53 protein-coding genes and 1 other RNA gene (2 of these 54 running past the window's edge) are annotated in these 55433 nt (G+C 64.1%); 23 read left to right on the top strand and 31 right to left on the bottom strand.

Annotated elements, in window-relative coordinates; all coding sequences use genetic code 11:
- The 3 genes in view from ACFO5X_RS05965 to ACFO5X_RS05955 are tightly spaced (at most 55 nt apart) and all read right to left on the bottom strand, a layout consistent with a single transcriptional unit that may run on beyond the window.
- Nucleotides 1–99, bottom strand: the beginning of a protein-coding gene (locus ACFO5X_RS05965; protein WP_380716329.1) for a MarR family winged helix-turn-helix transcriptional regulator. Its footprint begins 402 nt before the window's first position; 99 of the gene's 501 nt are visible here — the first part of the coding sequence; it begins with the start codon at nt 97–99; the stop codon falls past the left edge of the window.
- A gap of 55 nt (nt 100–154) precedes the next feature.
- Entirely contained in the window at nt 155–556 is a 402-nt protein-coding gene (gene cueR, locus ACFO5X_RS05960; protein WP_380716328.1) for a Cu(I)-responsive transcriptional regulator, read from the bottom strand.
- A gap of 9 nt (nt 557–565) precedes the next feature.
- Nucleotides 566–3067: a heavy metal translocating P-type ATPase gene (locus ACFO5X_RS05955; RefSeq protein WP_380716327.1), complete on the bottom strand. Its 2502-nt coding sequence runs from the start codon at nt 3065–3067 to the stop codon at nt 566–568.
- 127 nt (nt 3068–3194) lie between these two features.
- On the opposite strand from ACFO5X_RS05955, the gene ACFO5X_RS05950 reads away from it, so the two are divergent.
- Nucleotides 3195–3803 carry a hypothetical protein gene (locus ACFO5X_RS05950; RefSeq protein WP_380716326.1) on the top strand — a complete coding sequence of 203 codons (609 nt, stop codon included), beginning with the start codon at nt 3195–3197 and terminating at the stop codon, nt 3801–3803.
- 16 nt (nt 3804–3819) lie between these two features.
- Here ACFO5X_RS05950 and ACFO5X_RS05945 read toward each other — a convergent pair whose 3' ends face one another.
- Nucleotides 3820–4473 carry a pseudouridine synthase gene (locus ACFO5X_RS05945; RefSeq protein WP_380716325.1) on the bottom strand — a complete coding sequence of 218 codons (654 nt, stop codon included), beginning with the start codon at nt 4471–4473 and terminating at the stop codon, nt 3820–3822.
- A gap of 105 nt (nt 4474–4578) precedes the next feature.
- On the opposite strand from ACFO5X_RS05945, the gene ACFO5X_RS05940 reads away from it, so the two are divergent.
- Nucleotides 4579–4989: a nuclear transport factor 2 family protein gene (locus ACFO5X_RS05940; RefSeq protein ID WP_380716324.1), complete on the top strand. Its 411-nt coding sequence runs from the start codon at nt 4579–4581 to the stop codon at nt 4987–4989.
- Here ACFO5X_RS05940 and ACFO5X_RS05935 read toward each other — a convergent pair.
- A complete protein-coding gene (locus ACFO5X_RS05935) occupies nt 4986–5522 on the bottom strand; it encodes a peroxiredoxin-like family protein (protein ID WP_380716383.1) in 537 nt (178 codons plus the stop codon). The two genes, ACFO5X_RS05940 and ACFO5X_RS05935, sit on opposite strands and share 4 nt — an antisense overlap.
- 196 nt (nt 5523–5718) lie before the next feature.
- On the opposite strand from ACFO5X_RS05935, the gene ACFO5X_RS05930 reads away from it, so the two are divergent.
- Nucleotides 5719–6921 carry an aminotransferase-like domain-containing protein gene (locus tag ACFO5X_RS05930; protein WP_380716323.1) on the top strand — a complete coding sequence of 401 codons (1203 nt, stop codon included), beginning with the start codon at nt 5719–5721 and terminating at the stop codon, nt 6919–6921.
- Nucleotides 6922–6997: 76 nt separating this feature from the next.
- A complete protein-coding gene (locus ACFO5X_RS05925) occupies nt 6998–8527 on the top strand; it encodes a DUF2125 domain-containing protein (RefSeq protein ID WP_380716322.1) in 1530 nt (509 codons plus the stop codon).
- 5 nt (nt 8528–8532) lie between these two features.
- Here ACFO5X_RS05925 and ACFO5X_RS05920 read toward each other — a convergent pair whose 3' ends face one another.
- Nucleotides 8533–9375, bottom strand: a complete 843-nt coding sequence (locus ACFO5X_RS05920; RefSeq protein ID WP_380716321.1) for an alpha-1,2-fucosyltransferase — start codon at nt 9373–9375, stop codon at nt 8533–8535.
- 60 nt (nt 9376–9435) lie between these two features.
- Nucleotides 9436–10038: an alpha-ketoglutarate-dependent dioxygenase AlkB gene (locus ACFO5X_RS05915; protein ID WP_380716320.1), complete on the bottom strand. Its 603-nt coding sequence runs from the start codon at nt 10036–10038 to the stop codon at nt 9436–9438.
- A 411-nt stretch (nt 10039–10449) separates the two neighbouring features.
- Here ACFO5X_RS05915 and dnaK point away from each other — a divergent pair, with 411 nt between their 5' ends.
- Nucleotides 10450–12357, top strand: coding sequence for a molecular chaperone DnaK (gene dnaK, locus ACFO5X_RS05910; protein ID WP_380716319.1), 1908 nt, complete (start codon nt 10450–10452; stop codon nt 12355–12357).
- A 77-nt stretch (nt 12358–12434) separates the two neighbouring features.
- Nucleotides 12435–13574: a molecular chaperone DnaJ gene (dnaJ, locus tag ACFO5X_RS05905; protein WP_380716318.1), complete on the top strand. Its 1140-nt coding sequence runs from the start codon at nt 12435–12437 to the stop codon at nt 13572–13574.
- Nucleotides 13575–13629: 55 nt separating this feature from the next.
- On the opposite strand, the gene ACFO5X_RS05900 is transcribed toward dnaJ, so the two are convergent.
- Both ACFO5X_RS05900 and ACFO5X_RS05895 read right to left on the bottom strand, forming a co-directional pair.
- A complete protein-coding gene (locus ACFO5X_RS05900; protein ID WP_380716317.1) occupies nt 13630–14391 on the bottom strand; it encodes an ion transporter in 762 nt (253 codons plus the stop codon).
- Nucleotides 14392–14487: 96 nt separating this feature from the next.
- On the bottom strand, nt 14488–15180 hold the full coding sequence (locus ACFO5X_RS05895; RefSeq protein ID WP_380716316.1) for a glutathione S-transferase family protein: 693 nt from the start codon (nt 15178–15180) through the stop codon (nt 14488–14490).
- Between the two features lie 148 nt (nt 15181–15328).
- Here ACFO5X_RS05895 and mscL point away from each other — a divergent pair, with 148 nt between their 5' ends.
- The 3 genes from mscL (at nt 15329) to ACFO5X_RS05880 (ending at nt 18015) form a co-directional block, all read left to right on the top strand.
- Nucleotides 15329–15760: a large conductance mechanosensitive channel protein MscL gene (gene mscL / locus ACFO5X_RS05890; protein WP_380716315.1), complete on the top strand. Its 432-nt coding sequence runs from the start codon at nt 15329–15331 to the stop codon at nt 15758–15760.
- Nucleotides 15761–15848: 88 nt separating this feature from the next.
- Entirely contained in the window at nt 15849–16655 is an 807-nt protein-coding gene (locus ACFO5X_RS05885) for a mechanosensitive ion channel family protein (RefSeq protein ID WP_380716314.1), read from the top strand.
- A gap of 208 nt (nt 16656–16863) precedes the next feature.
- Entirely contained in the window at nt 16864–18015 is a 1152-nt protein-coding gene (locus ACFO5X_RS05880) for an MFS transporter (protein WP_380716382.1), read from the top strand.
- On the opposite strand, the gene ald is transcribed toward ACFO5X_RS05880, so the two are convergent.
- The gene (ald, locus tag ACFO5X_RS05875; RefSeq protein ID WP_380716313.1) at nt 18012–19130 is read right to left on the bottom strand and encodes an alanine dehydrogenase; all 1119 of its coding nucleotides are present in this window, start codon (nt 19128–19130) and stop codon (nt 18012–18014) included. The genes ACFO5X_RS05880 and ald overlap by 4 nt on opposite strands.
- A gap of 138 nt (nt 19131–19268) precedes the next feature.
- On the opposite strand from ald, the gene ACFO5X_RS05870 reads away from it, so the two are divergent.
- Nucleotides 19269–19727, top strand: a complete 459-nt coding sequence (locus ACFO5X_RS05870) for an Lrp/AsnC family transcriptional regulator (RefSeq protein WP_380716312.1) — start codon at nt 19269–19271, stop codon at nt 19725–19727.
- 87 nt (nt 19728–19814) lie between these two features.
- Here ACFO5X_RS05870 and rpsU read toward each other — a convergent pair whose 3' ends face one another.
- Entirely contained in the window at nt 19815–20021 is a 207-nt protein-coding gene (gene rpsU, locus ACFO5X_RS05865) for a 30S ribosomal protein S21 (RefSeq protein ID WP_007118112.1), read from the bottom strand.
- A 114-nt stretch (nt 20022–20135) separates the two neighbouring features.
- Here rpsU and ACFO5X_RS05860 point away from each other — a divergent pair, with 114 nt between their 5' ends.
- The 5 genes from ACFO5X_RS05860 (at nt 20136) to ACFO5X_RS05840 (ending at nt 24807) form a co-directional block, all read left to right on the top strand.
- Nucleotides 20136–20831 (top strand): COQ9 family protein, encoded by a 696-nt coding sequence (locus tag ACFO5X_RS05860; protein WP_380716311.1) that lies wholly within the window; start codon nt 20136–20138, stop codon nt 20829–20831.
- A 93-nt stretch (nt 20832–20924) separates the two neighbouring features.
- A complete protein-coding gene (locus ACFO5X_RS05855) occupies nt 20925–21914 on the top strand; it encodes an NAD(P)H-quinone oxidoreductase (protein ID WP_380716310.1) in 990 nt (329 codons plus the stop codon).
- 188 nt (nt 21915–22102) lie between these two features.
- Entirely contained in the window at nt 22103–23086 is a 984-nt protein-coding gene (locus ACFO5X_RS05850; RefSeq protein ID WP_380716381.1) for a quinone oxidoreductase family protein, read from the top strand.
- A 226-nt stretch (nt 23087–23312) separates the two neighbouring features.
- Nucleotides 23313–23939 carry a VPLPA-CTERM sorting domain-containing protein gene (locus tag ACFO5X_RS05845; protein WP_380716309.1) on the top strand — a complete coding sequence of 209 codons (627 nt, stop codon included), beginning with the start codon at nt 23313–23315 and terminating at the stop codon, nt 23937–23939.
- 139 nt (nt 23940–24078) lie between these two features.
- Nucleotides 24079–24807, top strand: coding sequence for a 3-keto-5-aminohexanoate cleavage protein (locus ACFO5X_RS05840; RefSeq protein ID WP_380716308.1), 729 nt, complete (start codon nt 24079–24081; stop codon nt 24805–24807).
- 6 nt (nt 24808–24813) lie between these two features.
- On the opposite strand, the gene ACFO5X_RS05835 is transcribed toward ACFO5X_RS05840, so the two are convergent.
- A complete protein-coding gene (locus ACFO5X_RS05835; RefSeq protein WP_380716307.1) occupies nt 24814–25452 on the bottom strand; it encodes a ribonuclease T2 family protein in 639 nt (212 codons plus the stop codon).
- A gap of 132 nt (nt 25453–25584) precedes the next feature.
- Between ACFO5X_RS05835 and ACFO5X_RS05830 the strand changes: the two genes are divergently transcribed.
- The gene (locus ACFO5X_RS05830; RefSeq protein ID WP_380716306.1) at nt 25585–26373 is read left to right on the top strand and encodes a DUF1013 domain-containing protein; all 789 of its coding nucleotides are present in this window, start codon (nt 25585–25587) and stop codon (nt 26371–26373) included.
- Between the two features lie 22 nt (nt 26374–26395).
- Here ACFO5X_RS05830 and ACFO5X_RS05825 read toward each other — a convergent pair whose 3' ends face one another.
- The 5 genes from ACFO5X_RS05825 to ACFO5X_RS05805 form a co-directional block, all read right to left on the bottom strand.
- Nucleotides 26396–26776 carry a hypothetical protein gene (locus ACFO5X_RS05825; protein ID WP_380716305.1) on the bottom strand — a complete coding sequence of 127 codons (381 nt, stop codon included), beginning with the start codon at nt 26774–26776 and terminating at the stop codon, nt 26396–26398.
- Complete coding sequence (recR, locus tag ACFO5X_RS05820; protein WP_380716304.1) at nt 26777–27370, bottom strand: recombination mediator RecR; 594 nt, start codon at nt 27368–27370, stop codon at nt 26777–26779.
- Between the two features lie 7 nt (nt 27371–27377).
- Nucleotides 27378–27731: a YbaB/EbfC family nucleoid-associated protein gene (locus ACFO5X_RS05815; RefSeq protein ID WP_380716303.1), complete on the bottom strand. Its 354-nt coding sequence runs from the start codon at nt 27729–27731 to the stop codon at nt 27378–27380.
- Nucleotides 27732–27757: 26 nt separating this feature from the next.
- Nucleotides 27758–28153 (bottom strand): RidA family protein, encoded by a 396-nt coding sequence (locus tag ACFO5X_RS05810; RefSeq protein ID WP_380716302.1) that lies wholly within the window; start codon nt 28151–28153, stop codon nt 27758–27760.
- 91 nt (nt 28154–28244) lie between these two features.
- Nucleotides 28245–29981, bottom strand: coding sequence for a DNA polymerase III subunit gamma/tau (locus ACFO5X_RS05805; protein WP_380716301.1), 1737 nt, complete (start codon nt 29979–29981; stop codon nt 28245–28247).
- Nucleotides 29982–30126: 145 nt separating this feature from the next.
- On the opposite strand from ACFO5X_RS05805, the gene ypfJ reads away from it, so the two are divergent.
- Complete coding sequence (gene ypfJ / locus ACFO5X_RS05800; protein WP_380716300.1) at nt 30127–30966, top strand: KPN_02809 family neutral zinc metallopeptidase; 840 nt, start codon at nt 30127–30129, stop codon at nt 30964–30966.
- A 120-nt stretch (nt 30967–31086) separates the two neighbouring features.
- On the opposite strand, the gene ACFO5X_RS05795 is transcribed toward ypfJ, so the two are convergent.
- The 5 genes from ACFO5X_RS05795 to ACFO5X_RS05775 form a co-directional block, all read right to left on the bottom strand.
- Nucleotides 31087–32664 (bottom strand): ABC transporter ATP-binding protein, encoded by a 1578-nt coding sequence (locus ACFO5X_RS05795; protein WP_380716299.1) that lies wholly within the window; start codon nt 32662–32664, stop codon nt 31087–31089.
- Complete coding sequence (locus tag ACFO5X_RS05790) at nt 32661–33767, bottom strand: ABC transporter permease (protein WP_380716298.1); 1107 nt, start codon at nt 33765–33767, stop codon at nt 32661–32663. Before ACFO5X_RS05790 ends, ACFO5X_RS05795 begins: the two co-directional genes overlap by 4 nt.
- Nucleotides 33768–34862, bottom strand: coding sequence for a microcin C ABC transporter permease YejB (locus ACFO5X_RS05785; protein ID WP_380716297.1), 1095 nt, complete (start codon nt 34860–34862; stop codon nt 33768–33770).
- Nucleotides 34863–34869: 7 nt separating this feature from the next.
- Nucleotides 34870–36708 carry an extracellular solute-binding protein gene (locus ACFO5X_RS05780; RefSeq protein ID WP_380716380.1) on the bottom strand — a complete coding sequence of 613 codons (1839 nt, stop codon included), beginning with the start codon at nt 36706–36708 and terminating at the stop codon, nt 34870–34872.
- A 246-nt stretch (nt 36709–36954) separates the two neighbouring features.
- A complete protein-coding gene (locus ACFO5X_RS05775) occupies nt 36955–37455 on the bottom strand; it encodes a c-type cytochrome (protein ID WP_380716295.1) in 501 nt (166 codons plus the stop codon).
- Nucleotides 37456–37574: 119 nt separating this feature from the next.
- On the opposite strand from ACFO5X_RS05775, the gene ACFO5X_RS05770 reads away from it, so the two are divergent.
- Nucleotides 37575–38408, top strand: coding sequence for a prephenate dehydratase (locus tag ACFO5X_RS05770; protein ID WP_380716294.1), 834 nt, complete (start codon nt 37575–37577; stop codon nt 38406–38408).
- 6 nt (nt 38409–38414) lie between these two features.
- Here the strand turns inward: ACFO5X_RS05770 and ACFO5X_RS05765 are convergent, their stop codons facing one another.
- Entirely contained in the window at nt 38415–38882 is a 468-nt protein-coding gene (locus tag ACFO5X_RS05765; RefSeq protein WP_380716293.1) for an SRPBCC family protein, read from the bottom strand.
- A gap of 40 nt (nt 38883–38922) precedes the next feature.
- Entirely contained in the window at nt 38923–39897 is a 975-nt protein-coding gene (nudC, locus tag ACFO5X_RS05760) for an NAD(+) diphosphatase (protein ID WP_380716292.1), read from the bottom strand.
- Here nudC and ACFO5X_RS05755 point away from each other — a divergent pair.
- From ACFO5X_RS05755 to ACFO5X_RS05745, 3 genes are all read left to right on the top strand, one after another.
- Nucleotides 39799–41910, top strand: coding sequence for a 5'-nucleotidase C-terminal domain-containing protein (locus ACFO5X_RS05755; RefSeq protein WP_380716291.1), 2112 nt, complete (start codon nt 39799–39801; stop codon nt 41908–41910). The two genes, nudC and ACFO5X_RS05755, sit on opposite strands and share 99 nt — an antisense overlap.
- A 42-nt stretch (nt 41911–41952) precedes the next feature.
- Nucleotides 41953–42051: signal recognition particle sRNA small type (ffs, locus tag ACFO5X_RS05750), an RNA gene on the top strand.
- Nucleotides 42052–42258: 207 nt separating this feature from the next.
- Nucleotides 42259–43479, top strand: a complete 1221-nt coding sequence (locus tag ACFO5X_RS05745) for a GTP-binding protein (protein ID WP_380716290.1) — start codon at nt 42259–42261, stop codon at nt 43477–43479.
- A gap of 12 nt (nt 43480–43491) precedes the next feature.
- Here ACFO5X_RS05745 and ACFO5X_RS05740 read toward each other — a convergent pair whose 3' ends face one another.
- The 7 genes from ACFO5X_RS05740 to ACFO5X_RS05710 all read right to left on the bottom strand — a co-directional run bounded on the left by ACFO5X_RS05740 (nt 43492) and on the right by ACFO5X_RS05710 (nt 53180).
- On the bottom strand, nt 43492–44337 hold the full coding sequence (locus ACFO5X_RS05740; protein WP_380716289.1) for a shikimate dehydrogenase family protein: 846 nt from the start codon (nt 44335–44337) through the stop codon (nt 43492–43494).
- A 70-nt stretch (nt 44338–44407) separates the two neighbouring features.
- Nucleotides 44408–46825, bottom strand: a complete 2418-nt coding sequence (gene gyrB, locus ACFO5X_RS05735; RefSeq protein ID WP_380716288.1) for a DNA topoisomerase (ATP-hydrolyzing) subunit B — start codon at nt 46823–46825, stop codon at nt 44408–44410.
- Between the two features lie 77 nt (nt 46826–46902).
- Nucleotides 46903–47523 (bottom strand): LysE family translocator, encoded by a 621-nt coding sequence (locus ACFO5X_RS05730; RefSeq protein WP_380716286.1) that lies wholly within the window; start codon nt 47521–47523, stop codon nt 46903–46905.
- Complete coding sequence (gene recF / locus ACFO5X_RS05725) at nt 47520–48623, bottom strand: DNA replication/repair protein RecF (RefSeq protein ID WP_380716285.1); 1104 nt, start codon at nt 48621–48623, stop codon at nt 47520–47522. Before recF ends, ACFO5X_RS05730 begins: the two co-directional genes overlap by 4 nt.
- Nucleotides 48624–48691: 68 nt before the next feature.
- Nucleotides 48692–49810, bottom strand: coding sequence for a DNA polymerase III subunit beta (gene dnaN / locus ACFO5X_RS05720; RefSeq protein WP_380716284.1), 1119 nt, complete (start codon nt 49808–49810; stop codon nt 48692–48694).
- 162 nt (nt 49811–49972) lie between these two features.
- The gene (locus tag ACFO5X_RS05715; RefSeq protein WP_380716282.1) at nt 49973–52444 is read right to left on the bottom strand and encodes a tetratricopeptide repeat protein; all 2472 of its coding nucleotides are present in this window, start codon (nt 52442–52444) and stop codon (nt 49973–49975) included.
- A gap of 37 nt (nt 52445–52481) precedes the next feature.
- A complete protein-coding gene (locus ACFO5X_RS05710) occupies nt 52482–53180 on the bottom strand; it encodes a sugar transferase (protein WP_380716281.1) in 699 nt (232 codons plus the stop codon).
- Between the two features lie 587 nt (nt 53181–53767).
- Here ACFO5X_RS05710 and ACFO5X_RS05705 point away from each other — a divergent pair.
- On the top strand, nt 53768–54658 hold the full coding sequence (locus ACFO5X_RS05705) for an ExeA family protein (protein WP_380716280.1): 891 nt from the start codon (nt 53768–53770) through the stop codon (nt 54656–54658).
- Nucleotides 54658–55433, top strand: the 5' portion of a protein-coding gene (locus tag ACFO5X_RS05700) for a GumC family protein (RefSeq protein ID WP_380716279.1). The gene runs 766 nt beyond the window's last position; 776 of the gene's 1542 nt are visible here — the first part of the coding sequence; the start codon lies at nt 54658–54660; its stop codon lies off the right edge, out of view. The genes ACFO5X_RS05705 and ACFO5X_RS05700 overlap by 1 nt, the downstream gene beginning before the upstream one ends.

The raw sequence follows: 55433 nt of genomic DNA, 5'->3' as shown, positions 1-55433 counted from the left end.
GCCCAGCGAACCTGCCATTTCGCCAAAGTCGATGGACTCGCCGGCGTCACCGCCTCGCACCCCAGATACCGGATAGGTCATGTTCAGCCGATGGGTCAAAGGGTCCTCCCCCGGCCAAATCGTATCGTGGGCAACAGTATCCTTGTAAACTGTTTTATCTCTGGTGTGTGTCCAGGGAGGCCAGATCGTCGAGGATGGGACAGTCGGGCCTGTTGTCGCCGGCGCAGCAGTGCACCAGATGCGCCAGCGTCGCCCGCATGGACTGAAGCTGGGCGATCTTGGAGTCGATAGCGTTCAGATGCTCTTCGGCCACCGCGCGCACCTGGGCGCTTTCGCGCGTCTCATCCTCGTAAAGCGCCATGAGGGTGCGGCAGTCCTCGATGGAAAATCCCAGTGCCCGGGCCCGGCCAAGGAAGGCGAGCTTGTGCAGGTCGGCCTCGCGGAAGGCACGGTAACCGTTTTCCGACCGCTTGGGTTTGATCAGGCCGATATCCTCGTAATAGCGGATGGTCTTGGTTGGCAGGTTCGAGCGTTCGGCGACTTCTCCGATGTTCATGGCGATCTCCTATTCGGCGGGCGCGGGCACGGGCGCGCGGGTTGGTTGCGGCACCGTTTCGTCCATCTCGGGCGAAAGGCGGCGCAGGCGCAGGGCGTTGGTGAGCACAAAGACCGAGGACAGCGCCATCGCGCCAGCCGCCAACACCGGAGAGAGCAGCACCCCGAAGGCCGGGAACAACACGCCCGCCGCGACCGGGATCAGCGCGATGTTATAGCCGAAGGCCCAGCCGAGGTTCTGCTTGATGTTCCGCATGGTGGCGCGGGATACGGCGAAGGCATTGACCACCCCGCGCAAATCGCCCGACATCAGCACCACATCGGCGCTCTCGATGGCGACATCCGTGCCGGTGCCGATGGCGATGCCGACATCCGCATGAGCCAGCGCCGGGGCGTCGTTGATGCCGTCGCCGGTAAAGGCAACCTTGCCGTGCTGGCGCAGGTCGTCCAGGGCGGCGACCTTGCCGTCGGGCAGCACGCCCGCGATCACATGGTCGATGCCGGTTTCCCGCGCAATGGCCTCGGCCGTCTCGCGCTTGTCGCCGGTGATCATGGCGACCTTGAGGCCAAGCGCGTGCAGAGCAGCGATGGCCGCGCGGCTGGCGGGTTTCACCGGATCGGCGACCCCGATCACGGCCGCGATGCGCCCGTCGATGGCGGCAAAGAGCGCGGTGCGGCCGCGGCGGGCAAGCTCGGTCTCGGCCGCAGCGAGGGCATTGGCATCCACGCCTTCGCGGGTCATCAGGCGGTCGGCGCCGACCAGCACCTCATGTCCGTCCACCATGGCGCGCACGCCGTAGCCGGTGATCGAGGTAAACTCCGAAATGTCACCAGCGCGCAGACCTTCGGCGCGGGCGCCACGCACGATGGCTTCGGCGATTGGATGCTCGGACCGGGCCTCGACCGCGGCGATCAGGGCAAGCACGTTTGCGCGGTCGAACCCCTCGGCCAGGATCAGATCGGTCAGCTCGGGGCGGCCTTCGGTCACGGTTCCGGTCTTGTCCAGCGCGACAACGCCGACGGTGCCCAATTCCTGCAGGGCGTCGCCCTTGCGGAACAACACCCCCATCTCGGCGGCGCGTCCGGTGCCGACCATGATCGAGGTCGGCGTGGCAAGGCCCATGGCACAGGGGCAGGCGATGATCAGAACGGAGACACCGGCCACCAGCGCATTGGTCAGCACCGGGGCGGGGCCGAAAATCAGCCAGACCAGCACGGTCAGCAGAGCAACGCCCATGACGGCGGGAACGAACCACAGCGTGATGCGGTCAACCATACCCTGTATGGGCAGTTTCGCGCCCTGCGCATCTTCGACCATGCGGATGATCTGCGCCAGCACCGTATCGGTGCCGACGCGAGTAGCGCGGAAGGTCAGGCTGCCGGCGCCGTTGACGGTGCCACCGGTCACATGGTCGCCGGCCCCTTTGGTCACGGGCACGGGTTCGCCGGTGATCATGCTTTCATCGACGTGGCTTTCGCCCTCGGTCACCTCGCCATCGACGGCGATGCGATCGCCGGGGCGCACGACGATCAGGTCGCCAGCGCGCAGGCTGGCGATGTCGACCTCGACCGGCTCGCCGTCCTTCAGGACGCGGGCGGTATGGGCCTGAAGCCCCAGCAGCTTCTGGATCGCGGCGCCGGTGCGCCCCTTGGCGCGGGCCTCGAGCCAACGGCCGATCAGGATGAGAACCACGATGACGGCCGCCGCTTCGAAATAGACCGCGCGGACGGCATCGGGCAACAGCGCGGGCAGGAAGGTGGCGACCAGCGAATAGAGATAGGCCGCCCCGGTGCCGACCGCGACCAGGCTGTTCATGTCCGGCGCGCCCTTGAGCAGCGCGGGAATGCCCTTGAGATAGAACTGGCGGCCGGGGCCGATCAGGACAGCGGTGGTAAGGACGAACTGGATAAGCCAGCTGGTCTGCTGGCCGATGGTCATGGCGATGGCATGATGCACCGCCGGGATCATGTGACCGCCCATCTCCATCAGGAAGACCGGAAGCGCCAGGGCGGCGGCAAAGATCACACGGCGGCGCAGGCCGCTGGCCTCTTCCTCTTTCCGCGCGGCGCGATCCATTGTGGCGGTCGCCTCGGCCAGGGTGGCGGGATACCCGGCCTCCTGCGCTACTCGCATCAGCGCGGTGGGGTCGGTGGCGCCTTCCAGATAAGCGACGCGGGCCGTTTCAGCGGCGAGGTTGACGTTGACCTCGATCACGCCCGGCACGGCGGCCAGCGCACGATCGACCCTGCCGACGCAAGAGGCGCAGGTCATCTCGCTGACGTTCAGCGTGACAGTCTGACGGCGGGCGGGATAACCCAGATCGTCGAGCTTTTGTGCGGCCTGCGCAACCTGCGCTGGGGTGCCGGCGGTGAAGCGGGCTGTTTCCGAGGCGAGGTTGACCGAGACGTCGGCCAGGCCCTCGACGGTTTTCAATCCGCGATCCACGCGTCCGACACAGGACGCGCAGGTCATGCCTTCGATGGAGAGTGTGACAGGGTTTGAAGTGGTCATATCGGCCTCCGGCGGGATGTTCCGATAGGTCAGATAAGGGTTCCAGTCACGGGAAGGTCAAGGGGGCAAGGCAATTTTCCTCGTCGCCCTCGCTTTTGCGGAAGGCGCGGGGCAAGACTGGCGTGTCATGACCCGCTTTTTCCACCTCGATCTTCCGTTCTGGCGCTTCGCGTTGAACTCGCTCGCGCTGAGCGTGGTCGGCATCTTGCCCCTGCTCGCGGTTTTTGTGCTGCTGACTTCCGGCTTCGCGTCGATGCTGCTTGGGAATGGCGAGGCTTTGAGTCGGTTTCTGAGGCAGGTCGTCACAACCGGGCTGCCGGTGGTTTTCGTGGTGAACTATCTCAGCCTGTTCCTGCTGGCCCTTGTGGCCGAGGGGCATATATCGCCGGGCCGCGCGATGGTCAGCGACGTCCTGCTGCGTCCGGTTCTGTTCGTCGCGCTGCACGGCCTGAGCTATGCACTGTCCGCGGACTGGTTCGACTCCTTCGGAGGCGACCGGATGCTGGCGTTGCGGGTCGTGGGGCCGACTTTGCAACGGTCCTGGGCGTTCGAGAATATTTCCGGCGTGTATCTCTATGCGACACTGGTGGCCGCGCTGCCGTTGCAGCTTGTGGCGTTGACCCGCGCCGGATGGGCGCGGGGTTTGGGCGCTTTGGGGCTGGCTATGCTGGCTTTCGCCGTGTCGGTCGCGATGACAACCGCAATGGCGGGCCTGATGGTGAGTTTGCTGGACTGAGCGGCGCGCGATAGGCTCAGAACTCGGGCGGAATGAAGAAGCGTTGCGAGGCCCCGCCGTCGGGATGGCGAAAGCGCAGCTCTTCCGAGTGCAGCATCATGCGCGGGTAGTCGCGCGCCGCACCGGTGGCATAGAACGGGTCGCCCAGGATAGGATGACCCAGCGCCAGCATGTGCACGCGCAGCTGGTGGCTGCGCCCGGTCTTAGGGAACAGACGCACGCGGGTGATCCCGTCCTCGTGGCGCAGGACCTTCCAGTCGGTCTGCGCGGCGCGGCCGCGTTCGTGATCGACCATCTGGCGGGGGCGGTTTTCCCAATCGACGATCAGCGGCAGATCGACAGTGCCGGACTTGGGTTCGAGCAGGCCAGACAACAGGGCGACATAGGCCTTGCGCGTCTGCCGCTTTTCGAACTGCAGGCCGAGGTGGCGCTGGGCGTGCGGCGTCAGCGCAAAGACCATGACCCCAGAGGTGTCGCGGTCGAGCCGGTGGACAAGAAGCACCTCGGGAAAGACCATGCGGATGCGTTCGATCAGGCAATCGGCCAGGTCGTCGCCTTTGCCCGGGACCGACAGCAGGCCCGCCGGCTTGTTCACGACCAGCACCTGCGCGTCATGGTGCAGGATGTCGAGCGGCACGTCGGGCGGCGCATAGGGTGTCGAGGTGATCATCGCGCCGACTTAAGGACAGCGGCGCGTCAGGGCAAGACGCCGCAACGTCGGGCTTGCCCGGTTGGGCACGCCGGGCAAGGGTGACGGCAACAGAGGAGAAATCACATGCACGAGACGATCGAACGGATGATGGAGGTGGTCGCCAAGGGCGACGACACGAAGATCGCGGGCCTGCTGGCCGAGGACGTCCGTTTCCTGCCGCCCACCTACTGGGCCACCTGGACCGGTCGCGCGCCCGTGGCGGCGGTTCTGGGGCATGTGGGCAAGGTGTTCAGCGACTTCCGCTATCGCCGGGTAATGGGCGAGGGCAAGGACTGGGCGCTGGAGTTCCAGTGCCGGATCGGCGATCTCGATGCCGTAGGCGTCGATCTGATCACCTTGAACGACGCCGGTCTGATCGAGACCTTCGAGGTGGCGATGCGTCCGCTGAAATCCGTCACGGCGCTGCGCGAGGCGATGAACGCGCGGGTCCAGACCGACCCGCGCTTTCTCGAATACCGCAAGGCGCTGAGCTAGACCGCGCCGGAATATTCGCCGCGCGCGGGGTAGTTTTTCTCGATCACGAAATCGAGCGAGCCGATCAGTTCGCGGAAGTTCGGACGCACAAAGGGCATGGTCTGGACTGAGGCGAAATAGAGCGTGCGCTCGGGTGTGACAAGAAAGAGGCCAGGCTCGGAAAAGAGGGCCGGTTCTTCCAGGCCCGTCGAGGTCTTGCCGCGCGACGTCGAGACATAGAGCCCCCAGTCGCGTGCCTCGGCCAGGGGCAGGTCGTAGGCGATCCGCAAGGCGCTGGCCCCGATCTTTTCTGCCATGCCCTTGGCGCGGTCTTCGCTGTCGGAACTGATGGCGATGGTCTTCACCCCGCGTTCGGCAAATTCGGCGGTAAGCTTTTCCAACTCGGTCAGGTAGCGGATGCAGATCGGGCAATGCAGGCCGCGATAAAAACAGAGCAGCGTGCCCCGCTGCGCTTGGTCGTTGCCGAGCTCGAACTGGCCGTGCGCGACCGTGGGCAGGGTGAGGTTTGGGGTCTTCTGGCGGGGGATGAGCATCCGTGAACCTTTGCTGTTGGTGACGTGCCGAACAGTCGCGCGGCGCGCCCGAAAAGGTAAACAACCAAAGCGACCGGTCACGGGGAAATGAGCCTTGCGGAGGGCGCAGTAACATTCATTGTCACATAAGTCAGCAATATTGACATTTATTTCAAATGAGCCTCCCTTGGCGCAAGTTTCCAAGGGAGGGCCGTCGATGGACTGGGAAAAAGTGTTCGCAACGCGCGCGGGTCGGATGAAGGCATCGGAAATCCGCGAGCTGCTGAAACTGCTGGCGCAGCCGGACATCATCTCGTTTGCGGGCGGCATTCCGGATCCGAAGCTGTTCCCCGACCAGGCGTTCCGCGAGGCCTATGCCGATATCTTCGCGACGAGCGCGGGCGAGGCGCTGCAATATTCGGTCAGCGAGGGATATCCGCCCCTGCGCGAATGGATCGCGGCGCATATGGCGACCATCGGCATTCCCTGCACCGCCGACAACATCCTGATCACTTCAGGCAGCCAGCAGGCGCTGGACTATCTTGGCAAGCTGCTGCTGTCGCCGGGCGATACCGCCCTTGTCGGCTGGCCGACCTACCTGGGAGCGCTGGGCGCCTTCAACGCCTACGAGCCGACCTATGACCGGCTCGACCCCGAGACCAACCGCAGCGCGTCGGACTATGCCGAAACGGCGGCGGCCGCGGGCGGGCGGGTGAAATTCGCCTATATGTCGGTCGATTTCGCCAACCCCACCGGCCGCACGATGGACCGCGCCGCGCGCGAACGGGTGCTGGATCTGGCGGACGAGCTGGACATGGCGGTGATCGAGGACGCCGCCTATCAGGCGCTGCGATACAACGGCGAGGCGATCCCCCCGATCCTCGCGCTCGAGATCGCGCGCAAAGGCAATATCGAGGACTGCCGCACGCTGTATTGCGGCAGCTTCTCGAAATCTCTGGCGCCGGGGCTGCGGGTGGGCTGGGTCTGCGGGTCGAAACGGGCCATAGGGCAGATGGTGCTGCTCAAGCAGGCGGGCGATCTGCATTCCTCGACCCTGAACCAGATGGCGATCGACCGGGTGGCGCGCAGCATCTTCGACGATCACGTTGCCATGCTGCGCGGGGTCTATGCCGAGCGCCGCGATCACATGCTGTCGGCGCTCAAGCGATATATGCCCGAGGGGGTAAGCTGGACCCATCCCGAGGGCGGCATGTTCGTCTGGCTGACGGTCCCGCCGAATCTAGACGGCGCCGAACTGCTGGCCAAATCGCTGAAGACCCAGCGCGTGGCCTTCGTGCCGGGGCGGGCGTTCTTCGCCGACGGAACGGGCGGCAACACGCTGCGGCTCAGTTTTTCGCTGGCCGACAAGGAAACCATCGAAGAGGGAATCCGCCGATTGGGTCTGCTGCTGGCGGGCTGAGGCGGCTTCCCCTCGCCAAATGCGTGTAGAGCGGATAGGCTGCGCGCCGACACATAAGTTATCGAAAAGGTTGACCATGTCCCGATTTGCTCTTGCGGCATCCACCGCCCTTGCCACCGTCTTCAGCGCCGGAATTGCGCAGGCCGATGTGACTGCAGACGATGTCTGGACCAACATCCGCGCCTATCTCGACACTCTGGGCGGCACGCTGAGCGTTCAGCCTGCGCGCACGGGAAATACGCTCTCGACCGGCGAGCTGGCGCTCGAGTGGATGCTGCCCTTTGACGCCGGCAAGGTCAGCTTGCGCGAGTCGAGCTTCGATCTGGTCGAGTCGGGCGACGGCACGGTCGAGATCGTCGTTCCCGATGGGTTCGAACTGCATTTCGCCTTCGAACCCAAGGACAAACCGAAGTTCGCTGTTGGCGTCAAGTTCGACATGACCGGTGGCAAGACGACTGCGTCGGGCGATCCGGGCGATGTCACCTATATTTCTGCCTTCGAGACGATCACGATGTCGTTGACCGATCTGCAGGTGCCCGAGGTCGCGAACCCCGATGCGCGCCTGAACTTGACGATGAACGACCTGAAGTCGGAACAGCGGGTTGTGGTGGGCAAGCTGGTGTCGGTCTCTGGCAGCTCGACGCACGGCGCCTATGACGCCTCCTTCTCGATGAACGACGGGAAAGGCGGGACCTTCGAACAGTCCAACAAGGCGGCGGCCGGCACTGGCACCTATTCGATGGTGTTGCCGCGCAACGGCATGGATATCATGAATCTTGCGGCCGCCGTGCGCGGCGGGCTGATGTTCAAGGCCGATACCGAGATCAAGGGCTATGAGACCCACCAGACCGTCATGGCGGGGGCGAAGACGGTACAGGAACAGCATAGTGTGGTGGATATCTACAAGATCGGGATGCGCTTCGATAAGGACGGCATCGCCCTGAATGGGGACGGGACCGACACCTCCGCCAAGATGTTCATGCCCGAGATCATACCGCTGGAGATCAACTTGGACGCGGCGAAAACGGCGGGCAAGATTGCGTTGCCGCTGACCTCTGGCGAAGAGCTGAAGACGGTCGCCATGTCGATGGAAATCTCCGGGCTGACGGTTGGTGAATCGCTGTGGGGTCTGATCGACCCGGGCAAAGCGATCCCGCGTGATCCGGCGACCCTGCGCCTTGACATGACGGCCGAGGTGAAAAGCTTTGTCGACTGGCTCGACTTCATGTCGGTCAAGGCGATGGAAGATGCCGGTGAGGTCCCGGGCGAAATCCACAGTGCCACGCTGAACGACCTGACGGTCGAAGCGGCCGGCGCGTCGCTTGTCGCGAGCGGTGCGGCGACCTTCGACAATACCGACAAGGTGACGTTCAACGGCTTCCCCAAGCCGACGGGCACGCTGGACATGACCCTGAAAGGCAGCAACGCGCTGATCGAGAAACTGGTCGGGATGGGCCTGGTGTCGGATGAGGAAGCCATGGGTGCGCGGATGGGCATCGGCATGGTGGCCAAACCGGCGCCGGAGGAAGGCGAAGACGTGCTGAAGTCGCATATCGAGCTGACCGAAGAGGGCCAGGTGATGGCCAACGGCATCCGCATCAAATAGGCCGCTCAGGCCACGGCGATCCAGTCTTTCGGCAAGAGGTCGGGATTGTAAAGCCGGGGGTCGGCAAACCAGCGGGCAGGTGCGGCGACGCGCCTGCCCGCGGTCGTATTGAGCCATGCGGCCCACCACGAGAACGACGAATTGGCGATGATGTTGTGCTGGCACAGCGACATCAGCCGCATGTCTTCGTAATCGGCGTCAGGTCCGTTGAAATCGACCACGACGCGGTCGCAGGGCAGGGGCAGGTTGTCCCGCGCCCAGGCCGGATCGTCCGAGAAGACGTAGACCGTGGGTTGGCCCTCCAGCCCGCTCAGGATCCGCTCCAGAGCTGCGTTGTAATAGGCGCTGTCGCAGGTGCCATGCGCCCCCGTGGTCAGATAGTCGCCCCGGCGGACATGCAGCGAGATCGACAGGGTCGCGGCAATCCTGCTGGCCATCTCCTTATTTCGGGGGTCGCGGAAGGCGGGAAAGGTAAAGGCGCTGCGGACCGCGTCGGCGGCTTTGGCGAAATAGCGCTCGGACTGCCAGTAGCCGTGCAGGTAGCTGCCGTCTTCCCAAGTCTCGGAGGCGCGGTTGTAACCCAGACTGCGTTCGCGATGCAGTTTCGGCGGCAGTCCGGCAGCGCGCCAGATCAGATAGCGCAGGGGCGCTGTCTGACGATCGGGCGGAAGCCGGTCTGGCTGTGACAGTGACAGGTCGAACACGCGGGTCAGAACGCCCTCGCCCCGCGCCTTCGCGCCGCGGGTGTCCAGCGCAACCGTAGTGCAAAGCCGCTCCGCAAGGCCGCGGGCGGCGGCGTATTGGAACATCTGGTTGCCCAGGCGACCGTGCAGGCGGGTGGTGATCATGGTGTGTCCTGGGTGGTGTCTGCCCAGCTTTAGCGGGCGCTGGCGGCGCTGTTAACCCCGTCAGGTGACAACGCGGAGCGTCAAGTTGATCCGCCCGTGTTTCGGCAGCAGGTCAGACGAGCCAAAGCGGATGCGGTCGACCCCGTGGTAGGCCAGCCGCGCGGGACCTCCGAGAATGGCAATATCGCCGGATTTGAGCCAGACCGAGCGCGTGGGATCGCTCCGTCGCGTCCCGCCCACGCGGAACAGCCCGTCGTCGCCAAGGCTGATCGAGAGCACGGGCCAGGAGAAGTCGGCCTCGTCCTTGTCCTGATGCAGCCCCATCCGCGCGCCTTCGCCGTAGAAATTGATGAGACAGCATTCGGGGGCACGGTCGAGGCCGGTGAGTTGTGTCCAAAGCTCCAGCACCTGCGGCGGGATCGCTGGCCAGGGGGCGCCCGACGGGTGGCGGTCGACGTAGCGATAGCCGGTGCGGTCGGAATACCAGCCGAAGCGGCCTGCCGAGGTCATCCGTACGCTCATCGGTTTGCCATAGGGCGTGTCGGGCGCATAGGGCGGGGCGGCGGCGGCAACGGCCCGAAGGGCGTCTAACAGTGCAGTCTGAGCGGCGCGGTCAAGCGCCTGCTGGCGTATCTGCACACCGTTGAGCGTGAGGTCAGTCATCGCCAGATCCTCTGGGTGACGCTGGCTCGTAAACGGCCGGGGTAGGTTGGATTTGCTGGCCGGTCATGGGTTCGATTTATCCTGCCAGCCGGTTCAGTCCATATCTCATTCCGAAAATTTCCGATACATTGGCCCACGTGGACCTTTGGGTCGCCGCTGCCACTTGCGCCCAATTTCCTGCGAGAAACCGGAACCTCCGACCTGATTGCTCCGGAATGGGGCTCGAAAACCCGCAAAGCGACATTTTTGCCGATCTCGGCTTTCTGCGCGGCTTGCGGGCACGGGACCCCCTCCTTATATACCCGTCGAAGCCTGGAGGGCAGGGCGCAAGCAATGCCGGGCCGGGCTGGGCAGCCGATGCCGCAACGGGTCGGCGTCCAGACAATCGCCTTAAGTGGAAGGGATCAAACAATGGGTAAAGTCATCGGTATCGACCTCGGGACAACCAACAGCTGCGTGGCCATCATGGATGGTAGCCAGCCCCGGGTGATCGAAAACTCCGAAGGCGCGCGCACGACGCCGTCTATCGTCGCCTTCACGGACGACGAACGTCTTGTCGGCCAGCCGGCCAAACGCCAGGCCGTCACCAATCCGACCAACACCGTCTTCGGGGTCAAGCGGCTGATCGGCCGCCGGATCGACGATCCGAACCTCGCCAAGGACAAGAAGAACCTGCCGTACACGGTCGTGGACGGCGGCAATGGCGACGCCTGGGTCGAGGCCCGGGGCGACAAGTATTCGCCGTCGCAAATCTCGGCCTTCATTCTGGGCAAGATGAAGGAAACCGCCGAATCCTATCTGGGCGAGGATGTGACGCAGGCCGTCATCACCGTGCCTGCCTACTTCAACGACGCCCAGCGTCAGGCCACCAAGGACGCGGGCAAGATCGCCGGCCTTGAAGTGCTGCGCATCATCAACGAACCGACGGCGGCCGCGCTGGCCTATGGTCTCGACAAGAAGGAAACCGAGACGATCGCCGTCTATGACCTCGGCGGCGGGACCTTCGACATCACCATCCTGGAAATCGACGACGGCCTGTTCGAAGTGAAATCGACCAACGGGGATACCTTCCTTGGCGGTGAAGACTTCGACATGCGGATCGTCAACTACTTGGCCGACGAGTTCAAGAAAGAGCATGGCGTCGACCTGACCAAGGACAAGATGGCGCTGCAGCGGCTCAAGGAAGCCGCCGAGAAGGCTAAGATCGAACTGTCGTCGAGCCAGCAGACCGAGATCAACCAGCCGTTCATCTCGATGGACCCGAAAGCCGGTCAGCCGCTGCACCTGGTCATGAAACTGACCCGCGCCAAGCTGGAAAGCCTTGTGATGGATCTGATCAAGGCCTCGATGAAGCCCTGCCAGGCGGCGCTTAAGGATGCCGGCATCACCGCGGCGGACGTGGACGAAGTCGTGCTCGTCGGCGGTATGACGCGGATGCCGAAAGTCGTCGAGGAAGTGACCAAGTTCTTCGGGAAAGAGCCCCACAAGGGTGTGAATCCCGACGAGGTGGTTGCCATGGGCGCGGCCATTCAGGCCGGCGTGCTGCAGGGTGACGTCAAGGACGTCGTGCTGCTGGACGTGACTCCGCTGTCGCTGGGTATCGAAACTCTGGGCGGCGTGTTCACCCGGCTGATCGACCGCAACACGACCATCCCGACGAAGAAGAGCCAGATCTTCTCGACCGCCGAGGACAACCAGAACGCGGTGACCATCCGCGTGTTCCAGGGCGAGCGGGAGATGGCGGCCGACAACAAGATCCTCGGCCAGTTCAACCTTGAGAGCATTCCTCCGGCCCCGCGCGGCATGCCGCAGATCGAGGTGACCTTCGACATCGACGCCAACGGCATCGTGTCGGTGAGCGCCAAGGACAAGGGCACCGGCAAGGAGCAGAAGATCACCATCCAGGCATCCGGTGGCCTCAGCGACGAGGACATCGAGAAGATGGTCAAGGACGCCGAGGACAACGCCGAGGCGGACAAGGCACGGCGCGAGCTGATCGAGGCCAAGAACCACGCGGAAAGCCTCATCCATTCGACCGAGAAGTCGATGGAAGAGCATTCCGACAAGGTGGATCCGACCACGATCGAGGCAATCGAACTGGCCATCGCCGCGCTGCGTGACGAGATGGAAACGGGCAAGGTCGAAAAGATCAAATCCGGCATCCAGAACGTGACCGAAGCCGCAATGAAACTTGGCGAAGCCATCTACAAGGCGAGCCAGGAAGAAGGCGACGAGCCGGCGGCGGCGGACATGCGTGGCGACGATGACGATATCGTCGACGCGGACTTTGAAGACCTCGACGACAACAAGCGTGCCTGAGGCCTAGACGGAACCGGCGGTGGGTCGGCCCGATGATCGGGCCGGCCCCCTGCATTTCCGGATGAAAGGGATTGATAATGTCTAAGCGTGACTTTTACGACGTGCTTGGCGTTTCCCGGGGGGCCTCTGCGGACGAAATCAAGAAGGCCTACCGCACCAAGGCCAAGGAACTGCACCCTGACCGCAATGCCGACGACCCGAATGCCGAAACTCGTTTCAAGGAAGCGAACGAGGCCTACGAGGTTCTGAAGGACGCCGACAAGAAGGCAGCCTACGACCGGTTCGGTCACGCGGCTTTCGAAGGCGGCATGGGCGGTGGCGGACGCGGGGCGCGGCCTGGCGGCGGCGATTTCTCCTCGGCCTTCTCGGATGTATTCGACGACCTGTTCGGCGATTTCATGGGTGGGCAGCGCGGCGGTGGACGCCGGGCGGCCCGCGGATCGGACCTGCGCTATAACCTGCGGGTAACGCTCGAGGATGCCTATAACGGCGTGCAAAAGACGATCAACGTGCCGACGGCCGTGGCCTGTTCGTCCTGCAAGGGCTCGGGTGCCGAAGGCGGCGCTGAGCCGACCACCTGTCCGACCTGTTCCGGCATGGGCAAGGTGCGGGCACAGCAAGGCTTCTTCACGGTCGAGCGCACCTGCCCGACCTGTTCGGGCCTTGGCCAGATCATCAAGAACCCCTGCAAGACCTGCCAGGGTGCCGGTCGGGTGGAAAAGGACCGCGCGCTGAACGTCAACATCCCGGCCGGGGTCGAGACGGGCACGCGAATCCGGCTTGCCGGGGAGGGCGAGGCCGGGATGCGCGGCGGGCCTCCGGGTGACCTCTACATCTTTGTCGACGTGGCACAGCACGATCTGTTCGAGCGGGATGGCACCAACCTGCATTGCCGTGTGCCGGTCAGCATGGCCAAGGCCGCGCTGGGCGGCGCCATCGAGGTGCCCACCATCGACGGCGGCCGTGGCCGTGTCCAGATCCCGGCGGGCAGCCAGTCGGGCCGACAGATGCGCCTGCGCGGCAAGGGGATGCCGGCCCTGCGCGGCGGCGCGCTGGGTGACATGTTCATCGAGCTTGCGGTGGAGACACCGGTCAACCTGACAGCGCGGCAGAAGGACATGCTGCGTGAATTCGACGAGCTATCCGAGGACAACAACCCGGAAACGAAGTCCTTCTTCTCGACGGTTAAGTCCTTCTGGGATGGCATGAAGGGCTGATTTCCGCGACATGCAGACGGATGAACGCCGGGCCCCTGGGTCCGGCGTTTTCGTTTCAGACCGCGCCTTCGGTCCGGATTCGGATCGTCTCGCCGCAATGCTTGCAGTGCACCGCGTCCGGGTCGTGCAGCATCAACCCGCAGGTTTCGCACTCCTGTCGGACCTTTGGCGGGCGGAACAGGACCGTGGCCAGCCGCAGGAACAGTGTTACCCCCACGATCATCACACCAACCGACAGCATGCGTCCTGATGTGCCGGTCAGGGTTATATCACCGAACCCCGTGGTCGTGAGCGTGGTCACGGTGAAATAGAGCGCGTCAGCATAGTTCGAGATCTGCGGGTTGGTTCCGTATTGCAGAGCGTAGATCATGCCGGTCATGACGAAGAGGAATACAAACAGATTGACCGTCGCCAGGATCACTTCCTCATGCCGGCGGAAATAGGAAAAATCCTGTCGCAGGCGGGCCAGCAGTTCGTAGGTGTGCAGAAGCCGGAGGGTGCGAAGGATCCGCAGGAAGCCAAAGCCCTCGCCAGCGATCGGCGCAAGAAACGACACCATCGCCACGATGTCGGCCCAGCTTGTCAGGCGCAGAAAGAATCGATCCTTGCGCTTTTCGATCCAGAACCGGAACAAGAAATCGGTGAGGATCATGGCGCCAAGCACCGCATCCATCGTTTCGATGACGTCGGTATGCGGAAAGAAGGACGTCGCGATGACGAACAGCACCGTGGCGATATCGAAGGCGAGCAGCCCGTAGCGAAAGCGATGCGCCTCCGGTGTATCGTCCTCATAGAGCGACTGGAGTGTCTTCAACACTGGCGATGCGTCCCGGGCTAACCTGTGGCAAAGGCGGCCTCGCCACCCTAGGTTTGTGATCATAACCCGGAACGCCGGTGTCGTGGCAACCAGACTTTAATTCACCGGTGGAATATTCAACCCCTTCTGCACGGCAGGCCGCGCGAGGAACCGGTCAAGATAGGCGACGAGATTCGGATTGTCGTTCCAGCCGGTCACTTCCTGGGCGCCATAGTATTCGAGGCCGCGAAGCCAGGGCCCGATCGCGATGTCAGCGATGGAATAGTCGCCCGCGATCCACTTCTTGCCTGCCAGTTCCTTTTCCAGCACGGCCAGAAGCCGCTTCGCCTCGTTGATGTAGCGCTCGCGCGGGCGGGGGTCCTCGATCTCGGCGCCGGCGAACTTGTAGAAATACCCAAGCTGGCCCAGCATCGGGCCAAGGCCGCCCATCTGGAACATCACCCATTGGATGACCTTGAACCGCTCACCCGCATCGCGACCGATCAACCTTCCGGCCTTTTCGGCGAGATAGATCAGGATCGCGCCGCTCTCGAACAGGCCGATCGGCTTCCCATCCGGCCCATTCGGGTCGACGATCGCCGGGATCTTGTTGTTCGGGTTCAGCGACAGGAACTCCGGGCTTTTCACATCGTCGTCCGACAGCGTGACCCGATGGGCCTCGTAGGGAAGGCCAAGCTCTTCCAGCGCGATGGAAATTTTCACTCCATTCGGAGTCGGAAAGGAGTAAAGTTGAATTAGCCCGGGATCTTGCGCGGGCCATTTACGGGTGATGGGGAACTGGTCGAGCATGTGACGGCAGGGCTCCATTGGATGAGGGTGGGGATAAACCTAAAGGCTTTCCCCGGACATGACAGACCTGCCTCGGTGCGCAGCCGCACGACAGGGTGTTGAGGCGCGAACACCGGGGACCGGTTCGGATAAAAGGAAGGGACAGGCAATGATCAAGGAATTCAGAGATTTCATCGCCCGCGGAAATGTCATGGACATGGCCGTCGGGATCATTATCGGCGCGGCCTTCACCGCGATCGTCACCTCGCTGGTCGGAGATATCATTAACCCGATCGTCGGGTTGTTTACCGGCGGCGTGGACTTCACCAACAACTATCTCGTGATGTCGGGCGACGTGCCACCGGGCGCCAGCCTTGAGCAGGCCCGCGAATCCGGCGCAGCTATCTTTGCCTATGGCGCCTTCCTGATGGCCGTGATCAACTTCCTGATCGTGGCCTGGGTCGTGTTCCTGCTGGTGAAAGGCGTCAACAAAGTGAAGGACGCTGCAATCAAGAAGGCCGAAGCCAATCCCGAGTCGCCCAAGCGTCCAAGCGAAGTCGACCTGCTGATCGAAATCCGCGACGCGCTGAAAGCACGCTGACCGCGTGAAATGATGCGCAGGGGGCGGCCTGCTGCCGCCCCTGAATTTTTTTCGGAACCAAATCTGAACTGACACGTTGGAAGAACTAATGGACAAGGCACTTGCTGAAATCTGGCTTTATGCGCCACTTGTGATCAATGGCGTAAAAGCACTCCTCGTTATCATAGTGGGGTGGATCGCTGCTGGGGCAGTGTCTCGTTTTGTTCAGAACCGGATCGCCTCCAATCCCAGAATAGATCCGATGTTGGGTGGTTTTGCCGCGTCGATGGTGCGCTGGCTGATCCTTCTGATCGTCCTTGTCGCCGTTCTCAATCTCTTCGGCATTCAGGCGACCAGCCTCGTTGCGATGCTTGGTGCCGCCACGCTTGCCATCGGCCTCGCCCTGCAGGGCACGCTCAGCGATCTTGCTGCCGGATTCATGCTGATCCTGTTTCGTCCGTTCCGCATCGGACAATATGTCGATATCGGAGGAACAAGCGGGACCGTGAAAGAGGTGAACCTTTTCTTCACCGAACTGGCCACCCCGGACAACATACAGATCATCGTGCCGAACGGGCAGGTCTGGGGCGAGATCATCCGAAATTTCTCGCACCATGACACCCGTCGCGTCGATCTGGTGTTCGGCATCGATTATGACGACGATGCCGACAGGGCCATGGAAATCATTCTTGAGCTTGCCCGGTCGGACCAGCGGGTGCTGGACGACCCGGCGCCCTGGGTCCGGGTCACCAATCTGGGCGACAGTTCCGTCGATCTGACGGCGCGGCTCTGGTGCAATGCCGCGGATTTCTGGGAGCTTAAGTTCGCGATGACCAAGGCCGTGAAGGAAGCTTTTGACGCGAACGATATCTCGATTCCGTATCCTCATACGGTGGAAATCCAGAAGTCCGCCTGACCCCTCTGGTCATTGCCACATCGTCTGGCTAGGTTTCGCCCAAGCGTATCATTTCAGGAGCTTGAGACATGTCTGCCCTACCCGTGGTCTGGCCCCTCGGGTCAGAGGACGCGGCAGCGCCTGAAGTGACGTCGCTTGTCACAAAGGTCGCACCAGCGCGGTCGTGCGTGACAGGACGGTTTCCGAGCGTACCCGCACCGTCAGCGCAATGGGTGTCGTGCAGATCTTCACCTGGGGATCGACTTTTTATCTTCTGTCCGTCATCGCGCCTGAAATCGTTGACGAAACAGGGTGGAGGCCGGCCGCCGTGACGGGCGGCATGTCGGTCGGTTTGCTGGCATCGGGCCTGGCAGCGCGGCGGATCGGATCGATGATCCAAGCGAAGGGCGGCCGTCCCGTCATGGCAACGGGAATATCGCTGATCGCGGCCGGCCTGGTGCTGATGGCGCTGTCGCATCACGTGGCCCTCTACCTCGCCGCCTGGCTTGTTACCGGCCTCGGCATGGGCGCCTCGCTTTATGACGCTGCCTTTTCGGCGCTCGGGCGCATCTACGGCCGCGAGGCGAGAGGCGCGATCACTGCTCTCACGCTTTGGGGCGGGTTCGCCAGCACCGTGTGCTGGCCGATCTCGGCCTGGGCCGTCGAAACCATCGGCTGGCGGGGAACCTGTCTTTTTTACGCGGCGGTGCATGTCGGTTTCATCCTGCCCTTGTGCTGGTTCGCACTGCCCCGTGTGCCGCCGGCATTGGCCCCGCCAGAGCCGGGGGCGCCCGCGCCCCGGCCCCCGCTGAGCGACCCGCGCGTCTGGGCGATTGCCGTCACCGGCACGGTGATGGGGATGACGGCTGGCATCTGGCTGGTGCACATCGTCCCGCTTCTGGGTGCGCGCGGTTATGATCTAGCCGCGGCGGTCGCCCTGGGCACGCTGATCGGGCCTGCGCAGGTGGCAGCCCGCGTTGTGGAAATGGCCGGGCGCGGCCGTCATCATCCGATCTGGACGCAGCTAAGCGCGACGCTCCTTTTCGCTGTGGGCTTTGCTGGCCTGAAATTCGGGATGCCCGCTGCCCCGGCGATCATCGCCTACGGTGCGGGCAACGGGCTGTGGTCGATTGCCCGGGGCGCGGTGCCGCTGGCGGTGTTCGGCCCCCGGGACTATCCCCGTCTCATGGGCCTGCTGGCGACACCGATGTTGCTGGCGTCGGCGGCCGCGCCGGCCGCCGGATCCGTGATGATCGCCCGGCTTGGGGCCGAAACCTCGCTAAGCGTCCTTTGCGGCATGGCGATGATTCCCTTGGCGATCACCGTGCCGCTCTGGTTGCGGTTGCGACGTGACGCGCTGGACACGTCGCCCGTCACCTAGATCTTGAGCGCCTCGGCGGGCGAGACGACGTCGATGCCCAGGGCCGCGCCGACCGCGGCATAGGTTAGTTTGCCCGCGTGGACGTTCAGACCGGCCAGCAGATGCGGATCCTCTGCACAGGCCTGCCGCCAGCCCCTGTCGGCCAGCGCCAGCATGAAGGGCATCGTCGCATTGCCCAATGCGATGGTCGAGGTGCGCGCAACGGCGCCCGGCATGTTCGCCACGCAGTAATGCACGATCCCGTCCACCTCATAGATCGGATCCTGATGCGTCGTCGCCTTCGACGTTTCAAAACAGCCGCCCTGGTCGATGGCCACATCGACCAGTGCTGCGCCAGGCTTCATGGTCGAGAGCTGTTCGCGCGAGATCAGCTTGGGCGCGGCGGCGCCGGGGATCAGAACCGCGCCGATCACGAGGTCGGCCTCGGTGATGAGCTCCGCGATATTGCCGGCCGAGGCATACATCGTCTTGAAGTCGCGGTTGAACACGTCGTCGAGATAGCGCATCCGCGGCAGCGACCGGTCCAGCACGGTGACATCCGCGCCCATCCCGGCCGAAACGCGCGCTGCATGGGTGCCGACGACACCGCCGCCGATCACCACCACACGGCCCGGGCCGACACCGGGAACGCCGCCCAGCAGGACGCCGCGCCCGCCGTTCGCCTTTTGCAGGCTCCACGCGCCGACCTGCGGTGCGAGCTTGCCCGCAACTTCGGACATCGGCGCGAGAAGCGGCAGCCCTCCGGTGCGGTCGGTCACGGTTTCATAGGCGATGCAGGTCGCGCCCGAGGCAAGCAGGTCGTGCGTCTGGTCCGGGTCGGGCGCGAGGTGGAGATAGGTGAACAGCACCTGCCCTGCGCGCAGCATCTTGCGTTCGCCGGGCTGCGGCTCCTTCACCTTAACGACCATATCGGCGGCGGCAAAGATTTCGGCCGCGGTGTCCAGGATCTTGGCGCCGGCCGCCACATAGGCTCGGTCGTCAAACCCCGAGCCGACACCGGCGCCGGTTTCGATCAGCACCTCGTGGCCATGTCGTACCGCCTCGTGCGCGGCGTTCGGAGTCATCCCGACGCGGAACTCCTGCGGCTTGATTTCCTTCGGGCATCCGATTTTCATGATTTCTCCCTGGATTTTTGTGATGCCCTTACTATCGCGCTGCGACCGGTAAATTTCTTTGAACTTTCGCTCGCATTTAGGCGGCTTATTCGAATATTCGTCGAGGATCAGATCGCATCACGCAAAGGGCTTGCATAAATGGCGTTGGACGCAATCGACCGGAAAATTCTGGAAGCGCTTCAGGTCAAGGGGCGCTTGTCGAATGCGGATCTGTCCGAGAAGGTAAACCTATCCCCCTCGGCCTGCCATCGCAGGGTGCAGCGGCTGGAGCAGGATGGCTATATCCGCGACTATGTCGCCCTTCTGGACGCGCGAAAGTTGGGTGTGGCAACGACGGTCTTTGTCGAGATCACATTGCAGGGTCAGGCCGACGAGGTTCTGGACGCCTTCGAGAAGGCGGTGACTCGCATTCCGGATGTTCTGGAATGCCACCTGATGGCAGGCACGGCGGATTATATCCTGAAGGTCGTCGCCGAAAATACCGAGGATTTCGCGCGCATCCACCGCCAGCACCTGTCACGCCTGCCGGGTGTCGCGCAGATGCAGTCGAGCTTTGCCCTGCGCACGGTGTTCCGCACGACGGCCCTGCCGCTCTGAGTGCATAAGTGCCCCCAGAAACGACAAACCCCCGATGGCGGCTGCCACGGGGGTCGTCAACAGTATCCGGCAAAGCCGCAGGAAGACTTACATCATTCCTTCGCGCTGTGCTTTCTTCCGTGCCAGTTTCCGGGCGCGGCGGATCGCTTCAGCTTTCTCGCGAGCCTTCTTCTCGGAAGGCTTCTCGAAATGCTGCTTGAGTTTCATCTCGCGAAAGACGCCCTCACGCTGCAGCTTCTTCTTCAGGGCGCGGAGCGCCTGATCGACGTTATTGTCGCGAACACTTACCTGCATGTGGTTTTCACCACCTTTCTAAGTTGAGTTGCAAGGATTTGCAGGACGTGGTCCTATATCAAGGCAGGCGCTGCTTGTCCAGCGCCGCGTTCGCCCCAGATCGGAGGCTGTCTCATGACCGCGACCTATGACGAAATCCGCGAGGCCCTGCTGCGGGCCGCGCTGCCCCATGTGCCCTTTGACGGCTGGACCGAGGCGACCTTCCGCGCCGCCGTCGCGGACAGTGGGACCGATGCCGCGCTGGCGGCGTCTGTCTGCCCGCGCGGGTCGGTCGATCTGGCGCTGGCCGCCCATGCGGCGGGCGACCGGGCGATGCTCGACAGGATCGGCAGGGCCCAGCTTGACGCCATGCGCTTTCGCGACCGGGTGGCGGCGGCGGTGCGCTGGCGGATCGAGGCGGCGGGCGACCGCGAAGTCGTGCGCCGGGCGGTGACGCTGTTCGCCCTGCCGCAGCACGCGGCAGATGGTGCGCGCGCGATCTGGCAGACCTGCGATGCGATCTGGACCGCGCTGGGCGACAGCGCGCAGGATTACAACTGGTACACCAAGCGCGCAACTCTGGCGGGTGTCTATTCCGCCACCCTTCTCTACTGGCTGGGGGATTCGAGCGAGGGCAGCGCGGCGACCTGGGAGTTTCTGGATCGACGGATCGACAACGTGATGCAGATCGAAAAGCTGAAGGCCTCGGCCAATGCCAACCCGTTGTGGAAACCTGTGCTTTCCCTGCCGAACTGGTTTCTGGGCCAGATCAAACCGCCGGCGCCCGGCCGGATGCAGGGCTTTCCGGGGCAGAGCGCGCCGCGCGGCTGAAACGCGCGGTTTCCGCCGAGCCAAGCGGGCGCTTGCATTGCGCCCGGAAGGCCGTTCCGCCAGAGTGCCCCAAAATCTTCAAGGGGAATACAGATGAGCGACACGATGCGCGCAGTCGAGATCACCGAGCCGGGCGGACCGGAGGTTCTGAAAGTGGCAACCCGGCCGGTGCCGCAACCGGGGCACGGACAGGTTGTGATCCGGGTCGCCTGGGCCGGGGTGAACCGGCCCGACGCGCTGCAACGGGCGGGCAATTATGCGCCGCCCCCCGACGCGAGCGATCTGCCGGGTCTCGAATGCTCGGGTGAAGTGGTCGCGCTGGGATTTGGTGTCGATTCGTTGAAGATCGGCGATCAGGTCTGTGCGCTGCTGCCGGGCGGGGGATATGCCGAATATGTGGCCACGCCCGCCGCACACTGTCTTCCGGTGCCGAAGGGCATGAGCCTCAAGCAAGCCGCCTGCCTGCCCGAGACCTTCTTTACCGTCTGGTCCAACGTCTTCATGCGTGGCGGATTGCAAAGCGGCGAACGGTTCCTGGTTCATGGCGGCTCGTCCGGGATCGGCACAACGGCGATTCAACTGGCCTGCGCCTTTGGTGCCCGGGTCTTCGCCACGGCGGGGACCGAGGAGAAGTGCAAGGCCTGCACCGACCTCGGCGCCGAAATGGCGATCAACTACAAGACGGCCGATTTCGTGAAGCTGATGCAGGCCGAGGGCGGGGCAAACCTGATCCTCGACATGGTCGGCGGCGAGTATATCGAAAAGAACCTGAAGTCGCTGGCCGAAGACGGGCGCCTTGTCCAGATCGCTTTTCTGCAAGGGCCCGTCGCGAAGATCAATTTTGCCCCGCTGATGGTGCGCCGCCTGACCATGACCGGCAGCACCCTGCGCCCGCAAAGCGTGCTGGCGAAGGCGCGCATCGCGGAAGAGCTGCGCGCGAAGGTCTGGCCGCTGCTGGATGCGGGCCGGATCGCCCCGGTGATGGACAGCGAGTTCGGCCTGGATGATGCGGCCGGTGCCCATGCGCGGATGGAGGGTGGAGATCACATCGGCAAGATCGTACTCGAGGTGTCGGGCGGCTGATCAGCCCGCCGCCCGACAAGCGGTCGCGTGACCCCCTGCCAGCACGGCCGGGTTCGCGCCGTCCGTCTCCTGTCGGAGTTTCCGACCCGCCGACGTCGCCATAGTGGGACGCGCGATGTGGACAGCGCCGATGCAATCGTCTTGAGTGCCTGCGCGGCGGCACCGAAGCCAGCAGGGGAGAGACGATGATGACGCACATGGCCAAGACGGTAGTGATCCACGAGCACGGCGGACCGGAAACGTTGACGATCGAAACGCGCGCGGTCGATGAGCCCGGCCCCGGCGAAATCCGCATTGCGCATCGCGCCTGCGGGCTGAATTTCATCGACATCTATCAGCGCAGTGGCCTTTATCCGCAAAGGATGCCGGCCGCCTTGGGGATGGAAGCCGCCGGTGTCGTCGAAGCGGTGGGCGAAGGCGTCACGCACCTGAAGCCAGGTGACCGGGCCGCCTATGCGGCGAACCCTCCGGGTGCCTATACCGAGGCGCGGGTGATGCCCGCGGCGCAGGTGTGCCCCCTGCCGGAGGGGATCAGTTTCGAGGAGGGGGCGGCGATGATGCTGAAAGGCATGACCGTCGAATACCTTTTCCATCGCACCACGCCCCTTGAAGCCGGGGATACCGTTCTGTTTCACGCCGCCGCTGGCGGTGTCGGGCTGATCGCGTGCCAATGGGCCCGCTCCGAGGGGATCACGCTGATCGGAACGGCAGGATCTGACGAGAAATGCCAGCTGGCGCTCGACCACGGCGCGACCCATTGCATCAACTATCGAACCGAGGACTTTGTCGCGCGAGTGCGCGACCTGACCGGCGGCAAGGGCGTTGTTGCAGTTATGGACTCTGTCGGCAAAGACACCTTCGACGGTTCGTTGGATTGCCTCAAGCCTCTGGGAATGCTGATCAATTTCGGCAGCGCCTCGGGCCCCGTTCCGCCTTTCAACATCGCCACGCTGGCTGCGAAGGGCTCGCTCAAGCTGACTCGGCCGACGCTGTTCACCCATATCGCCGACCATGCGACGTGCCAGGAGATGGCGCGACATCTTTTCGATAAGGTCCTGTCCGGAGAAGTGACCATTCGCATCGATCAGAAATTCGCCCTGGACAATATCGCCGAAGCGCATCGCGCTCTTGCCGGGCGGCAGACCACGGGCTGCACGATTGTGACCATTTGAGGGCATATGGTTTGGCTTTGGCGACCATAATCTTAATGGTAAACGGATTGTTGCCAAATTGGATATTGTCAGGCCCGGGTCGGCGTGACATATAGGAAGCTATCAAGAAGGGAGTCGGTATGTGCCGACTTTCATAATCAGTGTATGGGTGAAGAATATGAGAAAGATGCTAGCCTCCGCGGCCTTTGCGGTCGTTTCCCTTGCGACCGCAGCCACTGCTTCCACGATGACTGTGACTCGTCAGGATCCGCTGTTTGGCGCGAACAATGCGCTCGCCCGCAATGTGAACATCAACTATGATGGCGCGAACAACTACGTCTCGGCTGGGATGTTCCACCTGACCGGCAGCAACGGCGTTGGCGACTTCGTTGCCTTCTGCGTCGATCTCGCTCAGAAGCTGGGCAAGCCCACCCAGTCCGTCGAAGAGAAATCCGACCTGTTCGGTGCGAGCATCCTGACCAACATCGACAAGCTGTTCTCGAGCGTCATCGGCACGTCGACGATGGCCAGCGCCATCACCACGGGCGTGAAAGCCGCTGGCTTCCAGATCGCGCTGTGGGAAATCATCTCGGACGATGGCTCGTTCAACCTCGCCGACGGCAAGTTCCAGCTGAAAGAAGCTCAGAACAGCACCGTGTGGCAGCAGGCCCAGACCTACCTGGACGGTCTGACCAATGCCGACACCGGCAAGCAGACGCTGACCTACTACTACAGCCGCGAAAACCAGGACCTGGTGACCGGCACCCCGAACGATCTGCAAGAGCCCGGCACGGTTCCGGTTCCGGCCTCGGGTCTGCTGATCCTCGCGGGCCTCGGCAGCCTGGTTGCCATGCGCCGCCGCAAGGCCGCCTGATCTCCCAAGCGGAGAGTGTTTTCAAAGCCCCCGCCGGTCAAACGGCGGGGGTTCTTGTTTGTGTGCTGTTCGCAGCGCATTGATCGCTTGGTCCAGACGTGGTTTGTCTTGGCGGACCCCTCCAAGACTGGCGGATCCAATGATCGTCCAAGCCTGCCTCAACGGCGCCAGACCCGCTGATTTTCACGCAGCCTTGCCCTTGACTGCCGAGGCGATGGCGCGCGATGCGGTCGCCGCGCTCTCTGAAGGCGCGGCCGAGCTGCACATTCACCCGCGTGATCGCGAAGGGAAAGAGTCGCTTGCCGCGGTGTCCGAAACCGTCCGGCTGGTCCGGCAAGCCTGCCCCGGCACGTTCATCGGTGTGTCGACCGGTGCCTGGATCGAAAACGATGTGCAGCGCACACGGCAGGCCATCGCCGGATGGACCGATCTGCCCGACTATGCCTCGGTCAACCTGTCGGAAGACGACGCGCCGGCCGTCATCGACCTCCTCGCGAAGATCGGAGTCGGCATCGAAGCCGGTCTTGCGACGCTGGACGATGTGGAGCGCTTTGCCGCCCTGGAGATCCGGAACCGGGTGCTGAGAGTGCTGATCGAGGTCGGGGAACCGGATACCGATGCCGCACTGGCCCTTGGCATGGCCATGCTGCACGATCTCGAATCGGCGGGCATCCGGCGACCTGTGCTGTTTCATGGCTTCAACGGGACGATTTGGCCCTTTGTTCATCGCGCTGCGGAACTGGGCCTGTCCACGCGCATCGGGCTGGAAGACGGTCGTAAGCTTCCGGACGGCAGCCTCGCGCGCGACAACGCGGATATGGTGCGGGCAGCGGTTGCAATCACGCGTGCTGCGCGTCAGACCGGCTGAGACCGGTCAGTCGATCGGCGCGAAGAAGGCGTCCTTCAGAGCACAGTCCCGCACTACATCGGCGCCGCAGGGCACCGGGTTCAGGGCCTTGCTCAGGCAGAGCCGGGCCTCTTCGATATAACCATCCTTGCAGGTGACGGTCAGCATGTCGGCCCGCCAATCCGGATTGGCCTTCAGAAATGCCTCCTCCACAACGCGCGCGGGCAGCCGGACCTTCCGGTCAAGAGCCTGGAAAACCTGTGGAATCCGGACCTTGGAAAAGGCCTCGCGCGACAGGGCAAAGTAGTCTTCAGCCGACAGCCCGCTGCACACGCCGTGCTTGCGCCATTGGTGCCAGGCCAGGCCGTCCGTGCCCATGACATCGGCCATCGCGGATGTCATCCGGCGCGATGGCGGCCGCTCGGCGGTCCGGCAGTACGACGGATAGCCGCGCAGGTTCTGCGGCCAAAGCCCGTGCAGCACCCACCCGAACCGGCGCCCCTCGGCGCATTGCGGAGAATTCTGGGCGACACCGGTGCGGATGCACCAATTGGGCGACCAGCTCATCGATAGGATGTAATAGTCGAAGGTTCCGGCGCGCTCGCCATCGGCGCGCGCCGTCAGCGCCGGCACGACGACAAGCACCCAGATCAGCAGCCAACGCATTCACTCTTCCCTTGTTGCCTTGATCCGACTATATAGCCGGCAAGTTCCCCGACAACGGAAACCCGCCCCGGCCCGCCGGTGGCCGCCTGGGAAACCAGGCATCGGGGAAGATTTGTGTCAAGGAGACGAGCAATGGCAAAACCTTTGATGGCCAAGGCAACCGCAGTCTGGCTGGTGGACAACACCACGATCAGCTTCAAGCAGATCGCCGACTTCGTCGGTCTGCACGAGCTTGAGGTGCAGGGCATCGCCGACGGAGACGTGGCTGCCGGGGTCAAGGGCTTTGATCCGGTTGCAAACAACCAGCTGACCCAGGAAGAAATCGAGGCGGCCGAGAAGAACGTGCTGCACAAGCTGAAGCTCAAGTTCAATCCGGCCTCTGTGGGCGAGGAAAAGCGCCGCGGTCCGCGGTATACGCCGCTGTCCAAGCGCCAAGACCGCCCGGCGTCGATCCTCTGGCTGGTCAAGTTCCACCCCGAGCTGTCCGACGGTCAGATCTCCAAGCTGGTGGGCACCACCAAGCCGACCATTCAGGCGATCCGTGAGCGCAGCCATTGGAACATCGCCAACATCCAGCCGATCGATCCCGTGGCCTTGGGCCTTTGCAAGCAGTCGGAATTGGACGCCGCCGTCCAGAAGGCGGCAGCCAAGCGGGCCGCCGAGGGCGCCGTGATGACCGATGACGAGCGTCGGAAGTTGGTCAGCACCGAGCAGTCTTTGGGTATGTCGACCGAGCCGCGCATTCCGACAGCAATCGAAGGGCTGGAGACCTTCACGCTCTCGGGCAAGAGCGATGACGAGGACGAAGAGTCCGACAAGAAGCGTTCGGCCAAGGATTTTGCCGATGCCGACAGCTTCTTCAACCTGCCCGACGCCAACGACGACGAAGATGACGACGACAGCGACGATCCCCGTCGCTGATATGCATCCGGCGCGCGCGGCCTTAGCCGCGCGGCCGCTGCAGCCAGGGCAGCAGGGCAAAAACCAGCTGGCCGGCCAGGCCGACCTTGCCCTCTGGCGTCAGAAGCCCGGCGAGATAGGCGACGGGCGACAGGCCCAGAGCGAAGAGTCCCACCGCCGCCTCGGCCAGCATCAGCAGCACGAAGGCAAAGGCGCCCATGCCGATCCGCTGCCAGGTGCCCAGAGAGAGCGCCAGACGAGACGACAGCCACCAGGCAAAGCCCAGCATCAGCGGCAGTTCGACTGAGACAGCGGCAAAGGCACCGATGGCCGGCGCCAGCCACAGCACCCGGATGGTGCCCAGCACGAACCCCAGCGCAAAGGCACCAAGGAAATACAGGGCCCCGGCGCGCAGCATGGGCACTCAGACCTCCTTGCGCGCGCGGAGGGCAGTGCTGATGGTGCCATCGTCGAGATAATCCAACTCGCCCCCGATCGGCACGCCCTGCGCCAGCGAGGTGATCCTGACCTGCCCAGAAAGCTGGTCGGCGATGTAATGCGAGGTTGTCAGCCCGTCGACGGTGGCGTTCAGGGCCAGGATCACCTCGGTGATCCCCTCGCTGTGCACCCTGTCTTTCAGCTTTGGGATCCGCAACTCTTCCGGCCCGACCGCATCCAGCGCCGACAGCGTGCCGCCCAGCACGTGATACCGGCCGCGGAATCCGCCCGACCGTTCCATCGCCCAAAGGTCAGCGACATCCTCGACCACGCAGAGCTCGCCATTGGCGCGCTTTTCCGAGGTGCAGATATCGCAGATATCGGAGGTGCCAACGTTGCCGCAGTTCAGGCACTCGCGGGCTGTCTCGGCGACCACCTGCATCTGGCGCGCCAGAGGCGCGAGAAGCAGGCCGCGCTTGCGGATCAGATGCAGCACCGCGCGGCGCGCCGACCGCGGCCCAAGCCCCGGCAACCGGGCCATCAGGTCGATCAGCGCATCAATGTCGCGGGTGCTGCTCAAGGCCGGCTCAGAACGGCAGCTTCATGTCCTTGGGCAGGCCCATGCCCTCGGACAGCTTTGCCATCTCCGACTGTGCCCGTTCACTGGCCTTGGCCTGTGCGTCCTTGATCGCGGCCAGGATAAGATCCTCGACCACTTCCTTTTCGTCGGGATTGAAGATGGACGGATCGATGTCCAGTGACTTCAGATCGCCCTTGCACGAGCACACGGCCTTGACCAGTCCCGCACCGCTTTCGCCGGTGACGGTCATGGTCTGCAGGTCCTCCTGCAGCTGAGCCATCTTGCCCTGCACTTCCTGTGCGGCCTTCATCATCTTGGCCATGTCGCCGAGCCCGCCGAGCCCGCCCAATCCTTTCAGCATCGCTGTCTCCTTATGTTTCTGCCCGTTTACACCTTCGGCAGGCGGGCCACCACCTTCACCTCGATATAGTTGCCGGGGATGATGAATCCCACCACCTCGATGGCGGTCCAGGCAGGATATGGGTCTGCAACCCGCTCGCCCCAGACCTTGCGGAACGTATCGAGATGATCGCGAAGTCCGACGTGGAACGTGGTCACATCGACCATATCGGCCAATGTCATCCCGCCTTCTTCCAGGATCGTGGCAATATTGTCGAAGGCGACATTGAATTGCGTTTCGGCGTCCTCGGGAATCTCTCCGTTCAGCCGCTGGCCGGTGATGCCGGTGAGAAAGATATGGTCACCCGAGACCAGACCCATAGAGAACTTCCAGTCGCGGGAAACCGCTTCGAAGCCGGGCGGAGTGAGGGCTTTGAAGGACATTGTTCAGAAATTCCGGCTCAATCTGGACTCCATTCCCAGGTGCGGGACTCCGCAGGATTTCCCGCTCTGTCCGGCTCTTTCGAGGATGGCGTCAGCCATCCTCAAACGGATCCCATTCATCCTCGACCTCAGGCAACGCCTCGGTGATCGCTTCGGCGGCGATCTGTTCGGCTGTGCGGATACCCTTGATCTTGGCCTTGGGAAAATGGGCGAGAACGGCCTGCACCAAAGGGTGCTCCTTCGCTTCGGCTTCGAGCCTGTATTTCTCGGCGTTGCGCACCTCGTCGATGGTTGGCGCGCCGCCGCTGTTCACCACCGAAACCGCCCAGCGGTTGCCGGTCCAGGCCTGCAGCCTTTGACCCAGTCGCTGGGCCATGTCGGCCGGGGCCCGATCGGTCGGTTCAAATTCGATCCGGCCGGGCTGATAGCTGACCAGCCGCAGATCGGTCTCCACATCCGCCAGCAGCTTGCCGTCGCGGTTGACGCGGATCAGTTCGACCACATGGTCGAAGGTCGGATAGCGCGCGAGCGCCGCCTCGACCGCTAGCGCCGCTTGGGCGCCGCCACCACCACCGCCACCCATTGGGCGGGACATGCTGCCGCCGCCCGCGCCGGGCGCAGATCCGCCGCCGCCCTGACCGGGCGCGGGGGAAGGGGGCGGCGGCGTGCTTTCTAGCCGCCGCACCAGTTCCTCGGGCGAGGGCAGGTCGGCGACGTGCGTCAGCCGGATCACCGCCATCTCGGCGGCCATCATGGCATTGGGCGCGGCGGCCACCTCTTCCAGCGCCTTCAGCAGCATCTGCCACATCCGCGCCAGAACCCGCATCGCCAGCTGTTCGGCCATCGCGCTGCCGCGCGCGCGCTCGTCCGGCGAAATGGTGGGGTCTTCGGCCGCATCCGGCGTGATCTTCACGACGCTGACCCAATGCGTGATCTCGGCCAGATCGCGCAGCACGGCCAGCGGGTCGGCGCCCTCGGCATATTGGCTGCCCAGCTCGCGCAGCGCGCCGGCGGCATCGCCCTTCAGGATAAAATCCATCAGGTCCAGAACGCGGCCCCGGTCGGCCAGCCCCAGCATCGCGCGGACCTGATCCGCGCCGGTTTCGCCCGCGCCATGGCTGATCGCCTGATCAAGCAGCGAGGTCGCATCCCGGGCCGAGCCCTCGGCCGCGCGGGTGATCAGCGCGAGGGCGTCGTCGGTGATCTGCGCGCCTTCCGACGTGGCGATCCGGCGCAGCAGGCCCAGCATGTCCTCCGGTTCGATCCGGCGCAGGTCGAAGCGCTGGCAGCGGCTGAGAACCGTGACCGGCACCTTGCGGATCTCTGTGGTGGCGAAGATGAATTTCACGTGGGCCGGCGGCTCTTCCAGCGTCTTCAGCAGCGCATTGAAGGCGTTGGTCGAGAGCATGTGCACTTCGTCGATGATGTAGATCTTGTAGCGCGCCGAGGCTGCGCGATAGCGGACCGAGTCGATGATCTCGCGGATGTCGCCCACGCCGGTGCGGCTGGCGGCGTCCATCTCCATTACGTCGACGTGGCGGCCTTCCATGATCGCGACGCAGTGTTCGCAGACCCCGCAGGGTTCGGTCGTCGGGGTTCCGTTTCCATCCGGCCCGATGCAGTTCATCCCCTTGGCGATGATCCGCGCCGTGGTGGTCTTACCGGTGCCGCGGATACCCGTCATGATGAAGGCCTGCGCGATGCGGTCGGCGGCGAAGGCGTTCTTCAGCGTGCGCACCATCGCCTCTTGTCCGACGAGGTCGGCAAAGGTTTCGGGGCGGTATTTGCGGGCAAGCACGCGGTATTCGGAGGGCTGGGTATCTGACATGCGGTCCCGGATGCGGAGAGGATTCTAAAGCGTCGCGTCAGGTTAGAACGGCTGGGGCGGGACGTCCACCGATGGCGGCGGGAACCATCGCCAAGCCGGCGGCGTTCGGCTAGGATTTCAGGGTCAGAGTCGGGGAGTGTGGGGCATGCGTCTTCGCGGTGTGAGAACCAGCAGCAACGTCGAGGATCGCCGTGGGCGTGGCGGCGGCGGCGTGGCGATGGGCGGTATCGGTGGCGTCGGTCTTCTCGTCGTCTTGGCGATTGGATATTTCACCGGAATCGACGTGACGCCGCTGATCGTGGATCAGGGCGGCAGCTATGACCAGCCTTACGAGCCGACCCCCGAGGAAGAGGCGGCGGCGCAATTCACCAGCCAGGTCCTGGCAACCACCGAAGATGTCTGGACGCAGGTGTTCCGCGATCAGCTGAACGCGCAATACGTGCCGCCGACGCTGGTTCTGTTCAGCCGCGTCACGCAAAGCGGTTGTGGCGGCGCGTCGGGCGCGACGGGGCCGTTCTATTGCCCGGTCGATCGCAAGGCCTATATCGACCTCGATTTCTTTGCGACCCTCGAACAGCGCCTTGGCGCGAAGGGCGATTTCGCGGCGGCCTATGTGATCGCCCATGAGGTGGCGCATCACGTTCAAAACCTGGCCGGCATCCTGCCGGAAGTGGATCAGGCCCGGCAGCGGGCGAGCAAGACCGAGGCGAATGCGCTGACAGTGCGGCTGGAACTGCAGGCCGACTGCCTGTCGGGTATCTGGGCCAGCAAGGTGAAGGGCCTGATGGAGCGGGGCGACCTGACCGAGGCGCTGAACGCGGCGCGGCAGATCGGGGACGACAAGCTGCAGCGCGACGCAGGCCGGGTGCCGCAGCCGCATACCTTTACCCACGGCACCTCGGAACAGAGGGCCGGGTGGTTTCAGAGGGGCTATGACAGCGGCGACGTGAACGCCTGCGACACATTCTCGGCCCGGTCCCTGTAACGGGTTTGGGCTGTCCCAGCTAGGACGGGGGGTCATGTCATTGATTTTGCTTGAAAATCAGTGAGTGACCTTTTTGGGACGCCTATTTTCTTGCTCGGGGACGATGTCGGAGGGCGGGATTTACCCCGCCGCCGCCAGCAGGGTTCGCGTATATTCTTCGCGCGGGTTGCCAAAGACCTGCTCCGCTGGGCCCTGTTCGACCACGTCACCCTGCTTCATCACCATAACCTGATGCGACATCGCGCGAACCACCTTCAGGTCGTGCGAGATGAAGAGATAGGCCAGCCCGTATTTCTTCTGGAGGCCGCGCAGAAGCTCCACGATCTGGACCTGGACGGTCATATCCAGCGCGCTGGTCGGTTCATCGAGGACCAGCAGGCGCGGGCGCAGCACCATGGCGCGGGCGATGGCGATCCGCTGGCGCTGGCCGCCCGAAAATTCGTGCGGATAGCGGTCCATGGCGGCCGGGTCGAGACCGGTCTCGACCATCGCCTCGGCCACCAGTTCGCGGCGGTCGCGGGTCGGGTCGACATTGTGGACCGTCAGCCCTTCGGCGATGATCTCGAAACAGGTCATGCGCGGGCTGAGGCTGCCGTAGGGATCCTGGAAGACGATCTGCATGTCCTTGCGCAGACGTCGAAGTTCGCCCGTCGACCACTGTCGCACGTCCTGGCCGTTGAAGACGATGCGGCCCTCGGACGGGATCAGCCGCATGATGGCCAGTGCCAGCGTCGTCTTGCCCGAGCCGCTTTCGCCGACGATCCCCAGGGTTTCGCCTTCGCGGACCGAGATGGTCGCGTCATTCACCGCCTTCACATAGCCGACCGTTCGTTTGAGCAGGCCGCGATGGATCGGGAACCAGACCTTGAGGTGTTCCGTCTCGGCAACCACCTTGGCGTTCGCCGGCACCGGATCGGGCTGGCCTTTCTGCTCGGCGGCCAGCAGCATCCGGGTATAGGGATGCTGCGGGTTGCCGAAGATCTGGGCCGTTGGGCCTGCTTCGACGATTTCGCCACCCTTCATCACGCAGACCCGGTCGGCGATGCGGCGCACGATGCCAAGGTCGTGGGTGATGAAGAGAAGCCCCATGTTCTCGGTCTTCTTCAGCTCGGCGAGCAGTTCGAGGATCTGGGCCTGGATCGTCACGTCAAGCGCGGTGGTCGGTTCGTCGGCGATCAGGATGTCGGGCTTGTTCGCCAGTGCCATGGCGATCATCACGCGCTGACGCTGCCCGCCCGACAGCTGGTGCGGATAGGCGCCGAGGCGGGTTTCGGCGTCGCGGATGCCGACCTTGTTCAGCAATTCCAGCACCCGGGCGCGGGCGGCGTCGCCGCTCAGGCCCTGGTGCAGTTCGAGCGATTCGACCAGCTGCTTTTCGATGGTGTGCAGCGGGTTCAGCGAGGTCATCGGCTCTTGAAAGATAAAGCTGATGTCGTTGCCGCGTACCTTGTGCAGCAACTGGCGGCTGGCGCCGATCATCTCTTGCCCGTCATAGGTGACCGAACCGCCGACCTCGGCGTTGTCGCCCAGCAGCGAGACGGTCGAGAGCGCGGTGACCGATTTGCCGGACCCGGATTCGCCCACCAGCGCGACGGTTTCGCCCCGGTCGAGCGAGAAGGAGACGCCCCTGACGGCCTGCGTGGTCTTGCCGTCCTGACGGAAGGCGACGGTGAGGTTGCGAACGTCCAGCAGGCTCATGAGAATGTCTTCCGCGGGTCGAAGGCATCGCGCACGCCTTCGAAGATGAAGACCAGCAGCGAGAGCATGATGGCGAAGACGCCGAAGGCTGTGAAGGCCAGCCAGGGCGCGTGCAGGTTTTCCTTGGCCTGAAGCGTCAGCTCGCCCAGCGACGGCGCGGTCGAAGGCAGGCCGAAGCCGAGGAAATCGAGCCCGGCGAGCGAGCCGATGGTGCCGGTGACGATGAAGGGCATGAAGGTCAGCGTGGCGACCATGGCATTGGGCAGCATGTGGCGGAACATGATCGTCATGTTCGACACGCCAAGCGCCTTGGCGGCGCGGACGTATTCGAAGTTGCGCGCGCGCAGGAATTCGGCGCGCACGACTCCGACCAGACCCATCCAGCCGAAGAGGACCATGAGGAAGACCAGCAGCCAGAAGGAGCGGTCGAAGACGGCGAACATGATGATGATGACATATAGCATCGGGACCGAGCTCCAGATCTCGATGAAGCGCTGGAAAAGCAGGTCGGTGCGGCCGCCGAAATAGCCCTGCACGGCGCCGGCGGCGATGCCGAGAACGCTGGAGAGCGCCGTGACGACGAGGGTGAAGGCGATGGACAGCCGAAACCCGTGGATCACCCGCGCCAGCACGTCATGCTTGGTGTCGTCGGTGCCGAGCAGGTTCTGCCCGTTCGGAGGCAGGGGCGCCGCGCCGGGGCGGTCGACCGGCGTGTCGTAGGAGTAAGGGATCAGCGGCCAGATCATCCAGCCCTTTTCCACCGGTTTGCCGTCGACGGTGCCGTCGGCGGCATCGGCGACCACGGTCTCGGGTTCGTAGAGGCATTCGTTGATGCCGCCGGTGGCGATCAGGCACTGAACCTCGGGGTCGCGGTAGACCGCCTCGGTCTGGAAGTCGCCGCCGAAGGCGCTCTCGGGATAGAACTGCCAGATCGGGGTATAGAATTCGCCACGGTAGCTGATCAGGATCGGCTTGTTATAGGCCAGAAACTCGGCGAACAGGCTGAGGCCGAAGAGCAGCAGGAAGATCCAGAGCGACCAGAAGGCGCGGCGGTTGCGTTTGAAATTGCGCCAGCGGCGCTGGTTCAGCGGGGACAGGGTCATTCAGCCCTCGCGCTTTTCGAAGTCGATGCGCGGATCGACAAGGACATACATCAGGTCCGAGATGATACCGACCACAAGGCCCATGATGCCCATGATGAACAGCGTGCCGAACATGATCGGATAGTCGCGCGCCAGTGTCGCCTCGAACCCCATGCGGCCCAGCCCGTCGAGCGAGAAGATGGTCTCGATCAGTAGCGAGCCGGTGAAGAAGACGCCGATGAACACGCTGGGAAAGCCGGCGATCACGATCAGCATCGCGTTGCGGAAGACGTGGCCGTAGAGGACGCGTCGGTCGGGCAGGCCCTTGGCGCGGGCGGTCATCACGTATTGCTTGCGGATTTCGTCAAGGAAGCTGTTCTTGGTCAGCAGCGTCAGCGTGGCGAAGGCCGAGATGGTCATGGCGGTGATCGGCAGGACCATGTGCCAGAAGTAGTCGAGGATCTTGGCGGGCCAGGACAGGCTGTCCCAGTTTTCCGACACGAGATCGGCGCGGGGAAACCATTGCCAGTAGCTGCCGCCGGCAAAGACGACCAGCAGCAGGATGGCGAAGAGATACGAGGGGATCGCATAGGCGACGATGATCGCGCCCGAGGTCCAGGTGTCGAAGGGGCTGCCGTCCTTTACCGCCTTGCGGATGCCGAGCGGGATCGAAATCAGGTAGGCAATCAGCGTCGACCAGAGACCGAGCGAGATCGAGACCGGCATCTTTTCGAGCACGAGGTTGATCACGCTTTCCGAGCGGAAGAAGCTTTGGCCGAAATCGAGCCGCATGTAGTTCCACATCATGTCGACGAAGCGTTCCAGCGGCGGCTTGTCGAAGCCGTATTCCTTTTCAAGCTGGGCGATGAACTTGGGGTCGAGACCGCGCGCGCCGATATAGCGCTCGTCTCCGCCGCCGGCGGACTGGTCCATGTTTGCGGCATCGCCGCCGCCGCCGGTGAAGCCGCCGAACACATCGCCCTGGCCCTGCGCCCGGGCGATGGCCTGTTCGACGGGGCCGCCGGGGACAAACTGGACCAACGCGAAGTTGATGACCATGATCCCCAGAAGGGTGGGCACGATCAGCAGGAGCCGGCGAAGGATATAGGCGCCCATCCGGGGTCTACCTCAGCGCGCCGGCCGCTCGCAGGGCCTCGGCCTTTGCCTGATCGAACCACCAGAAATCGAGATAGCCGAGATCGTAGGGCGGCAGCGGGTCAGGATGTTCATACTGGTCGTAATAGGCGACCCAGTAATTCGGCTTGTACCAGACCGGGATCATGATGAATTCGTACCGCAGCGCCCGGTCGAGCGCCATCAGGGTCGCGCGCTCTTCCTCGACGCTTTGCGCCTGCAGCGAGGCGTCGATGATCTTGTCGACCAGCGGGCTGGCCAGGCCGGCCGGGTTGAACAGCGAGTCGCCGCCATCGGCCGGGGTGCCATACATCTGCGAGAGGCCGGTGCCGGTGCCGAGGAAGGGTCGGTAGAAGTCGAAGATCAGGTCGTAATCGTTGTCCCGTTCGCGCAGCGTATACTGCGCCGAGTCGACCTTTTGGAGTTCGGCGGAAATGCCCATCGACACGAGGTTCGCGACGAAGGCCTCCATTGCGCCGCTGAGCGTGCCTTCGTTGGCCTTGTTGAACAGGAACGTCAGCGACAGCAGTTCGCCCGCTGCATTGCGCCGCTTGCCATCGCTGCCCACGGGCCATCCGGCCTCGTCGAGCAGCTTCATGGCCCTGCGCAGGTTGCGGCGGTCGCTCAGCCGCTCGGGGTCGGAGGTGTGCGGCATCAGTGCCGGTTCGGTCAGCATTTCGGGCTGCACCAGGTCGCCCAGCGACTTGAGAAAGTCGAGTTCGGCGCCCTGCGGCGCATCGGTCGCCATGATCGGCGTGTCCTGCGAGAAGGAGCTGCGCTGTTTGAACAGCCCGTATTGCAGGCTCTCGTTGGTCCATTCGAAGTTATAGCCCAGGGCAACCGCCTCGCGCACACGCTTGTCCTTGAGGATGTCGCGGCGCAGGTTGAAGACGATGCCGGTGGCGGTCGGGGGCGTGCCGTCGGGCAGTTCCGTGCGGATCACCTGACCATCGGCGATCTTGGGGAAATTGTAGTTCGACGCCCATTTCTTCGAGTCGCTCTCGACCCGGAAGGTGTAGTCGCCGGCCTTGAACGCCTCGAAGGCCACGGTGTCGTCGCCGAAATATTCGATCCGGATGCGGTCGAAGTTGTGGCGGCCCTTGTTGATGGGCAGATCCTTGCCCCAGTAGTCGGGATTGCGCTTGTAGACGATGCGGCGGTTCACGTTCACCGTTTCGACGATATAGGGCCCGGATCCGGGCGAGGTTTCCAGCCGGCTTTCATCCAGCCGCGCGCCGGTGTCCTCGTACCACTTCTTCGACCAGACCGGCACGCCGCCGACCTGGTCGATCAGGCTGCGCCGCGAGATGCCCTCGACGAAGGTGAACTTGATGGTGTGCGGGTCGATCACCTCGACGCTTTTCATGCGCTTGGAGACCCCGGCGCGGTACGACGGCAGGCCCTGTTCGAGCAGCAGCTCGTGGCTGAACTTCACGTCCTCGGCGGTGACCGGGGTGCCGTCCGAGAATTTCGCCTCGGGGCGCATGTGGAAGATGACCCAGTTCTTGCCTTCGTCGTATTCGACGCTTTCGGCCAGCAGGCCGTAGCCTTCGTCGTAGGTGTCGGCGCTTTCGGTCAGAAGGCTTTCATACATCATCGACGACAGCATCCCGGCGCGGCCCTTGACCGCATAGGGGTTCATCGAATCGAAGGTGCCGGTGGCGCTGACGGAAATCTCGCCGCCTTTCGGGGCCTCGGGGTTCACATACGCCAGGTGATCGAAGTCCGCCGGGTAGGTCAGATCGCCATAGAAGGAGTAGCCGTGGCTCTTGATGATCTTCTCATCTCCGCGCGCCGTGCCTGCGAGACCGACCGCCGTGATCAGCATCAGCAGAAGCGCCAGCAGGGGCTGAACGGGATCCGCCGCGCGGGTTGCCGCAGCTGAACGGGTGTGGATCATCGGGTAGGTCCTCCATCGGCTGGGACCGGGCTCCTGGCCCAGGTTCAGCCTAGGTAAAGGCCCGGGGGGCCAACATTCAAGTTGAGAATATGTGATCTTTCTTGAATGCCGGGACAAAACAGAAGGGCCGCTGCAATGGCAGCGGCCCTGAAAGGCTGGACATAACCGGTTGGGTTATTTCACGATGCTTTCCAAATAGGCCACAAGATCGGCCCGCTCTTCGATCTTCTTCAGACCGGCAAAACCCATGGTGGTGCCGGGAACCACACCCTTGGGGTTGGTCAGGAATTCGTTCAGATGTTCTGGAGTCCAGGTGCCTTCGACGCCCTGCATCGCTGCCGAATAGGAAAAGCCCGGTTCGGACGCGACATCGCGGTTGACCACGCCGTAGAGCGAGGGACCCGTGCCGTTCACGCCATCCTCGATCTTGTGGCAGGCACCGCACTTCTTGAAGACATTGGCACCCTTGGCGACATCGGCCTCGGCCACCAGAGCGTTGAAATCGACCTGCTCTGCCGGTTCGGCGCTTTCGCTCGGGCCGGTGTCGATCACATAGGCCGCTTCACCGTGGCCGCCGACATGATAGATCGCCTCGGCCGCCCATTTGCCAAGCAGCAGCACGAGAAAAGCGCCGCACAGCGAAGCCACCACCTTGGTTGTCGTCATCGTATCCATTTGGTCGCGAGTCCATTTGATCTGTTTGGGCGGTTGTCTAAGCCTTCCCCTTCTCCGAGGCAAGGTATAGACACCGCGACCAAACGACCAGCCCCCAGTTGTTGCAGGAAAATGTGCACATGACCGACCGCATCGCCTTTCAGGGAGAGCTTGGCGCCTACAGCCACGAGGCCTGCCGCAACGCCCGCCCCGACATGGAGGCGCTGCCCTGCCGCAGTTTCGAGGACGTGATCGAGGCGGTCCAGTCGGGCAAGGCCGAGCTGGCGATGCTGCCGGTCGAGAATTCGACCTATGGCCGGGTCGCCGACATCCACCGGCTGCTGCCCGAAAGCGGGCTGCACATCGTCGACGAGGCCTTCGTGCGGGTGCATATCTCGCTGATGGCGCTGCCCGGCGTGCGGGTCGACCAGCTGGAGAGCGTTCGCGCGCATCCGGTGCTCTTGCCGCAGGCGAAAAGCTATCTGGCCCGATACGGCATTCGTGGCGAGGCGGCGGCGGACAGTGCGGGGGCGGCGGCTGATATCGCCCGCGAGGGGCTGCGCACGGTCGGCGCGCTGGCGTCCGATCTGGCGGCCGAGATCAACGGGCTGCACATCCTCGCGCGCCACATCGAGGACCATGCCCACAACACGACACGCTTTCTGATCATGGCGCGCGAAGCCGATCACAGCCGGCGCGGCACGCATGGAATGATCACGACCTTTGTCTTCCAGGTGCGCAACATTCCGGCGGCGCTCTACAAGGCGATGGGCGGTTTCGCGACCAACGGGATCAACATGACCAAGCTGGAAAGCTATATGGTCGATGGCAATTTCACCGCCACCCAGTTCTATGCCGATATCGAGGGTCACCCGGAGGATGCGAATGTCCGCCTGGCCCTGGACGAGCTGTCGTATTTCACCACCAATACCGAAATTCTGGGCGTCTACCCTGCCGCGATGGAGCGCGGCTGACCGCACTCAGGCCGTGCGGCCCTGACGCTGTTCCAGCGACTTGGCGAAGGCGGCGACCTTCAGCTTGAACCGCTTGTTCAGGGTCGCCTTGGCGAGCCGGAAGGATTGCACCAGCAGGCGGGCCGAAAGCGTCTTGGGTTTGACCTCAAGAACCACCGCCAGGCGGGTGCGCCGTTTCGACAGCGACAGCAGGTCGAGCGTCAGTGTGCCGTCAAGCCCCTGCGAATCGGCTTCGAAGCGCATCGCGGTGGGCCGGTCGTATTGCGCCAGTTGCAGGGTCAGATCGCGGGGCTTGCCGCGCAGGGAAAAGCGGGCGGTCCAGGCCATGCCGCGCCCGGGCGGATGCATGTCCCTTTCGCGCTGCACCTCGATCCCGCGCCGGATCGCGGAACGCTCGTAGCCCTCGAAGTCGGAGAGCATGGCGAAGACCTCGTCGATCGGGGCTTCGATATCTTCCTTGGTGGAAAATTGCATATGTCTTCCGTTCGGTTCGGCCGTTCCCCGGAATCTGGGGTCAATCGAGCGTGTCCGCAAGCCAGTTCTGCAAGAGGAAATGGGCGATGGCGCCTTTTCGGGCCGGGCGGATCTTTGGATGCTCGCCGGCAAAGACCTGCATCATCTCCTCGCGGGTGACCCAGATCGCGTCATCGAGTTCCTCGGGATCGCAGTGGATCTCGGTCGTCAGCGCCTCGCCCCGGCAGCCCATCATCAGTGAGGCGGGGAAGGGCCAGGGCTGGCTGGAGAGATACTCGACCTTTCCCACCTTGATGCCGGACTCTTCCAGGACTTCGCGCCGGACTGCCGCTTCGATCGTCTCGCCCGGTTCTATGAAGCCGGCGAGACAGGAATACATTCCCTGCGGCCAGCCGTGCGAGCGGCCCATGAGAACCGAATTGCCATGGGTGATCAGCATGATGACCACCGGGTCGGTGCGGGGGAAGTGCTGTGCCTTGCAGGCGGGGCAGCCGCGCTGCCAGCCGGCGTGGCTGACATCGCTGGCGTGGCCGCATTTGGCACAGAACCGGTGAGAACCGTGCCAGTTGACGATCGCCTTGGCGGTGGCAACCAGTTCGGCATCGCGCGGCGACAGCGCGAACATGATGCGCCGCAGTTCGGCAAAGACATAACCGGGCGGGAAATCGGGGTGAGTCTGTTCGGAAGGGTCGAAGAAGCTGCCCAGCGAGGAGATATCCTGGCCCTCCGGCTCCCATCCCGAGATGTCGACCGCGAAATTCGGCGCGCCGCTGGTTTCGAGCCCCAGGAAGACCGGAGCCTCGATCTCGCCCTTGAACCCTTTCTTCAGGACCGGATGAGTCATCGGCACCAGCGCCAGGCGCTCGCCCTCGACCAGCGGCTTGCCGCGCCACAGAAGAACGCAGGCGGCGTCGTCATGGGCCAGGGCGGCGGCCAGCGCGGCGGGGTCGTTCCTGACCTTGGCTGCGCGGTCCAGACCGGCGCCGCCGAATGTTACCTGTTCCGCCGTCCGCATGCCTGTCTCTCCGCCACCGTTTGGCCGCTGGCATGGCACAGGCCGCGGGACAATTCAATTCCAGCGGCCTTTTGCTTTTGCGTGCCGGATGTGACACAGATCGGAACAAGGCCCGCAGGGGCCAGCGCCGTCAGGAACGCACGGCGGCGCAGGTTGGGGGATAGCCTGTCCGCGATGTCCGGGAACCGACAGCAGCCACTGCCCGGGCGCGATCCTGCGCCATCGGGGGGCGTGGCCCGGCTGCGTTTGCTGTCCACCACCGATCTTCACATGCAGCTGACCAGCTTCGACCATGCCACCGGGCGCAGAGGTGCCGGGCCCGGGCTGGCGCGGACCGCGACACTAATCGACCGGGCGCGGGCCCAGGCGGAGCGGGACGGGGCGCTGTGCCTGCTGTTCGACAATGGCGATGCCCTGCAGGGCGGCGCGCTGGGCGAACTGGCCGCGACCCGGCCCGAGGCACCACATCCGATGATGCGCGCCTTTGCACATCTGGGCTATGACGCGCTGGGCCTCGGCAACCACGATTTCGACGCGGGTACGGATTGGCTGTCCAACGTGCTGGCGCAGGCGCCCTGTCCGGTGATCTGCACCAACCTTCGCGGCGCCGAAGGCTTTGCGCCCTTTGCCGTGCTCGAGCGAGCGGTCCGGGTGGATGATCGCGTTGTGATCCTGCGCGTCGGCGTGCTGTCCATGGTGCCGCCGCAGACGGTGATGTGGAATGCGCACCGTCTGTCACCTCGGGTGAGCGCCGAGGATATGCTGGAAGCCGCCCGCGCAGTCTTGCCCGCGCTGGCCGACTGCGACGTGATCGTGGCGCTGGCGCATAGCGGGCTGGGTGCTGCGTCACCCCTGCCGGGGGCTGAAAATGCGGCGCGGGCACTGTCGCGGCTGAGCGGAATCGATGCGGTGATCGCGGGACACACCCACGAGTGCCTGTCGCGCCGCGGTGGACCTGTGGCCGGCGCACCTGTGGTGATGGCGGGGGCCAACGGATCGCACCTGGGGGTGATCGATCTGGTCCTGCGCTCGGAGGGTTCCGGGCGATGGCGGCGCGCGAAGGCGCAGGTGGCGGTGCGGGCCGCGGGGCCGGAGGTGCCGGAAGACCCGGGCGTTGTCGCCCTGATGGAAGACGACAATGCCGCTGCGCAGGCGCTGATGGCGCGGCCGGTCGGGCATACAGAGGCGCCGCTCCACAGCTATTTCACCTTTTTCGCGCCCGATCGCGCCCTGGCGATCGTGGCGGCGGCGCAAGCGGCGGCGCTGAGCCCTTTTCTGGCGGGTCGGCAGGAAGCGATGCTGCCCCTGCTGTCGGCCGTCGCCCCGGGCCGGTTCGGTGCCCGCGCCGGGCCGTCCAGCTATACAGACATTCCTGCGGGGCCAATCGCGTTGCGCCATCTGATCGACCTGCAGGCCTTTGCCAACGATCTTCACGCGGTGGTCGTCACCGGCGCGCAACTTGCTGACTGGATCGAGCATTCGGCGGGGGTGTTCCACAGGATCCAGACGGGATCCCGGGACGCGGCGCTGCTGGACCCGGCCCTGCCGGGGCACGATTTCGACGTGCTGCACGGGGTGACCTACCAGATCGACCTGTCGCGACCGTCGCGTTTCCACCCGGACGGGCGCCTGCGCAAATCAGGCGGGCGACGGGTGACGGCGTTGCATCACGCAGGCCGGGCGGTGGCGCCGGATCAGCGTTTTGTCGTGGCGCTCAACAGCTTCCGGTCGGCCGGGGGCGGCAACTTCGCGGCCCTGCGCGGGGCGCAGCGGATCGCCTTGCCGTGGGTGCCGCTGCGCGATGCGCTGCGCGATTATCTGGCCGGCCGGCTGGCGCGCGATCCGCTTGCGGATGCGCCGCCGCCCTGGCGTTTCGCGCCCATGCCGGGCACACGCGTCTGTGTGCCGACCGGCCCGGGCGCAGGCACGTATCTGGACGAGCTTGCCGGACGCGGGGTCGAAGTTGGTGGGCTGGACAAGGCGGGATTCCTGCGGCTTTTCGTGCCGCTCTGATGCGAGGTTGCGAATCCCGCGCGCTGCGCCTATATCGCCCTCCGAGAGGTTGGCGCGGGCGAGCGCCTCGCCAACCTGGTCAGGTCCGGAAGGAAGCAGCCACAACGAGTCCCGCTTGGGTCGATGTCCAGCCTCTCACTTTTCTCCCTCAAATCCGCGACCCGGTGGTAAGCCCTGCGCCCTGCTGCGCCTGACTTCGGCCGCTTGTCCTGACTCTCTTCCCTTGTTTCCCGGCCAGCGTCCCTGGACGCAATATTTCGTGGCCTGGCGCGGGGCGCCGGGTCGTCGCAGATGGCAGCTTGCGGGACATTATGTAATGTTATGATATAACATATCATGAGATGAGAGATGACACATTCAGACCTACGCCTTCCCGTCACCGTCCTGTCGGGGTTCCTGGGGGCCGGAAAGACGACGCTCTTGAATGCGGTCCTGAACAACCGCGAGGGGCGGCGGGTCGCCGTCATTGTCAACGACATGTCCGAGGTGAACATCGACGCGGACCTCGTGCGCGGTGGCGAGGCAAATCTCAGTCATACCGAAGAGCGGCTGGTCGAAATGACCAACGGCTGCATCTGCTGCACCTTGCGGGACGATCTGTTGCAGGAGGTGCGGCGACTGGCCGACGAGGGGCGCTTTGACTATCTGCTGATCGAGGGCACTGGGATCTCCGAGCCCCTGCCGGTGGCGGCCACCTTCGAGTTTCGTGATGAAACAGGCGCCAGCCTTTCGGACGTGGCGCGGCTGGACACGATGGTGACGGTGGTGGACGCGGTCAACCTGCTGGGCGATTACAGCAGCCATGATTTCATCCGGGATCGGGGCGAAAGCCTGGGCGAGGGCGATGACAGGACGCTGGTCGATCTGCTGGTCGATCAGATCGAATTCGCCGATGTCGTGGTTCTGAACAAGATCAGCGATGCGGGGCCCGAGCGGCTGGACGCGGCGCGCAAGATCATTGCCGCGCTGAACCCGGACGTGCGGATCGTCGAGACGGATTACGGACGGGTGCCCGGCGCGGCGATCTTCGATACCGGGCGATTCGACTTCGACAGGGCGCATCTGCATCCAGCCTGGGCCAAGGAGCTCTACGGTTTTGCCGAGCACGTGCCCGAAACCGAGGAATACGGGGTTTCGTCTTTCGTCTATCGCGCCCGGCGGCCGTTCGATCCGCAGAAGGTCTTCGAGGTGCTGAACGGACCCATGCCGGGTGTCATCCGGGCCAAGGGCCATTTCTGGATTGCGACCCGGCCGGACTGGCTGGCCGAATTCTCGCTGGCCGGGGCCCTGAGTAGCGTCAAGCCATTGGGCCGATGGTGGGCCTCGGTCGCCAGTGAGCGCCGGCCGAGCCATCCGGAGGCGGCGGCCTATCTCGCCCGGCACTGGCAGGAGCCCTATGGCGACCGGCGGCAGGAACTGGTGTTCATCGGGACGGGGATGGACAGGGCTGCGATCACCGCTGCGCTGGACCGCGCCCTGACGGGCGGCGAGGCCGAATTTGCGCCGGATCTGTGGGCGCAGTTGCCCGATCCCTTTCCGGTCTGGCGGTCGCCTGCGCCGGAGGGCTGAGGCGCGAGGCCTTCAGTCGGACCGCGTCTCCGTAAGGCTGGCGCGCAGGCGATCTTCGTCGAGCCCCAGCCCGGAAAACAGGGCCCAAGCGTGGACGCCCTGGAAGAAGAACAGCTCCCACCCCGAGATGATGGAGAGACCCGCCGCCCGGGCGTCCTGAAGGAACCGGGTGTCGGTCGGCGTATAGACTGCGTCGAAGGCCCATTCGGCTCCGGCCATGGCCGGGGCGACGAGCGGAGTGCCCTCGTAACCCACCATACCGACCGGCGTGCAGTTGATCAGGCCCGCGGCGCCGTCGGCGGCCTTTTCGGCGCTGGTCCAGGTCGAGATGTCCATGTCAGGGGCGGCGGCCTGCAGCGCGGCGGCAAGGGCCTGGGCCTTGGCTGGCTCTCGGTCGACAAGGCGCAAAGATCGGGTTCCGAGCCCGGCAAGACCAAAAGCGACGGCCCGTCCGACTCCCCCGCTGCCGATCATCAGCACCGTGCCGGTCGGACGCGCGCCCCGCTGGCTGCGATAGGCCGCCATGAAACCGGAGTGATCGGTGTTGAATCCCTTTGCGCCGGTCTGGGTGAAGATCACCGTGTTGACCGCTCCCATGGCCCGCACCAGCGGCTCATCGACCGTCACCCGGCCTGCCGCGACTTCCTTGTAGGGGTAGGTGATATTGATGCCGCGATATCCCTGCGCCGCGCAGGTGTCGAACACCTCGTCAAAGCTCTGCCCAAGGGTCCTGGGGACCAGCCTTTCGTAGGTGACCTGCACATGGTTCTGCTCTCCGGCAAGGCGGTGCAGCACCGGGGCGCGCGATTGGGCGATGTTGTCGCCGATCAGGCCGAGTTTCAGGGAGGTGTCGGTCATCGCTGCGTCTCCTCCGCGCCCCCATGCCCGCAGTGGGGACCGCGCACGCGTGTGCGCAGTCCGTCGTAGATCAAAAATCCAGATGCTCGACGTTCAGCGCGTTCTGCTGGATGAACTCGCGGCGGGGTTCCACGGTGTCGCCCATGAGCTTGGTGAAAAGGTCATCGGCCTCGACCATGTCGTCGACCTTGACGCGCAGGAAGGTCCGCGCATTGGGGTCGAGCGTGGTTTCCCAGAGCTGTTCGGGGTTCATCTCGCCCAGACCCTTGTAACGCTGCAGCGACAGGCCCTTCTGACCCTCTTCCAGGATCGCGGCCAGCAGGCCGAGCGGCCCGAAGATAGTCTGGTTGCGGTCGCGGCGTTCAAGCGTCGCGGGCGAGCCGTAGATCTCTTGCAAGCCCTTGGTGAAGCTGCCGGTCTTGCGCGCCTCGCCCGAGCGCAGCATCGGGCCGTCAAGCGTGCGCACCTCTTCCACGCCGCGCAGGATGCGGGCGAGACGGATGCCGTGATCCTGGGTGATGCGGCCCTGCCACCCGCGTTCATATTCCAGCGCGATCAGGTCGAGCCGGCGGGCGACCGTATCGGCGACGCCCTGAAGGTCGGCATCTACCGCCCCGGGCACGAAGGCACCCGCGACAGCCGCCTGTTCCAGAATGTGGCGCGGGTAATGTGTCGGGAAGGCGTCCAACACGCGCTTAAGCTGGCGCGCCTCGTCCACCACCCGCGCCAGGTCGGCGCTGGTGATCTCTTCGCCCGAGCCCAGCCGCAGCCGCGCGCCTTCGACGCCCTGATGGATCAGGTAATCGTCCAGCGCGGCCTGGTCCTTGAGATAGACCTCGGACTTGCCGCGCGCCACCTTATAGAGCGGCGGCTGGGCGATATAGAGATAGCCGCCCTCGATCAGCTCGGGCATCTGGCGATAGAAGAAGGTCAGCAGCAGGGTGCGGATGTGCGCGCCGTCGACGTCCGCATCGGTCATGATGACGATCTTGTGGTAGCGCAACTTCTTGATGTCGAATTCGTCGCGCCCGATCCCTGTGCCAAGCGCCATCACCAGGTTGCCGATCTCCTGACTGCCCAACATGCGGTCGAACCGCGCGCGTTCCACGTTCAGGATCTTGCCGCGCAGGGGCAGGACCGCCTGGGTCATGCGGTCACGGCCCGTCTGCGCCGAACCGCCGGCCGAGTCTCCCTCGACCAGGAAGAGTTCGGTCTTGGCCGGATCCTTTTCCGAGCAATCCTTGAGCTTGCCCGCGAGAAAGTTCACGTCCATCGCCGTCTTGCGCCTGGTCAATTCGCGCGCCTTGCGGGCGGCCTCGCGGGCCAGCGCGGCCTCGATGATCTTGCCGACGATGGTCTTGGCCTCGTTGGGGTGTTCCTCGAACCACTCGGTCAGTTTCTCGTTCACCAGGTTCTCGACCGCCGGGCGCACTTCGGAGCTGACCAGCTTGTCCTTGGTCTGCGAGCTGAACTTGGGATCGGGCACCTTGACCGACAGCACGCAGGTCAGCCCCTCGCGGGCGTCGTCGCCGGTGAAGTTGACCTTCTCCTTTTTGGCGATGCCGCTGTCCTGGGCGTATTTCGTGATCGTCCGGGTCAGCGCGCCGCGAAAGCCGGCCATATGTGTGCCGCCGTCGCGCTGGGGAATGTTGTTGGTGAAGGGCAGCACCGTCTCGTGATAGCTGTCGTTCCACCACATCGCGACTTCCACGCCGATGCCGTCGCGCTCGCCCGAGATGAAGATCGGTTCGGGCATCGCCGAGGTCTTGGACCGGTCGAGATAGCGCACGAATTCCCGCACGCCCCCTTCGTAGAAGAGTTCCGAGCGCAGCGCCTCGGCGGGGCGTTCGTCGATCAGGATGATGCGGACGCCGGAGTTCAGGAAGGCCAGCTCGCGCAGGCGGCGCTCCAGTGTCTCGAAGCTGTATTCGAGGTTCGAGAAGGTGGTAGTCGAGGCGAGAAAGCGCACCTCGGTGCCCTTTTCGCCAGGGGCATCGCCCACCACGCGCAGATGTTCGACCGTATCGCCCCGTTCGAAGCGCGCGAAGTGTTCCTTGCCCTTGCGCCAGATCCGCAGTTCCAGCCAGTCCGACAGCGCGTTGACGACCGAGACGCCAACGCCGTGCAGACCGCCCGAGACCTTGTAGGAGTTCTGGTCGAACTTCCCGCCCGCGTGCAGCTGGGTCATGATGACCTCGGCGGCGGAAACGCCTTCCTCTTCGTGGATGTCGGTCGGGATTCCCCGGCCGTTGTCGCGCACCGATACGCTGGAATCCGCGTGGATCTTGACGGTGACGGCGTCGGCATGACCGGCCAGCGCCTCGTCGATGCCGTTGTCCACCACCTCGTAGACCATGTGGTGCAGGCCCGAGCCGTCGTCAGTGTCGCCGATGTACATGCCGGGCCGCTTGCGGACCGCATCCAACCCTTTGAGAACCTTGATGGAATCGGCGCCGTATTCCTGCGGCGACTGTGCGTCTTCGGACATCCGGAATATCCTTGTTGATTTCGGGATTTTATACTGACTCTTGGGGGGCTTGTCACGCGCTCGCCCAAGATTTTGTGTCATGTGAGGGGAATGATTGCGGCCACGCAGATCAACAGGACTCCGGCAACCAGATTGGTCTTGCGGATGGCCGAGGGAGAGCCCAGCCGTGCGCGCATCCGGTCGACCAGTCCGGCCAGCGCAAGATTGCCGAGCAGCGGCACCATCTGCGAGACTGCGACGATGGCGGCGATGTCCCATCCGTTCAGGCCGCGCAGGTCGAAGAAGCCGGGCAGCAGCCCCATGTAGAACAGAATGGCCTTGGGATTGCCCAGGATCACCGCCATGCCGGCCGCGAAACCGGCCCAGGCGCCGGGGCGGGTCAGGCGGCGGTCGGCGGTGATGGGGCGGTCGGCGCCGCGCAGCGTCAGGATGCCCATGGCCAGAAACATCACCACGGCCATGGCCTTCAACACCATCTGGACGCCGGCAAAGGCGGTGACGAACCAGCTGACGCCGAGGATGGCCAGAACCGGCCAGAGCATGTCGCCGACGACAACGCCCAGCGCCAGCGGCACGGCAGAGCGGAACCCGCCCGACAGGGTGCGCGCGATCAGCGCCATCCAGACTGGCCCGGGGGTGAGGAACAGCACCATCACGCCGCCGGCATAGAGCAACAGATCCCAAGGGGAGATTGTCATCGCTGCACCACACTCGATTCCGCGCCGCTCTCGGTCACCTCCAGCCGTTGCGCCCTGTCGCCCAGGTCCTCGAACAGTTCCGGCCCTGTTCCGGTCATCCAGGCCTGGGCCTTCAAAGCGCAGATCTCGTCATAAAGCGCCGCGCGCCGGCCAGCGTCGAGATGGGCGGCGACCTCATCCAGCAACAGAATAGGCGGCGCGCCGACATCCTCGGCCAGGGCCCGGGCATTGGCCAGGATCAGCGAGATCAGCAGCGCCTTCTGCTCGCCGGTCGAGCAATCGCTGGCCGGAATGCCCTTGGCCGCATAGGTGCCGTAGAGGTCGGTCCGGTGCGGCCCGACCAGCGTCCGACCGGCCGCCATGTCGCGAAACCGGCTCTCGGACAGCGCCTCTTTCAGATCGGCCTCGGTTGCGGGCATTTCTCCCTCGGACTGTTGGAGTTCCAGCGTGGCGGCTGGGAAGGCGGTTTGCGCGCCCTCCTGCGCCGATTGTACGCGGGTGAGGGCAGTCTGGCGGGCGAGGTCGATGCGATGTCCCGCCTCGGCCATCTGAGATTCCAGCGCGCCATACCAGAAGGCGTCGCGCACCTGATCCTTGAGCAGCCGGTTGCGTTCGCGCATCGCCTTTTCATAGGTCAGCGTCGCCTCGGCGTGACCGGGATCGAAGCTGAGTACCATGCGATCCAGAAACCGGCGGCGCCCCTCTGCGCCCTCGATCCACAGCCGGTCCATCGCCGGGATCAGCCAGAGCACCCGCGCAATCCGGCCCAGCGCCAGCTGGGAGGCGGCCTTGCCGTCGATCAGAACCTGCCGCGCAGCTCCGTCTTCCGACCAGGTCTCGACCTCATGCTGCTGGCCCTGAGTGTCGACCAGGCCCGACAGCTTCCATCCCAGCGCCTCCGGGCGGCGGGTCATCTCGCTGGCGCTGGCGCGCCGCAGTCCGCGGCCGGGCGAAAACAGCGAGACGGCCTCGATCAGATTCGTCTTGCCGGCGCCGTTGGGGCCATAGATCGCGACGGGGCGCGCATCGACCGACACGCGCGCGAGACGGTGCGATCGGAAGTGGGACAGCGTCAGCGATTTAAGGGCAAGGGCGCACATGGTTCAGCCCGAGCGGGACAACTTTTGGGGCGCGGTGGCGCGGTTGTGTGGCGGCCGGATGGCGCTGCTCACACCCGCATCGGCATCACGACGTAGACCGCGCTGGTGTCGTTGCCTTCCCGCATCAGCGTCGGGTCGGCGGCCGAATTGAACATGAAGACGGCGTTTTCGCGGTCCACCTGGCTGGCGATTTCCAGCAGGTATTTCGCGTTGAACCCGATCTCGAGCCGCTCATCGCCATAGGCCACGGCGAGCTCTTCCTCGGCAGCGCCGCTGTCGGGGGCGTTGACCGAGAGGATCAGCCGGTCTTCGTCCAGCTGCAGCTTGACTGCGCGCGAGCGTTCCGAGCTGACGGTGGCCACGCGGTCGACCGCACGGGCGAATTCGGCGGCATCCACTTCCAGCCGGCGCGTGTTGCCCTGCGGAATCACGCGGGTGTAGTCGGGGAAGGTGCCGTCGATCACCTTGGAGGTCAGGGTGATTTCGGGGGTGGCAAACCGCACCTTGGTCTCGCTGACCGAGACGGCGATCTTGGCGTCGTCGTCGTCCAGCAGCTTGCGCAGCTCGCCCACCGTCTTGCGGGGAACGATCACGCCGGGCATCGTCTCGGCCCCTTCGGGCAGGGGCGCGTCGATGCGGGCCAGGCGGTGGCCGTCGGTGGCGACGCAGCGCAGCACGCGGCCATCCTCGCCCTCGGCGACATGCATGTAGACGCCATTCAGGTAATAGCGGGTCTCTTCCGTCGAAATCGCGAATTTCGACTTGTCGAACAGGCGGCGCAGAACGGTGGCCGGGGCGGCGAAGTTGCTCTCGTATTCCGACGAGGCCATCACCGGGAAATCTTCCTTGGGCAAGGTGGCGAGCGAGAAGCTGGAGCGCCCGGCATCCACCGCCAGCCGGCCCGCGGCGCTGTCGGCGGTCAGCGTGACCAGCGCGCCATCGGGCAACTTGCGCACGATCTCGTGCAGGGTAGTGGCCGACACCGTGGTCGCGCCTGCGCGTTCCACCTGGGCGACGGCGCGATCGACCACTTCGATGTCAAGGTCGGTGGCGCGGAAATGGACATGCTCGCCCTCGGCCTCGATCAGCACGTTGGCGAGGATCGGAATCGTATTGCGCCGCTCCACGACCGACTGCGCCTGTGCGACCGCCTTGAGCAGCGCGCCGCGTTCGATGCTGAGTTTCATGCCCTCGCTCCTGAGCCTATGCCGGGATCGGCAACGTACCCCATTCGTTGCCCGGCACAAGCGTTTTATTGCCGACCTTCAGCCTGTTCGGGGCTTTGTGGGATAGAAACAACCCGCCCGGGCGCAGCGGCCGCAAAGCGGCCCCACGCCCGGGCGCGACACTTAAGGTTTGGGCGCTGCGGGGGTGGCCCCCGACAGCCGCGCGATCTCGGACTTCACTTCGTCCGCGAAGGCCGGCGGCTGCGCCGCGTCGATCATCGTCTCGGTCTTCTTGAACTGTTCCAGCGCCTCGGCGTCCTTACCGTTGGCGGCCAGGCTGACCGCATAGTGATATTGCACCGTCACGTCATTCGGCAGGCCCTTGGCCGCGCCTTCGAGATAGGGCAGCGCCTCTTCGGTGTTGCCCAGACGATGTGCAATCCAGCCGTAGGTGTCCTGGAAGGCCGGGACGTCCGTTCCCCGCAGCCGCCGGGCTACGGCATAGGCGCGTTGCAGGCTTTCGGCGTCGGTGCGGTGATCGGCCAGCAAACTTGCGAGGTTGTTGGCAACGACGCTCGATCCGCTGTTCTTCTTGTAGAGATCTTCATAGAGCTTGATGGCGTCTTCAAACTTGCCGTCGAGTTGCAGCTCTTCCGCCTTGCTCAGCAACAGCGCCGGGTTTTCGGGCAGCTTGCCAAGCGCTTCGTCCAGAACCGCAAGCGCGGACTGGCGATCGCCCGTCGCGCGCTCGATCCGGTAGAGCGTGATCCAGACGCGGTCGCTTTCGGGATGCTCTTTCAGCAGCTCGCGGAAGATCTGGATGGATTCGTCGCGGCGATCCAGCAGCAGCAACGTTCCGGCCCGCATGAAGCGCAGGTTCGGATCGCCGGGGTTTTCGGCCAGCTGTTCGTCGACATAGGCCAGCGCATCCTCGGGGCCATTGGTTTCCAAACGGGTGCGGAAGATGGCGTCGCGGGCGCCGCGCTGCGTGTCCTTCTTGTCAGCCAGCCCCTCGAGCATCGTCATCAGCTCGTCGTTGCGCTGCTGGCCGGACAGGAGTTGTGCTTCGAGCCCGGACGCCACCGTATTGGAAGCGGGCGTATCGAACTCCTTCAGGCGGCGCACGACACCCTCGGCCTGGGGCCAGTTCTTGTTCTTGGTGTAGAGCGTTCCGAGAGCCGCCAGAAGGTCGGTGTTCTTTGGGTCCACGCGCAGCGCGTCGATCAGAACCTGTTCCGCGGGACGGTCCTGCTCCTTCGCGATCAGGGCCTGTGCATAGCGGATCGATTCCGCCGGCGCCTTGCCCGAGGCTTCCACCGCCTGAGACAGCATTTCCATCGCAAGTTCCTGGCTGCCCTCGCGGCGATAGGCTTCGGCGAGCAGGGTCATGATCGAAGGATCGCTGGGCGCCTTGGCCAGCGTGTCGCGCAACAGGACGATGGCGTCGCTGGTCTTGTCGTCCTGGATCAGCCAGGCGGCCTTCAGCTTGCTCGCACCGGGGTGCGAGGGATCTTCCTGCAGAATCCGCTCGACCAGTTGACGCGCTCCGACGGCGTTGCCGCGGCGGTACAGCATCTGGGCCAGCTCGGTTTCCAGATTGCGGACCTCGGCGGTGCGTTCGGCGGTGTTCGACACCTCTTCGAGCATTGCGACAGCCGCATCTTCCTCGCCCTTGTCGAATTTCAGCCGGCCCAGGGCCGACTTGAACGGCACGCTGTCAAGGCGGCCTTCGGCGATGATCCGGTTCAGCTCGGCTTCGGCGGCGTCAATCCCGCGATACTGATACAGGAAGGCGACATAGCGACGGGTCGGTTCAACCGAGGTGGACTTCTCCGCATCTGCCTTGAGCAGGACGTCGGCGCCATCGATATCGCCATTTTCGACGTAGAGCCCGATCAGCGCGTTGCGGATCATTTCGTTGTCCGGGAAGCGCTCGACCATGCTTTCCAGCAGACTGCGCATACCCGCATCGTCGTTCAGCTGTTTCAGCACGCCCAGCTTGAGCTGAAGCATGTTCAGATCGTCGGGCGAGGTCTTGAGGGCAACGTCGATCTGCTCGGCCGCCTCGGACCACTTCTGCTCGCGCAGCAGATCGTCGATCACCACACGGACAGGATATTTCAGGGAGGGATCCGACGCCATAAGCTCGCGCGCCCGGATCACCTGAGCGCCTCTGGCGGCATCGTCACGGTCTCGTACCGCGTTCTGGTATTGCAGCGAGTTGTCGAGGCTTTGCGCCACGGCGCTGTTGGGCGCAACCGCCATCAGCCGCGGCACCTGGCGCTCGAATTCTTCCCAGTTGCCGGTGTCCAGTGACAGTTCTGCCAGGGCGGTCAGGACGTCGATGTCATCCGGTGTCTGTTCGGCCAGCTTGCGGTATTGCGCAAAGGCTTCCTGCGTGAATCCCCGGTCGCGCTGCATCTTGGCATAGGCCAGGCGCGCATCGTGGTGGTTGGCGTTCAGCTTGAAGACGTTGCGGAATTCGATCACCGCGCGATCCACGTCGCCCTTCTCGAGCAGTTCCATGGCGCTCTGGAAGTGCTTGTTGGCGCGGTCCTCGGAAGAATCGCAGGCCGAAACGGCCATCAGAGCCACCAGCGCACCGGCAACTGCCGTGCGCCGGGAGCCCCGGTTGATCATCGCGTAAAATTTCAAAGCTATGGTCCCCGGCTGTATTTCGACAGGGCCTTGATTAGCACCCGGTGCCGCGGACAACAACGAGAATGGTGCGCAGCAGGATCTTGAGGTCAAGCCAGAAAGACACGGTGCGGCTGTATTCCGTGTCGAAATTGGCGCGTGCGGCGAAAGCCGAGGCATTGCGCTCGGACACCTGCCACGGGCCGGTCACACCGGGGCGCAGCATGTAGTAGGACATCGAGGGATAAAGCGGTGTCTGTTCGATCATCATCGGCCGCGGGCCGACAAGAGACATGTCACCGAGAAGAACGTTGAGAAGCTGGGGAAGTTCGTCGAGCGAGCTGCGGCGTAGGAACTGGCCAATCTTGGTGATGCGGGGGTCTTCGCGTAGCTTCTGGTTGATTTCCCACTCCACCCGGGCTTCCTGGTTCTTGGCCAGGTAGTTTTCTAGCGAGGCCTTGGCGTTCGGGATCATCGTGCGAAGTTTGTACATCCGGAAGATCTGACCGAAGCGGCCAACCCGGTTCTGGGTGTAGAACGGATTGTGCCCGTCCAGGGCCACCAGCGCGGCCATCACCAGGATCACAGGTAGGACCACAGGTAGCATCGCGATGACTACCGAGATGTCTAGGAAGCGTTTGCCGACCGTCTTGTAGACGGACGGAGCAGCAGCCGACTGGCTGAGGACGGTGGTGAACGGGCTCACAATTGGGGCAGCGTCACGGTGGTCCAGATCATTAACCTGAATTGTCATTCTTCTCACTAACTACTATATTGTGACCCCTTTTTGAACAAATCCGAACTAAAACCCGGAGCAGGATTGGGTCTTCGCCACGGAAAGGTCACAATCGTTACATCGACGGCCCGAAACTGGCCCAAAAAACACGGTTTGGCAACTGATTCGCCGATACTGGTCCGGGAACAGCGGATAGTAACACCTTGAAAAGTTTATTGTTGCCGCTTCAGGAACAAAGAGCAAGCGCTGTCCGTGCGTCCCTGTAAGGGGCCACAACCGGCGCGGTAGCGACCCTGTTGCTCCATGCGAGGAGCGAGTCTATTGTTTTCATTGGTTTTCCCGAGTGATGCCGTCACGCCACGGCCTGGCAAAATCGGTGCTCTCGCCCCAAACGCCTTTTTTTTGCCCTCTGAGGGGCGTTGTAGCGCCCGGTCGTGGTGGCCATCTGTGGGGACATTGCGTTGTGTGGCAAAACAAGCTTAGTGGGGCATCAATCCTTGCCGGTTCTATTGGATGCGAGTGTACAAGTCAGGAACGAAGCCCATGACGCCGAGGCGTCCGGCCTTCACGATGAGTCTGCTCCGGCCGAGGCCGGACTGCTTGACGTGGGCGGACCGGATCCGGCGGACGCCGGAGCGATGGCCGACGTGAACGAATTCTATCTCAACTTCTTCGGTCTGGCCCAGCGGCCCTTCACGCTGCTGCCCGACCCGGAATTCCTCTACTGGTCGCACCAGCACCGGCGGGGATATGCCGTGCTGGAATACGGGATCATGTCCCGCGCGCCGATCACCGTTCTGACCGGAGAGATCGGGGCGGGCAAGACCACGCTGTTGCAGAAGCTGCTCAGCCAGGTCGAGGACGGGGTGACCGTGGGCCTGATCTCGAACGCCCAGGGCAACCGTGGCGAGATCCTGCAATGGGTGTTGAACGCACTGGACGTGGAGTTCGACCCCAACGCCAAATATGTCCAGAATTTCCAGAAGTTGCAGGATTTTCTGATCGCCGAATACGCGCAGAACCGGCGCGTTATCCTGGTTTTTGACGAGGCGCAGAACGTTTCGGCCGAGGGCCTGGAAGAGCTGCGGATGCTGACCAACATCAACTCGAACAAGGACGAGCTGATCCAGCTGATCCTGGTGGGCCAGCCCGAGCTGCGCGACCTGATTCGCGATCCGAGGATGAACCAGCTGGCGCAACGTGTCGCGGCCAGTTTCCATCTCAACCGGATGGATCTGGATGGCACGCGCGCCTATATCAGACACCGGATGAAGACCGCCGGAGGGACCGGCGAAGAGTTCACCAGCGAGGCGACCGAGGCGATCTTCAAGGCGACGCAGGGCGTGCCGCGCCTGATCAACCAGCTGTGCGACCTCGGGCTGCTTTACAGCTGGACCGACGATAACCCGCGGGTGACCCGCGAGAGCATCCAGACCGTGCTGAACGACGGCACGTTCTTCTGGAGTGACAACCGCAAGGAAGAGGTCAAGGGCTGATGGCCGACATACGCTATTTCCTCAGCATATTCATCCGTCGACTGCCCTACTTCCTGCTGCTTGCGGCAACGATTTCGGCTATTTCGGTCATTGTCGCGGTATCCCTGCCGCCGGCCTATGTCTCGCGCACCCGGCTGATCGTGGAGGCGTCGCAGATCCCCGACCAGCTGGCGCCGAGCATGGTGCAGATGCCCGGTGCGGAACGGCTGCAGATCATCGAACAGCGGCTGCTGACGCGGCCGAACCTGCTCGACATCGCGCGCAACCTGAACGTGCTGGAAAATCAGTCCAAGCTGACGCCCGACGAGATCGTCAGCGCGATGCAGGCCCGCACCACGGTGCGGCGGACGGCGGGACGGGATGCGGCGACACTGATGGAGATCAGCTTCGAGGCGCGCACGCCCCAGCTGGCAGCCGGTGTGTTGAATGAATACCTCAAGCTGATCCAGCAAAGCGACATCAGCCTGCGCCAGGCGCGCGCCGGCCAGACGCTCGACTTCTTCCAGACCGAAGTGACGCGGCTGGCGAAGGAGATGCAGGAGCAGAGCGAGAAGATTCTGATCTTCAAGAACGAGAATCTCGACGCGCTCCCCGACGGGCTGGACTTCAGCCAGAGCCAGCGCGCAGCCATGCAGGAACGTCTGGAGGAAACCGAGCGCGAGATTTTCCAGCTGCGGTCGCAACGGCAGCAGCTGCTGACCATCTTCAAGGAAGGCGCTCCGGTCGGGACGTCGACGATCCCCGCAACCGAGAACGAGACTCTGCTGGCGAAGGT

It is taken from the genome of Seohaeicola nanhaiensis, from assembly GCF_042654245.1.
Taxonomy (GTDB): Bacteria; Pseudomonadota; Alphaproteobacteria; order Rhodobacterales; family Rhodobacteraceae; genus Seohaeicola_A; species Seohaeicola_A nanhaiensis.
The sequence above is the reverse complement of the archived record's forward strand: the minus strand, read 5'-3'. Positions and strand labels throughout refer to the sequence as shown.

Excerpts from the sequence above, each read along its gene's own strand:
- dnaN (WP_380716284.1), bottom strand. The coding sequence starts at position 49,810 with ATGAAACTCAGCATCGAACGCGGCGCGCTGCTCAAGGCGGTCGCACAG.
- rpsU (WP_007118112.1), bottom strand. The coding sequence starts at position 20,021 with ATGCAGGTAAGTGTTCGCGACAATAACGTCGATCAGGCGCTCCGCGCC.
- ACFO5X_RS05945 (WP_380716325.1), bottom strand. The coding sequence starts at position 4,473 with ATGATCACCTCGACACCCTATGCGCCGCCCGACGTGCCGCTCGACATC.
- ACFO5X_RS05885 (WP_380716314.1), top strand. The coding sequence starts at position 15,849 with ATGGACAAGGCACTTGCTGAAATCTGGCTTTATGCGCCACTTGTGATC.
- ACFO5X_RS05860 (WP_380716311.1), top strand. The coding sequence starts at position 20,136 with ATGACCGCGACCTATGACGAAATCCGCGAGGCCCTGCTGCGGGCCGCG.
- ypfJ (WP_380716300.1), top strand. The coding sequence starts at position 30,127 with ATGCGTCTTCGCGGTGTGAGAACCAGCAGCAACGTCGAGGATCGCCGT.
- ald (WP_380716313.1), bottom strand. The coding sequence starts at position 19,130 with ATGAAAATCGGATGCCCGAAGGAAATCAAGCCGCAGGAGTTCCGCGTC.
- ACFO5X_RS05815 (WP_380716303.1), bottom strand. The coding sequence starts at position 27,731 with ATGCTGAAAGGATTGGGCGGGCTCGGCGGGCTCGGCGACATGGCCAAG.
- ACFO5X_RS05770 (WP_380716294.1), top strand. The coding sequence starts at position 37,575 with ATGACCGACCGCATCGCCTTTCAGGGAGAGCTTGGCGCCTACAGCCAC.
- ACFO5X_RS05955 (WP_380716327.1), bottom strand. The coding sequence starts at position 3,067 with ATGACCACTTCAAACCCTGTCACACTCTCCATCGAAGGCATGACCTGC.
- ACFO5X_RS05805 (WP_380716301.1), bottom strand. The coding sequence starts at position 29,981 with ATGTCAGATACCCAGCCCTCCGAATACCGCGTGCTTGCCCGCAAATAC.
- ACFO5X_RS05850 (WP_380716381.1), top strand. The coding sequence starts at position 22,103 with ATGACGCACATGGCCAAGACGGTAGTGATCCACGAGCACGGCGGACCG.
- ACFO5X_RS05920 (WP_380716321.1), bottom strand. The coding sequence starts at position 9,375 with ATGATCACCACCCGCCTGCACGGTCGCCTGGGCAACCAGATGTTCCAA.
- ACFO5X_RS05730 (WP_380716286.1), bottom strand. The coding sequence starts at position 47,523 with ATGACAATCTCCCCTTGGGATCTGTTGCTCTATGCCGGCGGCGTGATG.
- ACFO5X_RS05935 (WP_380716383.1), bottom strand. The coding sequence starts at position 5,522 with ATGCTCATCCCCCGCCAGAAGACCCCAAACCTCACCCTGCCCACGGTC.
- ACFO5X_RS05855 (WP_380716310.1), top strand. The coding sequence starts at position 20,925 with ATGAGCGACACGATGCGCGCAGTCGAGATCACCGAGCCGGGCGGACCG.
- ACFO5X_RS05925 (WP_380716322.1), top strand. The coding sequence starts at position 6,998 with ATGTCCCGATTTGCTCTTGCGGCATCCACCGCCCTTGCCACCGTCTTC.
- ACFO5X_RS05845 (WP_380716309.1), top strand. The coding sequence starts at position 23,313 with ATGACTGTGACTCGTCAGGATCCGCTGTTTGGCGCGAACAATGCGCTC.
- ACFO5X_RS05745 (WP_380716290.1), top strand. The coding sequence starts at position 42,259 with ATGACACATTCAGACCTACGCCTTCCCGTCACCGTCCTGTCGGGGTTC.
- gyrB (WP_380716288.1), bottom strand. The coding sequence starts at position 46,825 with ATGTCCGAAGACGCACAGTCGCCGCAGGAATACGGCGCCGATTCCATC.
- mscL (WP_380716315.1), top strand. The coding sequence starts at position 15,329 with ATGATCAAGGAATTCAGAGATTTCATCGCCCGCGGAAATGTCATGGAC.
- ACFO5X_RS05930 (WP_380716323.1), top strand. The coding sequence starts at position 5,719 with ATGGACTGGGAAAAAGTGTTCGCAACGCGCGCGGGTCGGATGAAGGCA.
- ACFO5X_RS05765 (WP_380716293.1), bottom strand. The coding sequence starts at position 38,882 with ATGCAATTTTCCACCAAGGAAGATATCGAAGCCCCGATCGACGAGGTC.
- ACFO5X_RS05830 (WP_380716306.1), top strand. The coding sequence starts at position 25,585 with ATGGCAAAACCTTTGATGGCCAAGGCAACCGCAGTCTGGCTGGTGGAC.
- ACFO5X_RS05755 (WP_380716291.1), top strand. The coding sequence starts at position 39,799 with ATGGGCCAGGGCGGCGGCCAGCGCGGCGGGGTCGTTCCTGACCTTGGC.
- ACFO5X_RS05775 (WP_380716295.1), bottom strand. The coding sequence starts at position 37,455 with ATGGATACGATGACGACAACCAAGGTGGTGGCTTCGCTGTGCGGCGCT.
- ACFO5X_RS05840 (WP_380716308.1), top strand. The coding sequence starts at position 24,079 with ATGATCGTCCAAGCCTGCCTCAACGGCGCCAGACCCGCTGATTTTCAC.
- ACFO5X_RS05795 (WP_380716299.1), bottom strand. The coding sequence starts at position 32,664 with ATGAGCCTGCTGGACGTTCGCAACCTCACCGTCGCCTTCCGTCAGGAC.
- ACFO5X_RS05810 (WP_380716302.1), bottom strand. The coding sequence starts at position 28,153 with ATGTCCTTCAAAGCCCTCACTCCGCCCGGCTTCGAAGCGGTTTCCCGC.
- ACFO5X_RS05785 (WP_380716297.1), bottom strand. The coding sequence starts at position 34,862 with ATGGGCGCCTATATCCTTCGCCGGCTCCTGCTGATCGTGCCCACCCTT.
- ACFO5X_RS05740 (WP_380716289.1), bottom strand. The coding sequence starts at position 44,337 with ATGACCGACACCTCCCTGAAACTCGGCCTGATCGGCGACAACATCGCC.
- ACFO5X_RS05880 (WP_380716382.1), top strand. The coding sequence starts at position 16,864 with ATGGGTGTCGTGCAGATCTTCACCTGGGGATCGACTTTTTATCTTCTG.
- ACFO5X_RS05895 (WP_380716316.1), bottom strand. The coding sequence starts at position 15,180 with ATGCTCGACCAGTTCCCCATCACCCGTAAATGGCCCGCGCAAGATCCC.
- ACFO5X_RS05780 (WP_380716380.1), bottom strand. The coding sequence starts at position 36,708 with ATGCTGATCACGGCGGTCGGTCTCGCAGGCACGGCGCGCGGAGATGAG.
- recF (WP_380716285.1), bottom strand. The coding sequence starts at position 48,623 with ATGTGCGCCCTTGCCCTTAAATCGCTGACGCTGTCCCACTTCCGATCG.
- ACFO5X_RS05950 (WP_380716326.1), top strand. The coding sequence starts at position 3,195 with ATGACCCGCTTTTTCCACCTCGATCTTCCGTTCTGGCGCTTCGCGTTG.
- ACFO5X_RS05790 (WP_380716298.1), bottom strand. The coding sequence starts at position 33,767 with ATGACCCTGTCCCCGCTGAACCAGCGCCGCTGGCGCAATTTCAAACGC.
- ACFO5X_RS05915 (WP_380716320.1), bottom strand. The coding sequence starts at position 10,038 with ATGACTGACCTCACGCTCAACGGTGTGCAGATACGCCAGCAGGCGCTT.
- ACFO5X_RS05835 (WP_380716307.1), bottom strand. The coding sequence starts at position 25,452 with ATGCGTTGGCTGCTGATCTGGGTGCTTGTCGTCGTGCCGGCGCTGACG.
- ACFO5X_RS05710 (WP_380716281.1), bottom strand. The coding sequence starts at position 53,180 with ATGACAATTCAGGTTAATGATCTGGACCACCGTGACGCTGCCCCAATT.
- ACFO5X_RS05940 (WP_380716324.1), top strand. The coding sequence starts at position 4,579 with ATGCACGAGACGATCGAACGGATGATGGAGGTGGTCGCCAAGGGCGAC.
- dnaJ (WP_380716318.1), top strand. The coding sequence starts at position 12,435 with ATGTCTAAGCGTGACTTTTACGACGTGCTTGGCGTTTCCCGGGGGGCC.
- dnaK (WP_380716319.1), top strand. The coding sequence starts at position 10,450 with ATGGGTAAAGTCATCGGTATCGACCTCGGGACAACCAACAGCTGCGTG.
- ACFO5X_RS05870 (WP_380716312.1), top strand. The coding sequence starts at position 19,269 with ATGGCGTTGGACGCAATCGACCGGAAAATTCTGGAAGCGCTTCAGGTC.
- cueR (WP_380716328.1), bottom strand. The coding sequence starts at position 556 with ATGAACATCGGAGAAGTCGCCGAACGCTCGAACCTGCCAACCAAGACC.
- nudC (WP_380716292.1), bottom strand. The coding sequence starts at position 39,897 with ATGCGGACGGCGGAACAGGTAACATTCGGCGGCGCCGGTCTGGACCGC.